The sequence below is a fragment of the Yinghuangia seranimata genome (genome assembly GCF_029953285.1).
GTDB lineage: Bacteria > Actinomycetota > Actinomycetes > Streptomycetales > Streptomycetaceae > Yinghuangia > Yinghuangia seranimata.
On record NZ_JASAOI010000034.1, the window covers coordinates 54,657 to 112,327 of the forward strand.

General features: G+C 71.5%; 47 protein-coding genes and 1 pseudogene (1 of these 48 only partly in view). 18 read left to right on the top strand and 30 right to left on the bottom strand.

The window, feature by feature from the left end:
• Positions 1–69: 69 nt before the first annotated feature.
• The 3 genes from QI554_RS22215 to QI554_RS22225 all read right to left on the bottom strand — a co-directional run bounded on the left by QI554_RS22215 (position 70) and on the right by QI554_RS22225 (position 3,061).
• Entirely contained in the window at positions 70–672 is a 603-nt protein-coding gene (locus QI554_RS22215) for a LutC/YkgG family protein (protein WP_281471989.1), read from the bottom strand.
• 83 nt (positions 673–755) lie between these two features.
• Positions 756–2,279, bottom strand: coding sequence for a LutB/LldF family L-lactate oxidation iron-sulfur protein (locus tag QI554_RS22220; RefSeq protein WP_425528025.1), 1,524 nt, complete (start codon positions 2,277–2,279; stop codon positions 756–758).
• Complete coding sequence (locus tag QI554_RS22225) at positions 2,276–3,061, bottom strand: (Fe-S)-binding protein (protein ID WP_281471937.1); 786 nt, start codon at positions 3,059–3,061, stop codon at positions 2,276–2,278. The genes QI554_RS22220 and QI554_RS22225 overlap by 4 nt, the downstream gene beginning before the upstream one ends.
• Positions 3,062–3,188: 127 nt before the next feature.
• Here QI554_RS22225 and QI554_RS22230 point away from each other — a divergent pair, with 127 nt between their 5' ends.
• Together QI554_RS22230 and QI554_RS22235 are read left to right on the top strand one after the other, a co-directional pair.
• Entirely contained in the window at positions 3,189–5,999 is a 2,811-nt protein-coding gene (locus QI554_RS22230) for an alpha/beta fold hydrolase (protein WP_281471938.1), read from the top strand.
• Positions 5,996–6,928, top strand: coding sequence for an ABC transporter permease (locus tag QI554_RS22235; protein ID WP_281471939.1), 933 nt, complete (start codon positions 5,996–5,998; stop codon positions 6,926–6,928). Before QI554_RS22230 ends, QI554_RS22235 begins: the two co-directional genes overlap by 4 nt.
• A 102-nt stretch (positions 6,929–7,030) precedes the next feature.
• Here the strand turns inward: QI554_RS22235 and QI554_RS22240 are convergent, their stop codons facing one another.
• Positions 7,031–8,683, bottom strand: coding sequence for an NPCBM/NEW2 domain-containing protein (locus QI554_RS22240; RefSeq protein ID WP_281471940.1), 1,653 nt, complete (start codon positions 8,681–8,683; stop codon positions 7,031–7,033).
• Between the two features lie 267 nt (positions 8,684–8,950).
• Between QI554_RS22240 and QI554_RS22245 the strand changes: the two genes are divergently transcribed.
• Positions 8,951–10,924 carry a ricin-type beta-trefoil lectin domain protein gene (locus tag QI554_RS22245; RefSeq protein WP_425528026.1) on the top strand — a complete coding sequence of 658 codons (1,974 nt, stop codon included), beginning with the start codon at positions 8,951–8,953 and terminating at the stop codon, positions 10,922–10,924.
• Between the two features lie 60 nt (positions 10,925–10,984).
• Here the strand turns inward: QI554_RS22245 and QI554_RS22250 are convergent, their stop codons facing one another.
• The 3 genes from QI554_RS22250 to QI554_RS22260 all read right to left on the bottom strand — a co-directional run bounded on the left by QI554_RS22250 (position 10,985) and on the right by QI554_RS22260 (position 15,548).
• Positions 10,985–12,643, bottom strand: a complete 1,659-nt coding sequence (locus tag QI554_RS22250) for a fumarate hydratase (RefSeq protein ID WP_281471941.1) — start codon at positions 12,641–12,643, stop codon at positions 10,985–10,987.
• Between the two features lie 77 nt (positions 12,644–12,720).
• A complete protein-coding gene (locus QI554_RS22255; RefSeq protein ID WP_281471942.1) occupies positions 12,721–14,526 on the bottom strand; it encodes a sigma-70 family RNA polymerase sigma factor in 1,806 nt (601 codons plus the stop codon).
• Between the two features lie 17 nt (positions 14,527–14,543).
• Positions 14,544–15,548 carry a DMT family transporter gene (locus QI554_RS22260; RefSeq protein WP_281471943.1) on the bottom strand — a complete coding sequence of 335 codons (1,005 nt, stop codon included), beginning with the start codon at positions 15,546–15,548 and terminating at the stop codon, positions 14,544–14,546.
• A gap of 70 nt (positions 15,549–15,618) precedes the next feature.
• On the opposite strand from QI554_RS22260, the gene pdxR reads away from it, so the two are divergent.
• The 3 genes from pdxR to QI554_RS22275 all read left to right on the top strand — a co-directional run bounded on the left by pdxR (position 15,619) and on the right by QI554_RS22275 (position 18,649).
• On the top strand, positions 15,619–17,010 hold the full coding sequence (gene pdxR, locus QI554_RS22265; protein WP_281471944.1) for a MocR-like pyridoxine biosynthesis transcription factor PdxR: 1,392 nt from the start codon (positions 15,619–15,621) through the stop codon (positions 17,008–17,010).
• Positions 17,011–17,039: 29 nt separating this feature from the next.
• Positions 17,040–18,059, top strand: a complete 1,020-nt coding sequence (locus QI554_RS22270; RefSeq protein WP_281471945.1) for a DUF1707 domain-containing protein — start codon at positions 17,040–17,042, stop codon at positions 18,057–18,059.
• 194 nt (positions 18,060–18,253) lie between these two features.
• Positions 18,254–18,649, top strand: coding sequence for a WhiB family transcriptional regulator (locus tag QI554_RS22275; RefSeq protein ID WP_281471946.1), 396 nt, complete (start codon positions 18,254–18,256; stop codon positions 18,647–18,649).
• Between the two features lie 46 nt (positions 18,650–18,695).
• Here QI554_RS22275 and QI554_RS22280 read toward each other — a convergent pair whose 3' ends face one another.
• The 5 genes and pseudogenes from QI554_RS22280 to QI554_RS22300 form a co-directional block, all read right to left on the bottom strand.
• On the bottom strand, positions 18,696–20,732 hold the full coding sequence (locus tag QI554_RS22280) for an MFS transporter (RefSeq protein WP_281471947.1): 2,037 nt from the start codon (positions 20,730–20,732) through the stop codon (positions 18,696–18,698).
• 212 nt (positions 20,733–20,944) lie between these two features.
• Positions 20,945–21,976, bottom strand: coding sequence for a class II fructose-bisphosphatase (glpX, locus tag QI554_RS22285; protein ID WP_281471948.1), 1,032 nt, complete (start codon positions 21,974–21,976; stop codon positions 20,945–20,947).
• 175 nt (positions 21,977–22,151) lie between these two features.
• Positions 22,152–23,932: pseudogene (locus QI554_RS22290) on the bottom strand (ABC transporter permease).
• A gap of 851 nt (positions 23,933–24,783) precedes the next feature.
• Positions 24,784–25,608, bottom strand: coding sequence for a molybdate ABC transporter substrate-binding protein (modA, locus tag QI554_RS22295; RefSeq protein WP_281471949.1), 825 nt, complete (start codon positions 25,606–25,608; stop codon positions 24,784–24,786).
• A complete protein-coding gene (locus tag QI554_RS22300) occupies positions 25,605–26,000 on the bottom strand; it encodes a TOBE domain-containing protein (protein WP_281471950.1) in 396 nt (131 codons plus the stop codon). The genes modA and QI554_RS22300 overlap by 4 nt, the downstream gene beginning before the upstream one ends.
• Before the next feature lie 120 nt (positions 26,001–26,120).
• On the opposite strand from QI554_RS22300, the gene QI554_RS22305 reads away from it, so the two are divergent.
• The 3 genes from QI554_RS22305 to QI554_RS22315 all read left to right on the top strand — a co-directional run bounded on the left by QI554_RS22305 (position 26,121) and on the right by QI554_RS22315 (position 27,484).
• Complete coding sequence (locus QI554_RS22305; protein WP_281471951.1) at positions 26,121–26,687, top strand: DUF4245 domain-containing protein; 567 nt, start codon at positions 26,121–26,123, stop codon at positions 26,685–26,687.
• A gap of 120 nt (positions 26,688–26,807) precedes the next feature.
• The gene (locus tag QI554_RS22310) at positions 26,808–27,335 is read left to right on the top strand and encodes a GNAT family N-acetyltransferase (RefSeq protein ID WP_281471952.1); all 528 of its coding nucleotides are present in this window, start codon (positions 26,808–26,810) and stop codon (positions 27,333–27,335) included.
• Positions 27,332–27,484, top strand: a complete 153-nt coding sequence (locus QI554_RS22315) for a hypothetical protein (protein ID WP_281471953.1) — start codon at positions 27,332–27,334, stop codon at positions 27,482–27,484. Before QI554_RS22310 ends, QI554_RS22315 begins: the two co-directional genes overlap by 4 nt.
• 38 nt (positions 27,485–27,522) lie before the next feature.
• Here the strand turns inward: QI554_RS22315 and QI554_RS22320 are convergent, their stop codons facing one another.
• Entirely contained in the window at positions 27,523–27,798 is a 276-nt protein-coding gene (locus QI554_RS22320; RefSeq protein ID WP_281471954.1) for an exodeoxyribonuclease VII small subunit, read from the bottom strand.
• A 20-nt stretch (positions 27,799–27,818) separates the two neighbouring features.
• Positions 27,819–30,605 (bottom strand): immune inhibitor A domain-containing protein, encoded by a 2,787-nt coding sequence (locus QI554_RS22325; protein WP_281471955.1) that lies wholly within the window; start codon positions 30,603–30,605, stop codon positions 27,819–27,821.
• A 303-nt stretch (positions 30,606–30,908) separates the two neighbouring features.
• On the opposite strand from QI554_RS22325, the gene QI554_RS22330 reads away from it, so the two are divergent.
• Positions 30,909–31,748 (top strand): dienelactone hydrolase family protein, encoded by an 840-nt coding sequence (locus tag QI554_RS22330; protein WP_281471956.1) that lies wholly within the window; start codon positions 30,909–30,911, stop codon positions 31,746–31,748.
• Here QI554_RS22330 and xseA read toward each other — a convergent pair.
• On the bottom strand, positions 31,735–32,949 hold the full coding sequence (gene xseA, locus QI554_RS22335) for an exodeoxyribonuclease VII large subunit (RefSeq protein ID WP_281471957.1): 1,215 nt from the start codon (positions 32,947–32,949) through the stop codon (positions 31,735–31,737). The two genes, QI554_RS22330 and xseA, sit on opposite strands and share 14 nt — an antisense overlap.
• Before the next feature lie 68 nt (positions 32,950–33,017).
• Here xseA and QI554_RS22340 point away from each other — a divergent pair, with 68 nt between their 5' ends.
• Positions 33,018–34,004: a 4-hydroxy-3-methylbut-2-enyl diphosphate reductase gene (locus QI554_RS22340; protein WP_425528027.1), complete on the top strand. Its 987-nt coding sequence runs from the start codon at positions 33,018–33,020 to the stop codon at positions 34,002–34,004.
• A 537-nt stretch (positions 34,005–34,541) separates the two neighbouring features.
• Here the strand turns inward: QI554_RS22340 and QI554_RS22345 are convergent.
• The 3 genes from QI554_RS22345 to QI554_RS22355 form a co-directional block, all read right to left on the bottom strand.
• Complete coding sequence (locus tag QI554_RS22345; protein ID WP_281471959.1) at positions 34,542–35,213, bottom strand: DUF6542 domain-containing protein; 672 nt, start codon at positions 35,211–35,213, stop codon at positions 34,542–34,544.
• Between the two features lie 141 nt (positions 35,214–35,354).
• Positions 35,355–36,713, bottom strand: a complete 1,359-nt coding sequence (locus tag QI554_RS22350; RefSeq protein ID WP_281471960.1) for a DNA recombination protein RmuC — start codon at positions 36,711–36,713, stop codon at positions 35,355–35,357.
• A gap of 78 nt (positions 36,714–36,791) precedes the next feature.
• Positions 36,792–37,385: a hypothetical protein gene (locus QI554_RS22355; protein WP_281471961.1), complete on the bottom strand. Its 594-nt coding sequence runs from the start codon at positions 37,383–37,385 to the stop codon at positions 36,792–36,794.
• 216 nt (positions 37,386–37,601) lie between these two features.
• Here QI554_RS22355 and ychF point away from each other — a divergent pair, with 216 nt between their 5' ends.
• A complete protein-coding gene (ychF, locus tag QI554_RS22360) occupies positions 37,602–38,675 on the top strand; it encodes a redox-regulated ATPase YchF (RefSeq protein ID WP_281471962.1) in 1,074 nt (357 codons plus the stop codon).
• Between the two features lie 258 nt (positions 38,676–38,933).
• Here the strand turns inward: ychF and QI554_RS22365 are convergent, their stop codons facing one another.
• From QI554_RS22365 to QI554_RS22385, 5 genes are all read right to left on the bottom strand, one after another.
• Positions 38,934–41,108 (bottom strand): caspase family protein, encoded by a 2,175-nt coding sequence (locus QI554_RS22365; RefSeq protein ID WP_281471963.1) that lies wholly within the window; start codon positions 41,106–41,108, stop codon positions 38,934–38,936.
• Positions 41,109–41,140: 32 nt separating this feature from the next.
• Complete coding sequence (locus QI554_RS22370; protein ID WP_281471964.1) at positions 41,141–41,551, bottom strand: effector-associated constant component EACC1; 411 nt, start codon at positions 41,549–41,551, stop codon at positions 41,141–41,143.
• Between the two features lie 173 nt (positions 41,552–41,724).
• Positions 41,725–42,294: a hypothetical protein gene (locus QI554_RS22375; RefSeq protein ID WP_281471965.1), complete on the bottom strand. Its 570-nt coding sequence runs from the start codon at positions 42,292–42,294 to the stop codon at positions 41,725–41,727.
• Positions 42,295–42,349: 55 nt separating this feature from the next.
• The gene (locus QI554_RS22380; protein ID WP_281471966.1) at positions 42,350–42,745 is read right to left on the bottom strand and encodes a DUF6000 family protein; all 396 of its coding nucleotides are present in this window, start codon (positions 42,743–42,745) and stop codon (positions 42,350–42,352) included.
• Positions 42,746–42,822: 77 nt separating this feature from the next.
• On the bottom strand, positions 42,823–43,212 hold the full coding sequence (locus QI554_RS22385; RefSeq protein ID WP_281471967.1) for a VOC family protein: 390 nt from the start codon (positions 43,210–43,212) through the stop codon (positions 42,823–42,825).
• A 96-nt stretch (positions 43,213–43,308) separates the two neighbouring features.
• Here QI554_RS22385 and QI554_RS22390 point away from each other — a divergent pair, with 96 nt between their 5' ends.
• Entirely contained in the window at positions 43,309–43,938 is a 630-nt protein-coding gene (locus QI554_RS22390) for a PadR family transcriptional regulator (protein WP_281471968.1), read from the top strand.
• 83 nt (positions 43,939–44,021) lie between these two features.
• Positions 44,022–45,116: a LamG-like jellyroll fold domain-containing protein gene (locus QI554_RS22395; RefSeq protein ID WP_281471969.1), complete on the top strand. Its 1,095-nt coding sequence runs from the start codon at positions 44,022–44,024 to the stop codon at positions 45,114–45,116.
• A gap of 30 nt (positions 45,117–45,146) precedes the next feature.
• On the opposite strand, the gene QI554_RS22400 is transcribed toward QI554_RS22395, so the two are convergent.
• Both QI554_RS22400 and QI554_RS22405 read right to left on the bottom strand, forming a co-directional pair.
• The gene (locus tag QI554_RS22400; RefSeq protein WP_281471970.1) at positions 45,147–45,683 is read right to left on the bottom strand and encodes a DUF461 domain-containing protein; all 537 of its coding nucleotides are present in this window, start codon (positions 45,681–45,683) and stop codon (positions 45,147–45,149) included.
• 334 nt (positions 45,684–46,017) lie between these two features.
• Complete coding sequence (locus QI554_RS22405; RefSeq protein ID WP_281471971.1) at positions 46,018–46,314, bottom strand: 4a-hydroxytetrahydrobiopterin dehydratase; 297 nt, start codon at positions 46,312–46,314, stop codon at positions 46,018–46,020.
• An 89-nt stretch (positions 46,315–46,403) separates the two neighbouring features.
• Between QI554_RS22405 and QI554_RS22410 the strand changes: the two genes are divergently transcribed.
• Together QI554_RS22410 and QI554_RS22415 are read left to right on the top strand one after the other, a co-directional pair.
• On the top strand, positions 46,404–46,856 hold the full coding sequence (locus QI554_RS22410; RefSeq protein WP_281471972.1) for a (deoxy)nucleoside triphosphate pyrophosphohydrolase: 453 nt from the start codon (positions 46,404–46,406) through the stop codon (positions 46,854–46,856).
• Positions 46,857–46,942: 86 nt separating this feature from the next.
• A complete protein-coding gene (locus QI554_RS22415; protein ID WP_281471973.1) occupies positions 46,943–49,402 on the top strand; it encodes a SpoIIE family protein phosphatase in 2,460 nt (819 codons plus the stop codon).
• A 27-nt stretch (positions 49,403–49,429) separates the two neighbouring features.
• On the opposite strand, the gene QI554_RS22420 is transcribed toward QI554_RS22415, so the two are convergent.
• The 5 genes from QI554_RS22420 to QI554_RS22440 all read right to left on the bottom strand — a co-directional run bounded on the left by QI554_RS22420 (position 49,430) and on the right by QI554_RS22440 (position 54,509).
• Positions 49,430–50,179, bottom strand: a complete 750-nt coding sequence (locus tag QI554_RS22420; RefSeq protein WP_425528028.1) for a succinate dehydrogenase/fumarate reductase iron-sulfur subunit — start codon at positions 50,177–50,179, stop codon at positions 49,430–49,432.
• On the bottom strand, positions 50,179–52,101 hold the full coding sequence (locus tag QI554_RS22425) for a fumarate reductase/succinate dehydrogenase flavoprotein subunit (protein ID WP_281471974.1): 1,923 nt from the start codon (positions 52,099–52,101) through the stop codon (positions 50,179–50,181). The genes QI554_RS22420 and QI554_RS22425 overlap by 1 nt, the downstream gene beginning before the upstream one ends.
• A 46-nt stretch (positions 52,102–52,147) precedes the next feature.
• Complete coding sequence (locus QI554_RS22430) at positions 52,148–52,942, bottom strand: hypothetical protein (protein ID WP_281471975.1); 795 nt, start codon at positions 52,940–52,942, stop codon at positions 52,148–52,150.
• A 64-nt stretch (positions 52,943–53,006) separates the two neighbouring features.
• Positions 53,007–53,309, bottom strand: coding sequence for a hypothetical protein (locus tag QI554_RS22435; protein ID WP_281471976.1), 303 nt, complete (start codon positions 53,307–53,309; stop codon positions 53,007–53,009).
• Between the two features lie 309 nt (positions 53,310–53,618).
• A complete protein-coding gene (locus QI554_RS22440) occupies positions 53,619–54,509 on the bottom strand; it encodes a YfgM family protein (RefSeq protein WP_281471977.1) in 891 nt (296 codons plus the stop codon).
• Positions 54,510–54,714: 205 nt separating this feature from the next.
• On the opposite strand from QI554_RS22440, the gene typA reads away from it, so the two are divergent.
• Positions 54,715–56,580, top strand: coding sequence for a translational GTPase TypA (gene typA / locus QI554_RS22445; protein ID WP_281471978.1), 1,866 nt, complete (start codon positions 54,715–54,717; stop codon positions 56,578–56,580).
• A 497-nt stretch (positions 56,581–57,077) separates the two neighbouring features.
• A protein-coding gene (locus QI554_RS22450; RefSeq protein ID WP_281471979.1) for a peptide ABC transporter substrate-binding protein crosses the window boundary here: on the top strand, positions 57,078–57,671 show its 5' end (the start). 1,071 nt of this gene lie beyond the right edge of the window; 594 of the gene's 1,665 nt are visible here — the first part of the coding sequence; it begins with the start codon at positions 57,078–57,080; its stop codon lies beyond the right edge, outside the window.

Genomic DNA, 57,671 nt, shown 5'->3' on the forward strand with positions numbered 1-57,671 from the left:
TGCCTCCGGGTCGCGGGTGCCTCTGCCTGCCAGAACCCGCCCTGCGCTACGGGTGTTCCGAGACGTGGGTCACGCCAGCAGCAGCACGTGCAGCCGCCGCGGCCCGTGCACGCCTTCGACGCGGTCCAGTTCGATGTCGCTGGTCGCGGACGGCCCGCTGATCCATGTCTGCGGCCGGTACGGGTCGAGCCGCGCCACCGCCTCCGGCACCGTGCCCACCAGCTGCTCCGCCCGCACCACGCACAGGTGGTAGTCGGGCAGCAGCGACAGCGCGCGCCGCCCCTGGTCGGGTCCGCCGTCCAGGACGATCGTGCCGGTCTCCGCGACGGCGACCGCGCACTCGGTGGCCACGCCCTCCGCGGCGTCGAGTTGAGTGACCGTCAGCGGCGGGTCGTCGTAGACGAGTTCGACACCGGTCGCGGCGAGCCACGCGAGCCGCTCGCCCGGCGGCACCACCAACCGCCGTACCCCCGCCTCGCGCAGCAGCGCGGCGGCCGTCTCCACCAGGTCGGACGAGTCGGCGCGCAGCACGCGCGCCCGGTAGTCGGCGACCCGCTCCGCGAACCGCCCGACCAGGTCGGTGCCCGCGTCCCGTTCCCGGCGGTACGAGCGGTCCACCTCGGCGCGCGGCGGCCGGTTGTCGGCGAGGGCGTCGCGCAGCCGGCCGAGCATCTCGGCCTTCGAGGCCCCGCGTTCGACGGGCTCCGGCTTCGCGACCGGGGCGGTGTGCCCGCCGCGCCGCCACGTCAGCTTGCTCACGGCTCCTCCAACCCGCCCGCGGTCCGCTTGTGCCAGGACCGGAACGACTCCGACGGCGGTGCGGGCGCGTCCCGGGCCGCCGTCCACCGCCCGAGCGGCCCGCCGAGCAGCCGCGGCACCTTGCCGATCCGGCCTTTGCGTCCGACCACGTGCCGGCTGAACGACGCCGCGTGCTGCGCCAGTCCGAGCCGCCACGGCTGCCCGAACGCCCAGTCGACGGCCCGCATCGCGGCCTTCTCGGCGTGGTGCGCCGGCCCGCGCCCCAGGTCGGTCAGCTGCGCGCGCTGCCGGGTCAGGATCTGCGGGATGTCGATCAGTACCGGGCACGCCTCGAAGCACGCGCCGCACAGCGTCGAGGCGTACGGCAGCGACGCCGTCTGCGCGTCGACGTCGTGCTGGTTGAGGCCGCGCAGCTGCGGCGTGAGGATCGCCCCGATCGGGCCCGGGTAGACCGAGCCGTACGCGTGACCGCCCACCCGCTCGTACACCGGGCACACGTTCAGGCACGCCGAACAGCGGATGCAGCGCAGCGCCTGCCGCCCGACGGGATCGGCCAGCACGTCGCTGCGCCCGTTGTCGAGCAGCACGAGGTGGAAGTGCCGCGGCCCGTCGCCGTCGGTGACCCCCGTCCACATCGACGTGTACGGGTTCATCCGCTCGCCCGTCGAGGACCGCGGCAGCAACTGCAGGAAGACCTCCAGGTCCTCCCACCGCGGCACCAGCTTCTCGATGCCGAGCACCGTGACGAGGACGTCCGGGAGCGTCAGGCACATGCGGCCGTTGCCCTCGGACTCCACCACGCACACCGTGCCGGTCTCCGCGACCGCGAAGTTGCCGCCGCTGATCGCGACCTTGGCCGACAGGAACTTCTCGCGCAGGTGCAGTCGCGCCGCCTCGGCGAGGTCGGCCGGCCGCTCGGTCAGCCCCGCGGGCGCCGGCCGACCCACGCGCCCCATCTCCGCGACGAACACGTCACGGATCTCGCGCCGGTTCTTGTGGATCGCCGGCACCAGCAGATGCGACGGCAGGTCGTGGCCCAGCTGCACGATCATCTCGGCGAGGTCGGTCTCCCACGCGGCGATCCCGGCGCGGCCGAGCGCGTTGTTGAGATCGATCTCCTGCGTCGCCATCGACTTGATCTTCACGACCTCGTCGACGCCGTGCGCGCGCACGATGTCCACCACGATCGCGTTGGCCTCGTCGGCGTCGCGCGCCCAGTGCACGGTCCCGCCCGCCGCGGTGACGGACGCCTCCAACTGCTCCAGGTAGCGCGGCAGATGCGCGAGCACGTCGTCCTTGATCGCGGCGCCAGCCGCGCGCAGCCGCTCCCAGTCCGGCAGTTCGTCGACGACCGCCTGCCGCCGGGCCCGGATCGTGTGCGTGGCCTTGCGCAGGTTCGCGCGCAGCTGCGCGTCCGAGAGCGCCGTGCGGGCCGCCTCCGGGAAGGGGGGCATGCCGAGGAACGTCGGCTCCGGCGGCCGCGGTTCGACCGCTCGCGGGTACGGCTGGACGCTGGTCATCGCGCCGCCAGGTCGCCGGACGGGAACGTGTCCAGCTCCGGATGCGGCCCGGTCGACGCCAGGATGTCCGCCAGGTGCATGACCCGAACGCCCGCGTGCTGCCGTGACATCACACCCCCGATGTGCATCAGGCACGAGTTGTCGCCCGCACACAGCACCTGCGCACCGCTCTCCAGCACCGCCGCGGCCTTGTCCCGCCCCATCGCCGCCGACGTCTCCGCGTTCTTGACCGCGAACGTGCCGCCGAACCCGCAGCACTCGTCCGCCCGCGGCAGCGCCACCAGACGCAGCCCGCGCACCGCCCGCAGCAGCCGCAGCGGCCGGTCGCCGACCCCCAGCGAACGCAGCGAGTGGCACGTCGGGTGGTATGCGACCGTATGCGGGAAGGACGCCCCCACGTCCCTGACGCGCAGCACGTCGACCAGGAACTCGCTCAGCTCGTACACCCGCGGCGCCACCGCCCCGACCGCCTCGGCGAACCCGGCCGCCGTGGCCGGCGCCGCGCCCCCGACCAGCACCGGGTACTGCTCCCGCACCATCGCCGCGCACGAGCCCGACGGGGTGACCACCGCGTCGTACGGCGCGAACGTTTCCACGAACGACCGCGCGATGCCGCGCGCCTCGTTGCGGTAGCCCGTGTTGAAGTGCATCTGCCCGCAGCACGTCTGGGCGTACGGGAAGTCGACCTCGTGGCCCAGTCGGCGCAGCAGCCGGACGACCGACTTCCCGGTCTCGGGGAACATCGTGTCGTTGAAGCACGTGATGAACAGGGCGATGCGCACGAGTCACCTCCGAGATCGACTTTAAGGGCGGACGCGCGACCCCGCCCGCCCGTCCGCCACCGTCCGCGTCCGGGCCCGACCCTCCCGCTGCCCCGGACAGCGCGGTCCACGCCGTAATGTGCGGGCCATGACGTGGAAGACGGCGGTCGCCCGCCGCTTGCCCGCGACCCGGCGCGCCCGGGTCCTGACCGCCGTCGGAGTCCTGCTCGCGGTGCTCGCCGCCGTCCTCGTCGCCACGACCGGCGGCGACGACAAGGCGTCACCCGTGCGCAGCAGCGACCAGCGCGTCGAGGTCGCCGCCGCACCCGGCTCGGCCGACCGCATCGTGCTCGACACCACCGCCTACTGGCCCGACACGGGACGCCCGGCCCCCGCCGTGCTGCTCGCCCACGGGTTCGGCGGCAACAAGGCCACCGTCCGCTCCGAGGCCGAGGAGCTCGCCCGCCGCGGCTACGTCGTGCTGACCTGGTCGGCACGCGGCTTCGGGGCGTCCGGCGGGCAGATCGCGCTCGACCAGCCCGACTTCGAGGTCGCCGACGCCCGCGCCCTCGTCGACTGGCTCGCCGCCCGCCCCGAGGTGCGGCTCGACCGTCCGGGTGACCCGCGGGTCGGCGCGGCCGGCGTGTCGTACGGCGGCGCGCTGTCCCTCCTGCTCGCCGCCTACGACCCGCGCGTCGACGCCGTCGCGCCGCAGTGGACGTGGAACGACCTGTCCGACGCGCTCCTCCCCAACGCCACCGGAGCGGGCGCCGCCCAGGGCGTCTTCAAGAAGATGTGGGCCGGGGTGTTCTTCTCCGCCGGCGCCGCGACGCCGCTCGGGGGAGCCCTCGGCGGGCCCCCGGCCGCCCCCGGGACACCCGCCCCGCCCGCCGCCGACCCGGTCTGCGGACGCTTCACCCCCGAGGTCTGCGCCGTCTACCAGGAGGTCGCCCGCACCGGGAAGGCCACCCCGCAGGCCGTCGACCTGCTGCGCCGCGCGAGCCCCGCGTCCGTCGCCGACCGCATCCGCGTCCCCACCCTGCTCGTCCAGGGCCAGAACGACTCCCTCTTCCCGCTCGCCCAGGCCGACGCGACCGCCGAGGCCGTCGCCCGCAACGGCTTCCCCGTCGAGGTCGCGTGGACCGCGGGCGGACACGACGGCGGCCCCGCGCAGACCGGCTGGGTGCTCGACAAGACCGCCGACTGGTTCGCGAAGTGGCTCGGCTCGGACGCCGGCGCCGCCCGCACGGAGGCCGCCAAGGCAACCCCGCCGGGCCCCGTCCAACCCGGCCCGTTCTCGGTGACCCGCTTCGGGGGCGTCGACACCAACACCCGCGAACAGGTCGTCCGCATCGCGTCCGGCCCGCGCTACCCCGGCATCGACGGCAGCACCCGGCGCAGCCTGCCGCTCCTCGGGGCCACGCAGACCGTCGTCAACCCGCCCGGCGGCGCCCCGCCGTCCATCTCGACGCTGCCCGGACTCGGCGCCCTGGGCACCCTCGGCCAACTCGGCAACGGCTCCGCCGTCGGCGGCTTCGCCCTCGACATGCCCGGCCAGAGCGCCTACTTCAGCACCGCCCCGCTCGACGCGGCACTGCGCATCACCGGCGGCTCGACCGTGCGCGTCCACGTCTCCGGCGCCGACGACATCGTCCTGTTCGCCAAGCTCTACGACGTCGAACCCGGCGGCAACGCCGTCCTGCCCTACCAACTCGCCGCCCCCGTCCGGATCACCGGCGCGCGCGACGGCCGCGACGTCGACATCCGGCTGCCCGAGATCGACCGCGAGATCGACGCCGGGCACCAACTGCGCGTCGTCCTGACCGCGACCGACCTCGGCTACGCCACCCCCGCCGAACCCGCGACCTACCAGGTCGCCGCCGCCGGGCCGGTCACCGTGCCGTCCGCCGCCGGCCTCAAGCCCCCGCCGCCCGGCTACGCGTGGTGGACGTGGGGCCTGCCCGCCATCGCCGCCGCCGTCGCGGCCGGACTGCTGCTGACCGTGCGCCGCCGCAGGGCGGACAAGATCGCCGCACCCGAACTCGCCGACGTGCCACTGCGCATCGACAACCTCACCAAGCGCTACAAGGGCGGCAAACTCGCCGTCGACGACCTGTCGTTCCAGATCGAACGCGGACAGGTACTCGGCCTGCTCGGCCCCAACGGCGCCGGCAAGACCACCACGCTGCGCATGGTCATGGGCCTCATCCACCCGGACGGCGGCCGCATCCGGATCTTCGGACACCCCGTCACCCCGGGCGCCCCCGTCCTGTCGCGGCTCGGCTCGTTCGTCGAAGGCCCCGGCTTCCTGCCGCACCTGTCCGGACGCGACAACCTCGACCTGTACTGGCAGGCCACCGGACGCCCGCGCGACGACGCGCACTTCGACGAGGCCGTCGAGATCGCCGGACTCGGCGAGGCCCTCGACCGCAAGGTCCGCACCTACTCGCAGGGCATGCGCCAGCGCCTCGCCATCGCCCAGGCCATGCTCGGCCTGCCCGACCTGCTCGTCCTCGACGAACCCACCAACGGCCTCGACCCGCCGCAGATCCGCGCCATGCGCGACGTGCTGATCCGGTACGCGACCGACGGCGCGGGCCGCACGGTGGTGGTTTCCAGCCACCTGCTCGCCGAGGTCGAACAGACCTGCACCCACGTCGTGGTCATGCACCGCGGACGCCTGGTCGCCGCCGGGCCGGTCGCCGAGATCACCGGCGACGGCAACACGCTCGCCATCGGAACACCGTTGCCCGGCAAGGCCGTCGAAGCCCTCGCCGGGCTGCCCGGCGTCGCCTCGGTGGAACCCGAGGGCGAGGGCGTGCTGGTGCACCTCGCGGGCGCCGAGCCGTCCGCCGTCGTCGCCGAACTCGTCGGCGCGGGCGTCGCGGTGGACCGGGTGACCGCGAAACGCCGCCTGGAGGACGCCTTCCTGACGCTGATCGGAGAGCAGGGGAAATGACCGCGGACGAGACACCTGGAGGCACCGGCGCCGAGCGCAACGGCTCGGCGCCCGGCGGCAGTGCCGCGGTCGCCGTAGACACGGAATCCCACGCCCGCGCGCACGGATACCGGCCGCGCCACACCCTGCCGTTCCGCGTCGAGGCGCTGCGCCAGCTGCGCCGCCGACGCACGCTGATCATGCTCGGCCTGCTCGCGCTGCTGCCGTGGATCCTGGTCATCGCGTTCAAGGTCGGCGGCGACCCACGGCGCGACAACGTGCCCACCCTCGTCGACGTCGCCACCGGCAGCGCGCTCAACCTCACCGCGTTCGCGCTGTTCGTCTCCACCGGCTTCCTGCTGGTCGTCGCCGTCGCACTGTTCTGCGGCGACACCATCGCCAGCGAGGCGAGCTGGTCGTCGCTGCGCTACCTGCTGGCCGCGCCCGTGCCGCGCGCGCGACTGCTGCGCGTCAAGCTCGCCGTCTCGCTCGCCTACAGCGCGCTGGCGCTGATCGTGCTTCCGGGGATGGCACTCCTCGCAGGCACCGTCGCGTTCGGCTGGGGACCGCTGGAGATCCCGATCGGGGGGACGCTCACCAGCGGCGAGGCACTGCGCCGCATGGCGGTCGTCGTCGCGTACGGCATGGTCTCGCAACTGGTCGTCGCCGCCGTCGCGTTCTGGCTGTCGACGGTGACCGACGCACCGCTCGGCGCGGTCGGCGGCGCGGTCGGCCTGGTCGTCGTCTCCAACATCATCGACGCCGTCACCGCACTCGGATCATGGCGCGATCTGCTCCCCACACACTGGCAGTTCGCATGGATCGACGCCCTCCAGCAGGACGTGGAGTGGGACGGCATGGTCAAGGGCTCGGCGGTCTCGGTCGCCTACGCCCTCGTGTTCATCGCCCTGGCGTTCCGGCACTTCGAGCGCAAGGACATCGTCTCGTAGCCGCGCCGAGCGCCGAGCGCCGAGCGCCGAGCGCCGGACGGCGCGACGCCGCCGTCGGTTCCGGCCGACGGCGGCGTCTTCGCAGGGCTCGTACGATGCGTGTCAGCTACAGCTGATCTGCGGGTTCGCCCAGTCGGCGTGGTCCCACCCGCTGCCGTCGCCGCCGTCGGTGACCACCAGGCGCAGCGTGGTTCCGTCGGTGAGGTCGGCGGTCAGATGCTTGACGGGGGACTTCCCGGTGACCACACCGCTGTCGGCGACCTTGGTCTTGTCGCGGTAGATCTTGAAGTCGACCGAGCCGCCGCCGCGGGTCTCGTCGTCCACACCGACGTCGACGGTGAGGGTCTTGCAGGTGCGGCCCAGGTTGTACTCGACGGTGCTGGCCGCGTGGGTGCCGATGCCCTGGGCGTATGCGGCGCCCCGGATCGACATCGGGTGGCCGTCACCGGCGCCCCGTTCGCCGTTGCTCGTGTTCCGCTCCACCGGGCCCCAGCCGCCCGTGGCGCGGTTCCACGACAGGCTGGTGAGCGGCACGGTGCGGTTCGTGGGCTTGCCGGGCGGGGGCGTGGGGACCGGCGTGGGGGTAGGTCCGGGCGTGGGCGCGGTGGAGGTGCCCGAGGGCGGGAGCGTCCACTTCTGTGCGGGCGTGCCCGCGCAGGTCTCGGTGGTCGGCCGTCCGTCGGCTCCGACCGTCAGGCACCGTCCGGACTGGCGGTTCTTGAGCGTCTGGGTGGCCGCGTCGTACGTCCAGAGCTTGGCCGGGGTGCCGACCCGCCCTTCGGGAGCGGCACCTTGGCAGGCCTGGCTGATGACGGCGTCGCCCTGGACGGCCAGACACGAGTCCCACCTCAGCCGCAGCGTCCCGTCCGCCGCGTACACCCAGGCCTGCGCACGGGCGTCGGAACAGTCGGCCGTTTCCACGGCCGGATCGGCGGGCGCACTCAGGCACTTCTGGCCGTTGTTGCGGACCGGGCCGCGTGTGGTGTTGCCTATGGCGCCGCGCTGAACGCTGTTGTCCGGCGTCACGTCGATCTTCGCCCGGCAGTCGCCGTCGCTGGCCTTCACGTCGTCGATCTTGGCCACGACCGAGCCGCCGTTTCCGCGCGGTACGCCGAAGGCGACCGCGGCGGCGGGCTGGTTGAAGCAGTTGGAGGCCGATGAGCTCCACTCGAAGTACTCGGTCCAGTCGATCAAGCCGCTCGGCGAAATGCCGGTGGCCCCACCCGACTTGATGCTGCCCACGGTGACGCTCGTGTGGGTCGTGTCGTCGGTCACCGTGGCGGCGAACCAACCGGGGTCGCCGGCGGGGGCGATGGTGAACTTGTAGGTGTGGCCCGCCTGCCAGTCCAGGAGCGCGAAGCAGTGCTGGCCGTCACCCTCGCCGCCGAACGGCTCGCAGACGCTGGTCGGCCCCGGCTTGGACTCCGTGGCGTCCCAGACCGAGTACAGGAACCGGCGCTTGTCGCCGCCGTTGCTCTGCATGCCGAAGTAGCCGCCGTGCTGGTTGTCGAAGCTGAACTGGTGGCTCCAGAAGATGTTGGCCGTGTACCCCGGGTCCAGCTGCGGGGTCGACGTCCAGGTGACGTCGTGCAGCGCGGGCGTGCCCGAGGGGAACGAATAGTACGTGTACGAGTTCGGGGTGGGGCCCGCCATGGCGGTGGAGCTGAGCATGTAGGTGACACCGGCCGCGATCAGGCCGAGGGATGCGGTGGCACCGACGATGCTGCGCCGTTTGGTCAGACGGTGGTTGCCCACTGAGCACGCTCTTTCGGGTTTACGGACAGCGGAGTTCGAGCCGCAGTCAACGCCGTTGTGGTGCTGCGAACGCTAGGGGTCCGAGGGCGCAAGATCACGGGCTGTCGGCACACTGGCCGGCCGGTTGACCATCCCTTAAGCGATCGCTCAGAGGGGGTTAACGCCGAACCCGTGTTCACTTTTTCACTACCCGCAGGTAAGTTGCGCTCGCACGTGTTCCTGTAACCCCCGGTAAGCCCCATCCAGGCGCGATGAAGGCGAGGGAACATGTCTCCACCGATCCGTCCTCTGCACCGCATGGTCGGCGCGTTCGCGGCGATGCTGCTCGCGGCCGGCGGGCTCGGCGCGCTGACGGCCGGCACGGCGCACGCGGCGGCCACGCCCGCACCGCTGCGCGCCGACCTCGAGGCCATCCGCGCGGCCGAGGCGCAGCAGCTGTACGGCGACCCGGCGATCAAGCCGGTCGACCAGCGCAAGACGTCGATCATCTCGCTCGGCGACAGCGAGATCTCCGGCGAGGGCGTCGGCACGTACGAGTCCCCCACCGACGGCCCCGACAACTGGTGCCACCGCTCACCGCAGTCGGCGATCCACCGCACCGGCATCCCCGTCGACCTGACCTACAACGTCGCCTGCTCCGGCGGCAGTTCGGTCAACATCGTGATCGGCGGCAGCAAGCAGTACCCGGACGAGCTGGTGCAGTCCGACAGCCTCGCGATCAAGGCCCGCAACACGAAGCTCAAGATGATCTGGCTGGGCGTCGGCGCCAACGACGACCTGCAGTTCGGCCCGACCATCACGGACTGCGTCAAGCGCCGCATCTTCTTCCAGGGCGAGTGCTACCAGACGTACGAGCCGCAGTGGCCCGGCCGCATCGCGAACCTGCAGCCCAAGGTCGAGCACGTCATCCGCGACCTCAAGACCGTCATGGCGGACGCGGGCTACGCGCCCGGCGACTACAAGCTCGTCGTGATGGGCTACCCGTCGCCGATGAGCCCCGACGTCGAGGACAACCCGGACTTCCCGGGCTGGTACGGCGGCGGCTGCCTCGGCTACCTGCGCGACCAGGCGTGGGGCCGCAACGAGGCCGTCCCGATGTTCGCCGAGGCCGAACGCCGCGCCGCCGCGAACACCGGCGCGATCTTCCTCGACAACAGCCGGCTGTTCCACGGCCACGAGGTGTGCACCGACAACACGTGGGCACGCGGCCTCTACTTCGCCAACGCCAACATCTTCGACGAGAACACCACCCGGCAGTCCTTCCACCCGAACGACCGCGGGCACGGCGCGTTCGCCTCGTGCCTGACGCAGCTGTACAACACGAACTACCAGGTGGCCAGTTGCGCCGACCCGGCGAGCACCGGCGCGGCCGTGCTCACCGAGGGCGTGAAGGACTTCCAGCAGCTGCGCAACGAGGGCACCGGGCTGTGCGCCGACTCGTTCGGCTACTCGTCGCGCAACAGCACCCCGCTCGACCTGTGGCTGTGCCAGGGCGGTCGGAACCAGGGCTTCTGGTACGACGCGGCCTACCAGTCCGTGCACATCGAGCTCAGCCACGACCGGTGCCTGGACGTCACCGGCGCGAACTACACGTCCGGGACGCAGCTGATCGTCTACAACTGCCAGGGCCAGGCGAACCAGCGCTTCGTCCTGACCGGCGGGACGATCCGCCCGGCGAGCGCGCAGTCCCTGTGCGTCGCCCCGGCCGGGAGCGACGCCGCCATCGGTGCCAGGCTCGTGCTCGCGGCCTGCGACGGCTCGGCGAACCAGCGGTTCACCTCCGAGCCGCACGCCGCCGCCGTGTTCACCGAGCTCAAGGCCGGCAACACCGGCAAGTGCCTGGACATCAACGGCGGTTCGATGAGTAACGGGACCAATGTGCTGGCCTGGGACTGCACCGGCAACACCAACCAGAAGTGGTACCGGGACGCGGCGACGGGGCAGATCCACAGCCTCAAGGACCCGACGTTCTGCCTCGACAACAGGGGCAGCACGACGGCCGGCGCCGGGCTCGGGATCTGGGCCTGCAAGGAGGGCACCGGCGCGGTCCGCGACAACCTGCGGTTCGACGTGGTCGGCGGGGCGATCGTCAGCCGTGTGTCGGGGCTGCGGGTCACCGCGCCGACGTCCGGGACCGGCAACGTGACCCAGACCGCCGCGAACGGCTCGGCGGCCCAGGTCTGGAACGCGGGGGCGAGTGCGCCGCTGACGTTCAGCCCGATCCCGTACGACGCGTACTGACAGACCGTGAACGACCGAGGCCCGGCTCCCTCGCGGGGGCCGGGCCTCGGTGCGAAGTCCCTACGGGCGCTTGCCGATCTGCAGAGTCGGAGCGGTCACGTCCGCGAAGAAGTCGTTGCCCTTGTCGTCCACCACGATGAACGCCGGGAAGTCCTCGACCTCGATCTTCCAGACCGCTTCCATGCCGAGCTCGGGGTACTCGATGACCTCGACCGACTTGATGCAGTCCTGCGCCAGCCGGGCCGCCGGGCCGCCGATCGAGCCGAGGTAGAAGCCGCCGTGCTTGGCGCACGCGTCGGTCACCTGCTGCGAGCGGTTGCCCTTCGCCAGCATCACGAACGAGCCGCCCGCCGCCTGGAACTGCTCGACGTACGAGTCCATGCGGCCGGCCGTCGTCGGGCCGAACGAGCCGGACGCGTAGCCCTCGGGGGTCTTGGCCGGGCCCGCGTAGTAGACGGCGTGGTCGCGCAGGTACTGCGGCATCTCCTCGCCGGCGTCCAGGCGCTCCTTGATCTTCGCGTGCGCGATGTCGCGCGCCACGACCACCGGGCCGGACAGCGAGAGCCTGGTCTTCACCGGGTACTTCGACAGCTCGGCGCGGATCTCGCTCATCGGCCGGTTGAGGTCGACGTGCACGACCTCGCCGTCGAGTTCGTCGTGCGTCGTGTCCGGCAGGTACTTCGCCGGGTCGGTCTCCAGCTGCTCCAGGAACACGCCCTCGGCGGTGATCTTCGCGAGCGCCTGGCGGTCCGCGCTGCACGAGACCGCGATCGCGACCGGCAGCGACGCGCCGTGCCGCGGCAGGCGGATCACGCGCACGTCGTGGCAGAAGTACTTGCCGCCGAACTGCGCGCCGATGCCCATGTCCTGAGTGAGCTTCAGGATCTCGGCCTCGAGCTCCAGGTCGCGGAACCCGTTGCCGAGCGGCGAGCCCTCGGTGGGCAGCGTGTCCAGGTAGCGCGCCGACGCGTACTTCGCGGTCTTGAGCGCGAACTCGGCGCTCGTGCCGCCGATGACGACCGCGAGGTGGTACGGCGGGCACGCCGCGGTGCCGAGCGAACGGATCTTGCCGTCCAGGAACTTCAGCATCGCTGCCGGGTTCAGGATGGCCTTCGTCTCCTGGTACAGGTACGACTTGTTGGCGCTGCCGCCGCCCTTGGCCATGAACAGGAACTTGTAGGCCTCGCCCGCGGTCGCGTACAGCTCGACCTGCGCGGGCAGGTTGTTGCCCGTGTTCTTCTCGTCCCACATGTTCAGCGGGGCCATCTGCGAGTAGCGCAGGTTCAGCTCGGTGTAGGCGTTGCGGATGCCCCGGCTGAGGTGCATCTCGTCGTTGCCGTCGGTCAGCACGTGCTGGCCGCGCTTGCCCATCACGATCGCCGTGCCGGTGTCCTGGCACATCGGCAGCACGCCGCCGGCCGCGATGTTCGCGTTCTTCAGCAGGTCGAGCGCGACGAAGCGGTCGTTGGGGGAGGCCTCCGGGTCGTCGAGGATCTTCGCGACCTGCGCGAGGTGCCCCGGGCGCAGCAGGTGCGCGATGTCGCGCATCGCCTCGCGGGCCAGCAGCGTCATCGCCTCGGGCTCGACCTGCAGGAAGCGGCGACCGCCCGCCTCGAACGTGGAGACCCCTTCGCTGGTCACCAGACGGTACGGCGTGGTGTCCGCGCCGAGCGGGAGCAGGTCGGTGTACGAACTGTCGAAACTGTCGGCGGGGGGCATGGCCATCCTCGGTCAGCGGTATGAGAGCGGCTTCCAGGTTAGAACGCCCGGGGCCCTGCTCCGGTGTGAGGTCGGGCTCAGTTACGGACGGTGACGCGGATGGTCGCGGTCGAGTACCGGCCGTCCCGGTCGCGCACGGTGTAGCTGAAGGTGTCCGTGCCGGTGCCCCACGGCGTCCAGGTGCGGTACGTGCACGCGCCGGAGGACTTGTCGCACCAGATGTTGCCGTACAGACCGAGGGCGAGCGGCGAGCCGACGACGTAGAGGCCGGAGCCGGTGTCGTTGGCGAGCAGGTTGAACGACACCTGGCCGCCCGCGGTGACCGTGACCCGGTCGTCGACGGCGGCCGCGGGGCGCGGCGGGGCGACGGCGCTCGACGGGGGAGCGGTGGTCGGCTTCGCCGGCGGCGGGGTCGTGCCGGGCGCGGTGGTGGTGGGCCTGGTGGTGGTCGGCGGGGCGGGCGGCTGCGGCGCGGTGGTGGCCGGGGCCCGCGGGGTGGTCGGGGCGCCGGTCACGGGGGCGCCGGTCGCGGGGGTGTCGGTGGGCGGCGCGGGCGGCTTGCGGTCGTTCGGGGGCGCGGCCGAGGTGCCCGGTGGGGTCGGGGCGGCGGTCGTCGGGTCCGGGGACGAGGGCGCGGCACCGGCGGGCGCCTCGGGTATCCGGGACGGCGCGGGCTCGGCGACCAGGTCGGCCCGGTCCTGCGCCAGCGGTGTCGTCGTAGTCGGCGTGCCGCCGGTCATGACGAGGGCGAGGGCGATCCCGGCGGCGACGGCGGAGGCGATCCCGCCCCCGACGAAGGCGTTGCGCGCGGTGGTCGAGCCGGTCTTGCCGGCGACGCGGGCGGCACCGGACACGGGGGCAGGGGTCGCGGACGCCGTACCGGAGCCGGACGCCGCCGCGGTGCCGGTGCCGCTCCCGCCCGAGCCTGCGGCTGTACCCGCCGCCGTGCCTGTCCCTACCGTGCCCGTCCCGGCAGCGCCCGCCCCGGCAGCGGTGGCCGTACCCGCGACGAGCTCCAGGAGCGGTACGGCCGCCGCCGAGGCGCCCAGCACCGCCGGGAGCAGCAGCACGCGCAAGTGGGCGTTGGTGGCGGTGAGTTCGGCGTAGACGCGGGTGCAGCCGCCGCAGTCCGCGAGGTGGTTGTCGACGGCGCGGCGGTCCCGGATCCGCAGGGTGCCGCGCACGTAGCCGCCGAGCCGGTCGCCGTAGTCGCGGCAGTGCTCGGGGAGCCGGCCGACGTGGGCGCGCAGGAACGCCTCGCTGAGGCCCTCGCGGGCCCGGACGGCGAGCTGCGAGACGGCGTTGGGCGTGATGCCGAGCAGCCGGGCGATGTGCCGCGGCTTCTCGCCCTCGACCTCGGTGTGCCACAGCACGGCCTGCCAGCGGTCGGGGAGCGACCCGAAGGCCTGCTGGACGAGCATCAGGTCGGGCAGGGCGTCGGCGGGGGAGTCCTGGGCGGGGCCGCCCGCTTTGTCGAGGTCGGCGGCGTCGCCGGTCAGGACGACGCCGCTGCGGGCCTTGGCGCGGTCGGCGTGGCCGTTGCGGATGGTGGTGCACAGGTAGGCGCGGAACGACTCGCGCGGGCCGCCGCCGCGCCGCAGCTGGGCGAGGACCTCGACGAACGCGTCGGAGACCAGGTCCTCGGCGGCGTCCGCATCCGACTCGACGCGGCGCGCGTGGCGCAGCGCGGCGGCGTGGTGGCGCTGGTGCAGGGCGGCGAACGCGGCCTCGGCGTCGGGGCCGCCGGCCCGGACCCGTTCGGTCAGCTCGGGGTCGGAGGCGGAGTCGAACTCGGAGACGAAGGCGGTGTCGAAGTCGATTCCGCGCGGCTCGTCGGCGGTTGTGCGCCCCGTGTCCCCGTCCATGGCGGGACAGCTTGCCATGGCCGGGAACATCCGTTCTACGGGGCGACGGCATCGGTTTCCGGCCGTGCCCGCCGCGCCGCGGGCACGGCGGGTCGGGCTGTGTCCCGTGCGGGCGTGGGCACGGGGTGCGGAACGGCCTCGACGGGTGCCGGTTCGGCGGGTCGGCCGCCGGTCGTACGCATGCCGACCACCACGCCGAGCCCCACGACCGCGCTGCCCGCCAGCTGTCCGGCCCGCAGGTCGCCGGCCCCGAACAGCGGTGCGGTGACGGCCGCCGCGATCGGCACCAGCCCGGCGAACAGGCCCGCGCGCTCGGGGCCGAGCCGCTCCAGCGCGGTGTACCAGAGGATGAACGCGAGGACCGTCATGACGGCCGCCATGTAGCCGAGTGCCGCGGCCTCCTCGGCGGTCGGCGTCCGCAGGATGCCGGAGCCGTCCATCAGCCAGCCGGTGAGCAGCGACTGCGGTACGGCGAGCGCCGTCGCGTACGTGGCGACCCGCATCGGCCCGAGCCCGGGCAGCAGCGGCACCGCGAGCAGCGAGAACGCCAGCTCGCAGACCAGGACGCCGAGCGCGAGCACCAGCCCCAGCGGGGTCGCGCTGCCGAAGCCCTCGACGAGCACGGCCCCCGCGACGACCAGCACCGATCCGACGACGATGCGCGCGCCGGGGCGCCGTTTGGCGAGCAGCGGCCCGAGCGTGGCGAGGATCACGGGAGCGCAGCCGAGGATGCTCCCGATGGTCGCGGGGTCCGCGTGGTCGAGCGAGTGGACCAGAAGCTGGTTGAAAAGCGTCTGACCCATGAGGGCGAGGAGGAAGAGGAGCGCGAACGCGCGGACGCCGACCCGGACATGCCGGATGCCGCGCAGCCGCATGAGGAGGAGCAGGGCGGCCCCGCCCGCCGCGTACCGCACCGCCTGGCCGCCGCCGACGGGGTAGTCGACGAGGACCGCGGACACGCCGGCGGACGCGCCGATCAGGATCTGGGAGAGCGCTGCAAACGTCGCGCCGACGGACGGCGCCTGACCCGATGGCCTCATAACGCGTTACGTTAAGGAGCAGGTGGATCGGAACACAGAACCACCTATGCCGATTGGGAGGGGACCACTTATGGGCGACCTGTTGGTCGGAATCGACCGTTCGGGCGGGGCCGTCGGAGCACAGATCACGGCGGGCCTGCGCGACGCCGTGCGCACCGGGCGCCTCGCGCCCGGCGACCGGCTGCCGTCCAGCCGCACGCTGGCGGCCGACCTGGGCGTCTCGCGCGGCATGGTCGTCGAGGCGTACGAGCAGCTGGTCGCGGAGGGCTACCTGACCAGCAAGCACGGCTCGGGGACGCGGGTCGCCGACATCCCGGAGCGGCGCGCGCCCGGCGGGCCCGAGGAGCCGCGCGACGCCAACGACATCTCGGCGCTGCCGTACGACCTCAAGCCCGGCACCTCCGACATGTCGGCCTTCCCGCGCGCGGCGTGGCTCGCCGCGACCCGGCACGCGCTGGCCACCGTGCCGCACAGCCGCCTGTCGTACGGCGACCCCGGCGGCGTGCCCGAGCTGCGCACCGCGCTGGCCGCGTACCTGGGGCGGGTACGCGCGGCGATCGCGTCGCCGGACCGCATCGTGGTGATGGGCGGGGTCGCGCAGGGCATCGCGCTGCTGGTGCAGGCGCTCCAGGCGCGCGGGCACACGTCGATAGCGGTCGAGGACCCGTCCAGCGCGATGCAGCGCGACCTGCTGCGCAGCAACGGGCTTCCGGTCGTCGGCGCGCCGGTGGACTGCGACGGCATCGACGTGGCGGCCCTCGCGCGCACCGGCGCGCGGGCGGTGCTGGTCACGCCCGCGCACCAGTACCCGACCGGGGTCGTGCTGTCGCCGGAGCGGCGCGCGCAGCTGACCGCGTGGGCGCGCGACGTCGACGGGCTGATCATCGAGGACGACTACGACGCCGAGTTCCGGTACGACCGCGACCCGGTGGGCTGTCTGCAGGGCCTCGACCCGGACCGCGTCGCGCACCTGGGGTCGACCAGCAAGGCGCTGGCGCCCGGCATGCGGCTCGGCTGGGCGGTCGTTCCGTGCGCGTGGCTCGACCAGGTCCGGGACCTCAAGCGGTTCGCGGACCTCGGTTCGGCGGTCATCAACCAGTTCGCGTTCGTGTCGATGCTCGAAAGCGGCGGCTACGACCGGCACTTGCGGGCGATGCGGCTGCGCTACCGGTCGCGGCGCGACGTGGTGACCGACGCGTTCGCCGAGTACCTGCCCGAGGTGGAGGTCAACGGCATCCGCGCGGGGCTGCACCTGTACGTCGAGCTCCCGTACGGCTGCCGCGAGGAGGAGGTCGTCAAGGCCGCCGCCGAGCGGGGTGTCCGGGTCGAGCCCGTCGCCCCCATGCGCGAACCCGGCTTCGAGGCGCCGCCCGCGCTCGTGCTCGGGTACGCGTCGCTGAGCGAGGACCGGATCCGGGTGGCCGTCCGACTCCTCGCCGAGGCGTGCAGATCGGTGATGTGACGCGCGGGGACTGCGGCTAAGGTCGACGCGTGGAGCATCCTCCGGAGCAGGTCCCGCAGACCCCGCCCGCCGAGCCGACCGAGTCCGCGCCGACCGCGTCCGCGCCGGAAGAGCCGGTCCTGGAAAAGCCCGCCCCGGAACGGCCGGTAGCGGAACGGCCGGTAGCGGAACGCCCGGTGCCGGCAAGGCCGGTGCCGGAACGTCCTGTGGCGCGGCCGACCGGGCCGGTCGCGGCCGCCGACGTGCGGGCGTCCGACGCCGACCGGGAGCGCGTCGCGGAGATCCTGCGCACCGCGTTCGAGGAGGGCCGGCTCACCCTCGACGAGCACTCCGAACGCATCGAGGAGCTCTACGAGGCCAAGACCGTCGGCGAGTTGGAGCCGCTGACCTTCGACCTGCCGGTCGCGGGGCGGCCCAACCTGACCAAGGCGCCCGCGCCCGCACCCGCGTCGGCGCCCGAGTACCACCCGTACCGCGTCGAGCCGTCGGCCGACGGGCCGGTCGAAACGCCCACGCTGATCGGGATCTTCGGCAGCGCGGAACGCCGCGGGCCGGGGCGGATCGGCGCCAAGCTGCGCGCGGTCACGGTGTTCGGGGGCGTCGAGATCGACCTGTCCGAGGCGACGTTCGAGTCCCCCGTGCTGGTCGTCGAGGCGATCGGCGTGTTCGGCGGGATCACCGTCCGGGTCCCCGAAGGCGTCACGGTGCGCGGCCACGGGGCCGGGATCTTCGGCGGGTTCGCGGTGCGCGCGCACGAAGCCGAGGACCCGCAGGCGCCCGTCGTGATCGTCAAGGGCGCGGCGATCTTCAGCGGTATCGAGGTGCGGGCCAAGCGGACCAAGGCGGCCAAGCCCAAGCAGCCGAAGGCCGGGGAGAGCATCGAGTCCGACCGCGAGCAGGCCCGCGAACTCGGCTGGGACCGCGACCGGGACCGCGACGACGACTGGTACCGCGGACGCGGTCCGGGCCGGCACCATCACCACCGGCACGGCCGGGGCCGCCGCTACCCGTACGACTGGGACCGCGGGCGGGACCGCGACGACGACTGAGCGGACCTCGGCGGAGGGGCCGTCCGGAACCCGCCGCGGCCTGGCGAACGGCGCGTGGAATCAGGCCGTTTCGCGGAGATTTCCTGGGTGTTGCTTTTCGGTCGGTTGACGGGTTACGCGGCATGTACCGGGATTTGGCCGGGTAGTCGACTGGTGGGACCAACCCACCTGCCGACCCTCCGAGGAGATCCCACGTGCCCGAGCGCAGTGATCTTCCCGTCTCCAACCAGGACATCGTCGAACCGGTGACGCGCGCCTCCACCTGGATCCCCCCGGCGGCCGGAGCCTGCCGCGCCGAGGACATCCGGTTGTTCCTCGGCGTGCCGGGCGAACCCGCGGTCGCCCGCTTAGCCAGGGAAGAGGAGGCCAAGCGCGTGTGTGCGCGCTGCGCCGTGCTGCTGGAGTGCCGGGCCGAGGCGCTGGCCCTCCCGTCGCCCCCCGCCGCCCATATCCGAGAGCGTTCCGCGCTCGCCCCTTTTGTTGACGACGCCGAACCCGTCGGCGTCCGGGGCGGGCTGACCCCCGAGGAACGCCGCGCGATAGCGCGCCGCCGCAGGCGCCGCGGCAGTCAACGCTCGTCGGGCCGCTGAAGGCCCCGCGTCCGGGCCCGCACGGGCCGTTCGCTCCTCTGTACGCTCACGCCCCGCGCTTGGCACCCTCGCCGACGAGGTGGTCGTGCGGCGTGTCCGTCGTCAGCCGGGCCAGCTTGGTGAGCAGCGCCGACAGTTCGGCGTGCTGTTCCGGTGACATGTCGGCGATGACGTCGCCGAGCAACTCGCGCCGTGCGGCCACCAGTTCGGCGACCACCTCGGTTCCGGCGTCCGTCAACGCGAGGCGGCCCTGGGCGTCGGTGCGCACCTGCCCGGCGTCGATCAGCTGCTTCGCGTACTTCTGCACCGAGTCCAGCGGTTCGTGCAGCTTCTTCGCCAGGGGGACCGCCGCGATCGGGCCGAACTGGTCCAGTTGCATCAGGCCGAAGGCACACGGCACGGAGATGTCCACGCCCGCGCGTTCGATCATGCGCTCGTAGCGCGTCCAGCCGTTCTCGCGGTGCACCAGCTGTGTCATGGCGCGCTCGACCTCCTGCACCGAGCTGCGCGAGGCCGGCCGGTAGGCGTCCAGGGCGTCGGTGGAGGTCGCCTTGCGCAGCGGGATCTCCTTGAGCCTGAGGCTCAGCAGGAACGCGATGACGATGATGAACGACGCGATCAGGAACACCGTCTGCAGCGACTGTGCGTACGCGTGCACGAAGCCGTCGTGGGTGGCCGGCGGCAGCTTTTTCAGCGCGGCCGGGCTGGACGCCAGCGACTTCGGGTCGACGCCGGGCGGCATCTGCAACCCTTTGGCCTGGGCGTCGTTGAGCTGCTCGCTCAGCTGCGCGTTGAAGATCGAGCCGAAGATCGCCGCCCCGAACGAGCCGCCGATCGACCGGAAGAACGTCGCGCCGGACGTCGCGACGCCGAGGTCCTTGTAGTCGACCGAGTTCTGCACCGCGAGCACGATCACCTGCATGACCATGCCCAGGCCGAGCCCGAACACGAGCATGTAGAAGGACGAGGCCGCGACGGTGGTGTCCTCGTCCATGCGCGAGAGCAGGAACATGCCGACCGCCATCACGGCGGTGCCGACGATCGGGAAGATCTTGTAGTGGCCCCACCGGGTGATCAGCTGCCCGCTGCCGATCGACGTGACGAGCAGGCCGAGCATCATCGGCAGCAGCCGCAGGCCCGACTGGGTGGCCGACGCGCCGTTCACCACCTGCATGAACAGCGGCAGGAAGCTGAGCGCGCCCATCATCGCGAAACCGACCACGAAGCCGATGCCGGACGTGACGCGGAAGATCGGCTGCGCGAACAGGTGCAGCGGCAGGACGGGCTCGGCCGCCGTGCGCTCGACCATCACGAACAGTGTCAGCAGCACGACGGCCGCCGCGCCGAGGCCGATGATCTCGGCGGACAGCCACGGGTAGGTCGTCCCGCCGAACGTGCTCAGCAGCACCAGGCACGTCGTCCCGGCGGCCAGCAGCGCGATGCCGCGGTAGTCGACCGTGGGCTTCGCGCGGATGTTGTCGGTGTGCAGGGCGAACGCGATCACCACGAGCGCGACCGCGCCGATCGGCAGGTTGATGTAGAACACCCAGCGCCACGACAGGTTGTCGACGAAGAACCCGCCGAGCAGCGGGCCCGCGACGCTGGTGACACCGAAGACGGCGCCGAACAGCCCCGTGTAGCGGCCGCGTTCGCGCGGCGGCACGACGTCCGCCATGATCGCCTGCGACAGCACCATGAGCCCGCCGCCGCCGAGGCCCTGGATGCCGCGGAAGGCGATCAGCTGGGGCATGTTCTGCGCGATGCCGCACAGCGCGGAGCCGATCAGGAAGATGACGATCGAGATCTGGAACAGCGTCTTGCGGCCGACGAGGTCGCCGAGCTTGCCCCACAGCGGCGTGCTGACCGTCGACGCGAGCAGGTAGGCGGTGACCACCCACGAGAGGTGGTTCAGCCCGCCGAGGTCGCCGACGATCGTCGGCAGCGCCGTCGACACGATGGTCTGGTCGAGCGCCGCCACCAGCATGCCGAGCATCAGACCGGCGAAGATCAGCCACAGCTGCCGGCCCCGCACCGGCGCGGGCGGGGCGGCGGGCGTCGGCTCGGCGAGCGTCCGCTCGGCCATCGGCACTCCTCGGGTCGACGACGAGGGGGACCTGAGGCGTGTACCCAGAAATACGACAAATCAGCGAAAAAATACGGGGCCGGGTGTGCCGGCCGCCCCGCACGGCGCAGCCGTCCCTCGCGGTCGCGCCGCGCGGGTACGCGGCCGGGAACGCGGAAGGGCCCGGCCCGGATCACACAGGATCCGGGCCGGGCCCGTCGGGAGGGTTCGCGTCAGCGGGCGCGGTCGAAGTCGATCGCGCTGTAGGCGCGGAGCTTCGCCAGGCGGTGCTGGCTGTCGATGTTGCGGATCGTGCCGCTCTTCGAGCGCATGACCAGCGACGACGTGTGCGCCGTGCTCGACCGGTAGCGGACGCCGCGCAGCAGCTCGCCGTCGGTGATGCCGGTGGCGACGAAGAAGACGTTGTCGCCCGACACCAGGTCGTCGGTCAGCAGCACGCGGTCGAGGTCGTGGCCCGCGTCCAGCGCCTTCTGGCGCTCGGCCTCGTCCTTCGGCCACAGCCGGCCCTGGATCACGCCGCCCATGCACTTGATGGCCGCGGCGGCGATGATGCCCTCCGGCGTACCGCCGATGCCGAGCAGCAGGTCGACACCGGTGCCGTCCTTGGCCGCCATGATGGCGCCCGCGACGTCGCCGTCGGTGATGAACTTGATGCGGGCGCCGGCCTCGCGGATCTCCTTGACGATCGACTCGTGGCGCGGCCGGTCCAGGATGCAGACCGTCACGTCCTCCGGCGCCGAGTGCTTCGCCTCGGCCACCCGGCGGATGTTCTCGCCGACCGGCGCGGTCAGGTCCACCACGTCGGCCGCCTCGGGCCCGGTGACCAGCTTCTCCATGTAGAACACGGCGGACGGGTCGTACATCGACCCGCGCTCGGCGACCGCCATCACGGCGATGGCGTTGTTCATGCCCTTCGCGGTCAGCGTCGTGCCGTCGACCGGGTCGACCGCGACGTCGCACTCGGGGCCCGAGCCGTCGCCGACCCTTTCCCCGTTGAACAGCATCGGGGCGTCGTCCTTCTCGCCTTCGCCGATCACCACGACGCCGTTCATCGACACCGTGCCGATGAGCGTGCGCATCGCCTTGACCGCGGCACCGTCGGCGCCGTTCTTGTCACCTCGTCCCACCCAGCGGCCCGCGGCCATCGCGGCGGCCTCGGTGACGCGGACGAGTTCGAGGGCGAGGTTCCGGTCGGGAGCCTCGGGGGAGACCACGAGCTGGGGCGGTACGGACTGGTCCGTCATTCTGGCGGGCCCTTCCTGTCGGGGAATCTCGGCCGAGACCACGAGGGGTGCCCTGATCCCCGGTGGCCGTGGTCCTCCGATGCACAGTGCACCGAAACAGCTGGGACGACGCGGCCCCGGGCCCGGACGGATTCCAACGGGATTGCCCCGATGTTATCGGCCCGACCCGGGCCTTTCACAGGGCGGTCAGCCCGACCCCGGTCGCCTTGACGCCGATCCACACGCCGAGACCCTCGCCGAGGCCGAGCTCGGCCGCCGCGGCCGCGGTCACTTCGGCGACGACGTCCGGGCCGTCCGAACCGTGCACCGCTACCCGCAGCCGAGTGCCCGTGCCGGTCACCTCGGTGATCGTTCCGTGCCACGCGTTGCGTGCGGTGCCCCCGGGCGGGTCGCGGTACAGCGTCACGTGGTCCGGGTGCACGGTCACCAGCACCCGGCCGCGCGGGGCCGGGTCGGCGCCGACCAGCACGTGGCCGTCGGCGAGCCGGACACCGTCGTCTGTGCCGTCGCCCTCGTACGCGTTGAGGCCGAGCATGCGCGCGACCCAGGCCGAACGCGGCGCGCGCGTCACCTCGGCGGCGGACGCGTCCTGGACGATCACGCCCGACTCGACGACGAGCATGCGCCCGGCCAGGCTGAGCGCGTCGACCGGGTCGTGCGTGACGATCAGGCAGACGCCGTCATACGGGCCGAGGTGGCTGCGCAGCGTGTGCCGCACCGCGGCGCGGGTCTCGACGTCGAGCGCGGCCAGCGGCTCGTCGAGCAGCAGCAGCCGCGGTTCCGGCGCGAGCGCGCGGGCGAGCGCGACGCGTTGCTGCTGACCGCCGGACAACTGGCCGGGGCGGCGCGCGGCCAGCTCGCCGAGGCCGAGGCGGGTCAGCCAGTCGTGCGCCGCGGCCCGCTGCTCACGACGGCTCAGGCCGCGGCCGCGCAGGCCGTAGGCGACGTTGCGGGCGGCGCTCAGATGCGGGAACAGCGCGCCGTCCTGAGGTACGTATCCGACGCGGCGCAGATGCGGCGGGCGGGTGCCGACCGGTTCGCCGTCGATGGCCACCGCGGCGCGGGCCGGGCCCGGCAGGCCTGCGAGGGCGCGCAGCAGCGTCGACTTGCCGGCGCCGTTGGGGCCGACGACGGCCACCACCTCGCCCGCGGCGACGGTCAGTTCGGCGGTGACCAGGCCCTCGGTGCGGGCCTGCAGCGCGGGCGGGGTCACAGGCGTCCGCCCTTCGGGGCCTTGCCGCGGGCGGGCGACAGCCAGCGGCCGCGCAGCGCGACGAGCACGACGACCGACACGACGAGCAGCAGCAGGCTGACCGCGACGGCGGTGTCCGGGTCGTCCTGGAGCATCAGATAGACGGCCAGGGGCAGGGTCTGCGTCTCGCCCGGCAGGTTGCCGGCGAACGTGATGGTGGCGCCGAACTCGCCGAGCGCCCGCGCCCACGCGAGCGCGGCACCCGCCGCGAGACCCGGTGCGATCAGCGGCAGCGTGACGGTGGTGAACACGCGCAACGGGCCCGCGCCGAGCGTGGCGGCGGTCTCCTCGTACTTGCGGTCCAACCCGGCGATGGCGCCCTCGACGGAGAGCACGAGGAACGGCAGCGCGACGAACGCGCCGGCGAGCATGGCACCGGTCATCGAGAACGTCAGCTGTATGCCCATGCTTTCCAACCAGGGCCCGAGCAGCCCGCGGCGGCCGAACGCGAGCAACAGCGCGACACCACCGACGACGGGCGGGAGCACGAGCGGCAGCAGCACGAGCGCGCGCAGCAGCGACTTACCCGGAAACTCCACCCGGGCGAACAACCACGCGAGCGGCACCCCGAGCACCATGCTGATCCCGAGGGCCCCGAACGAGCACTGCAACGAGAGCCGGAGCGCGGTCCGCACAGCAGGATCCCCGAGCCGCTCCGGCACCGACTCCCACGGCGCCCTGACCAGCAACCCGACCAGCGGCATGACCACAAACGCCAGCCCGGCCAACGCAGGCACCCACAGCAAAACCGGCACCCGAACCCGAGGCACCCGCGGCGGACCCCCGACGACCAACGGCGGCTTGCGACCGACGACCGCAGTCTCACCGGACGGGATGGACGCCGCCGCAGAAGGCCCGCCCCTGTCGACGCTGTGCCGGTCTCCCACGGGCACGCCCGACGAACCGTCGCCACGCGCGGCGGACGCGTGCGACCCCCCGGCCTCGGCGCCGGCATCGCGGGGGTGGGCCCTGAGCTCGGCGGGCTCTCCCGTCACGTTGGCCGTGCCGCGCGGCGCTTCGCGCGCGGAGGTTGGGCGCGGCTGGGATGCCGCGGACGGGGATTCGTCGGCGGATTGCACGACGACCGCAGGGGCGACGGTGCTGCGGTCGTCGTGAGGTTGCGGTGCAGCTGAGTCGCCGGGTTCGGCGGTGAGCTCTCCCGCAGCGTCGGCCTCGCCCTGCGGCGCTTCGTGCGTGGGGGCCGGGTGTGGGTGTGGTGCTGCGGGGTCGCCAGCGAGCGTGGGTGGCTCGGTCGGCGTCGGCGGCACACTGCTCTGGTTGCGCGACGCTTCGCGCGCGTGGGTGGGCGGCTGCGGTGGCGCCTCGGCGGCGGTGTCGCGGGGATGGGCGCTGAGCTCGGTGGGCTCTCCCGCAGCGTCGGCCTCGCCGCGCGACGCTCCGTGCGCGCGGCGGGGTTGGGTCGGCTGCGGGTCGTGGGTGGGTCGTGCGTCCCGGGACGCGAGCGGTGCCGCGCTCGCGTCCCGGGGTGGTGAGGGCGGTGTGCCGCCTGGGCCCCGGGGTGGGGGGCCGGGCTCACCGGGGGGTGCGGGTGGGGTCACTTGGAGGCGAACCCGTACTTCTTGAGGATGTCCTGCGCCTCGGGGGTGAGCAGCCAGGCGGCGAAGGCGTTGGCGGCGTCGGTCTGCTTGCTGTCCTTGATCACCGCGACGGGGTAGGTCGCGACGACGTTGACGTTGTCCGGGATGTCGACGGAGGCGACCGCGTCGCCGGCGGACTTGATGTCGGTCGTGTAGACGATGCCGGCGTCGGCCTCGCCCATGCGGACGCGGGTGAGGACGGCCTTGACGTCCGTCTCCTCCGACTTCGGCTTGACCTCGACGCCGGCCTTGGTGAGGGCGTCGCGGGCGTAGCGGCCGACCGGGACCGTCGGGCCGGCCAGGACCGTCGTGACGTCGCTCTTCGCGAGGTCGGCCAGGCCGTTGATCTTCTTCGGGTTGCCCGGCGCGACGACGATCGCCAGCCGGTTCTTCGCGAAGACCTGCGGGTTGACGACCTGGGCGGCGAGGCCGTCCATGGTTTTGGTGTCCGCGGTCGCGATGAGGTCGGCGGGCGCGCCCTGCTTGACCTGCGCGGCCAGCTCCTGCGAACCCGCGAACGAGAACTTGACGTTCTGGTCCTTGTGGTTCTTGGTGTACGCGGCGCCCGCGTCGTTGAACGCGGCGGTCAGCGAGGCCGCGGCCAGCACCGTGATCGTCGACGCCGGCTTGTCGGCGGGCGCCTGCGAGCCCGTACCCGGCGCGGCCGAGGTGGCGGCGTCCTTCTTGGCGTCGTTCTTGTCGTCGCTGCCGCATGCGGCGAGCAGCAGCGTCGCGGCCGCGGCGGCGGCTATCGGGGCGGCGGCGGTACGCAGGGATCTCACGTCAGCTCCACGGTCACGTTGGTCGACTTGACCGAGGCGACCGCTTCGACGCCGGGCGCGAGCCCCAGCTCCTCGACGGCCTCCCTGGTCAGCAGGGAGACCACCCGGTGCGGTCCCGCCTGGATCTCCACCTGTGCCGCGACGTCGCCGAGGATGACCTTGGTGACGATGCCGGGGAACGCGTTGCGGGCCGAGGTGGCCCGCTGGTTCTCGGGCGAGCCGTGTTCCTCGGCGAGAGTGACCGCGAACGCGGCGAGTGCCGCGCCGTCGACCACCCGGTGGCCGTGCTCGTCCCGGGCCGTGGCAAGGCGTCCCGAGTCGGCCCATCGGCGGGCGGTGTCCGGGCTCACGCCGAGCAGTTGCGCGACGCGGCCCATGCGGTAGGTGGGCATATGCGGAGACTACTCCATCTGTTCCTGGCATTTGCAAGGGTCAGGAGCTGATGCCCTTGCATGTGCGATGGTCGGGGAGCCCGGTGCGGAGCACCGGAGTGGATACGGGACGATGGTGCCGTGGCGAAGAAGCGCGGGTACGAGACGGTTCGGGACATGGTCTTCACGCTGGCCGCGGTCGGCGTCGTTGTGGTCCTCCTGCTGATTTTCGGGCGGCACAGCGCGCAGGACCCCGTCAAGCGCATCGACTACACGCTGAAGTTCCAGCAGGCCAGCCAGGTCGCACCGTACCCGCTGCTGGCGCCGCAGGGTCTGCCGCAGCGCTGGCGCGCGACGTCGGCGGATTTCGACGGCGTCGACGTGAAGGCCACCACGTGGCGGGTCGGCTTCATCAACCCGAACGAGCAGTACGCCGCGGTCGAGCAGACCAACGGCACGCCGGAGCCGTTCATCGCGGACCGGAGCAAGCACGGCGAGCCGGTCGGCACCGTCGACGTGGCCGGCGAGCAGTGGCAGTCCTACAACGGTGAGAAGTACCGCTCGCTCGTCCGCACCAAGGACGGCGTCACCACCGTGGTGACCGGGACCGCGTCGTACGAGGACCTCGCGACGCTCGCCGCCGCGCTCCGCACCGCCCCGCCGCTGCCCGGGATGGAGCCGATTCCGACCGCTCGCCCGACTGTTTAGTCCGGTTCTGTCATCGCTTCCTGACCGACTGTGTCCCTTTCCTGGTCCTTTGGTCGGTCGGCATCCAGAGTTCACTCGACGGTCGCCCGCGCGTCGCGCCCCCGGTGACAGCCTTCGCCGGTGGACGTCTCGTACTTCTGCGCAACACTCGCCGAGCTGAGCGCCGAGCGGCTGTACCGCCTCATCGCGCTGCGCAGCCAGGTCTTCGTGGTGGCCCGCCAGCGGGCCCGCCACGAGCCGGACGGGCTGGACATCGAGCCCGCCACCCTCCACGTGTGGGGCGAACGCGACGGAGTGCCGGTCGCGACGCTCCGCCTCACCGAAGAAGCCGGCGGCCTGCGCCTCAGCCGCCTGTGCACGGCGCCCACGGAGCGCCGCAAGGGCTACGCGACAACACTCCTCGAGCACGCCGCCATGCTGGCGGAAGGCCGCCCGATCGTCGCGGAGGTGTTCGTCCGCAGCGCGCCGTGGTTCGAGGACCGCGGCTTCGTCAAATACGGCGGCCGCTCGGTCGTCGACGGCGAGCCGCACCTGCACCTGCGGTTCGACGCGGACGAGCTGGCCGCCCAGCACGCGGCCGCGGTCGAGGCCGCCGTCGAGGAGAGCAACGGTCAGACGCCGTACGTCCCCGCGTGGGTCGCCCTGTGATCGGCGACCGCGCGTGGCGCCCGGTCGAGCGCCGGCCGGGGGAGGGCTGGGAGGTCCTGCCGCGGCTCAAATGGGTGCTCGTCGGCGGGCTCGCGGCCCTCCTGCTGCTCGGCCTGTGCGTCGCGACGGCGCTCTCGGACAGCTGCTGAGCCGGGAGTCCCGACGCCTCCGCGCGGGCCGGTGACGGCTACTCGCCGCCGCCCTCCTGCTGCTGCACCACCGCGTCGAGGCGCGCGCGGGCACCGTCGAGCCACCGCTGGCACACGCCCGCCAGCTTCTCGCCGCGCTCCCACAGCGCGAGCGACTCCTCCAGCGTGATGCCGCCCGTCTCGAGCCGCCGCACCACCTCGACGAGTTCGTCGCGGGCCTGCTCGTAGCCGAGCGACTCCAGCGCCTCGAGCGACGGGTCCGCCGCCGCGCCGCCGCCCTGCCCGTCCACGGCCTCCGCACTCTTCTTCGCCATGCGCCCCAGCCTATGCGGCGTCACCGACGGGCCGGCGTCACCTCGACCAGCGCGCCGTCGCGGCCGTCCTTGCCGTACGGGCGCACGACGCGGACCACCACGCCGTACTCCCGCCCCGGCGCCGGATCGCCGGAGCCGAGCACCGAGCCGCCCCACGGCACGCCGTAGTGCGCGGTGTCCGGCGCGCCGTCGGCCGTCACCACCCGGGTCGGGTACGGCTCGCGGGCCGGAACCACGGTGCCGCCGTCCTTGAACCGGTCCACCGGCCGCCCGTCCAGGTACTGCGCCCCGGCCGCCCAGCCGCGCGCGTCCGTGAACTCCGGCACGCCGGGCAGCGCGGGGAACTCCTGGCACCACGCGCCCTGGCTGTGGCAGGCCCGGAACGGCAGCGTCGGCGCCGCCCCGAACGCCGCGTTGGACGACTGTGCGCGGTTCTCCAGGTTCCGGAACGGGTTGCGGCCGCTCGGCGGGTAGTGCGCACCCGCCTCGCCGCTCCAGCGCAGCGGGTCGACGTGCGCGTCGACCAGCAGCACCTGGCCCTTGGGGCCGTGGCTCGGCGGCGCGTCCAGATTGAACCGCACGCCGTTGTTCTGGTACTCGGCGTCGCGCAGCCACACCAGCAGGCCCGGCACGTTGTACGGGACGCGCGCGACCTGCGTGCCGTCGCCGTCGGTCGAGCCGCGCACCGTGGTGTAGGCGTACTTCAGCCCCTCGTCGAAGCCGGTCGGCGTGCGCCACTCCAGCAGGTAGTACTGCTCGCGTTCGAACGAGCCCGTCGTGCGGGACCAGCCCGCGCCGCGCGTGATGGTCGACGTGCCGGTGACCGCGCGCCACCCGTTGTCACCGTGCTCGACGTCGTCGGACCAGACCGTCGCGCCGTCCGCGACCAGTGCGAAGTCGTCGGCGAACCAACCGCGTTCCATGAACGCGGCGTCGGTCATCATGCCCAGCCGCACCTGCACGGTCCGGCCCGCGTACGGGGTGAGGTCGACGCGGTCGTGCCGCCAACCGCCGCTGGAACCGGTCAGGCCGTTCGTCTTGCGGAACTCGGCGAGGTTGCGGTTCGGGTCGGGGTAGTTCGACGGGGTGCTGACCAGGTCGCCCGCCTCGTCGCGCACCGGGAGCTGGGACCAGGTGCGGCCGCCGTCCCCGGAGACCTCGACGAAGCCGTAGTCCCAGTCCTGTTCGATGACGTAGTCGTTCCACATCCACAGGTCGGCGTGCGCGGCGCCGACGGGCACCGTGACGTCGCGGACGACGGACGTGTCGGCCCACTCCTGGTCGCTACCCGAATACCACATGCCGGTGCCCGAATGCGGAGTGCCGATCCGCACGGTCTCGGGCGGCAGTTCGACCCGCACCGAGTCGCGCATGCCCGGCATGGGGCGGGCGGCCGAGCCCACCGAGACCATCGCGCGCTCGTCGCCGACCCTGAACAGCTTGGGGTCGGTCCAGCCCAGCATGTACTTCGACCACGCGCCCATGTGCGCGGGCATCGACTGGAACAGCGGCCCCGAGTGCGACCCCGACGACATCAGGTCCCAGAAGTCGACGTCGGTCTCACCGCCGCTGAAGTTGTCGTACAGGTCGGGCAGCCCCAGGTCGTGGCCGAACTCGTGGGCGAAGACGCCGACTCCGGAGTCCTCGGGCTGCACGATGTAGTTCGCCACCTTGAGCGGACTGCCCGGGACCTGGTGCCCGCCCAGCACGTTCGACGCGTGCGCCCAGATCGCGTACGGGCCCTCGGCGCCGCCGCCCGCCGACTTGTCCCGACCGGCGTGCACCAGCACCAAGTGGTCGACCACGCCGTCGGGTTCGTGCAGGTTGCCGTCGTGGTCGGCGTCGCCCAGGTCCTCCTGGTCGTAGTCGGCCCACGGGAAGTCCGGGTGGGTGCGGGCCAGCTCGTCGACCGCGTCGATGACGAACTGGCGTACGCCGCGCGGGTTGTCGGCGCTGCCGCTGTTGTCCTGGCGGGCCGCGCCGCACTTGCCCGCCGCGTACCACGCCTCGGAGTGCGGGACGGTCACCCAGCCGACCGCCTCGCCGCCGACGCTGTACGCGCCGTGCGACATCTCGCTGTACATCGCGCGCATGGTCAGGCCCGACATGTCGACGCCGGGCCGCCCGTCGGGGCCGGTCAGGTCGGGACGCACGCGCTCGGCCAGGCCGCGCTCGGAGTAGAGCATCGCGTTGTAGTGGGCGGGCGAGAAGTCCGGTACCCAAAGGGTGTTGTTGTCACCGGCCTTGGCCTTCGCCGGGTCCGGAAGGCGGTTGTGGCGGGGGCCGTTCATGCGGGTGCCCGGCGGTTCGGTGACACACGTGGGGTCGAGCACGCTGGTGGGGCGGCGGAAGCCGGAGAAGTCGTCGTCGGCGTGGTCGTTGAACTCGACGAGGATGGTGAGCAGCCGGGCCTCGTGCGGCTGGTCGACGGGACGCCCGGCCCGGCGGTCCCGCTCCTCGGCCAGCGCCTTGGGGCTGAGGCCGCGTGCCGCGGCGGTCCGCTCGGCGGCGGCCAGCCCGCGCGCGGCGACCGGGTTGCCCGCCGCGAACTTGCGGTCGAGGTCCTGCGCCCGACGGGCGGAGCTGCGGGCCAGCGGGTTGTCCACAGCCTGTGGATCGGGCGGTAGGTCGTCGCGTGGGGCCACGTAGTTGACGTAGTCGTCGGCGGGGGACGGGGTCCAGACGGCGTGTGTGGTGTCGGCGCCCGCGGTGTTCTGCTGCGGTGCGGCCGCGAGGAGGAGGCCCACCGCGGCGACCAGTGGCACGGCGGCCAGGCGGCGCAGGACGCGAAGAGCAGTACGGCGCACGGGCACCCCTTCGAGGCGGCGGCACGCGGCCGGGGCCTGACCGCGGTGGGCAGGGCCCGAACGTAAGCGGGGGCGCCGCGCACGGGGAACTCCCGCGCCGCGAACGAGTGCACACACCACCCGGACGGCTCAGTCGTTCCTCCGATGAACACATTGGGAGTGTTTGGAGGTGTTTGTAGGTGTCTGGAGGTGTCTGGAGGGGTTCTGTTCGGGGCGGCCGAATCCGCGTCCGGGTCAGGTGAACAGGACAGGTTGCGGGTGAGGACTGCCGAAGCCGTGGGGGTTTGCCCTACCGTCGCACGCATGGTCGAGGACGTGGATCTGGCCGCACCCGCGTACGCCGGCACCCCCGGGCTGCGCGGCCTGCTCGCCCGCCCCGCAGGGCCCGGGCCGTGGCCCGGCGTCGTCGTGCTGTTCGAGGGAACCGGCGCCGACGACGTCAACCGCGGGCACGTCGAACGCATGGCTGCGGCCGGGTACTTGGCGCTGATGCCCGACATCTACCACGGGCGCTCGGCGGCCCGGTGCATGGTGTCGACGCTGCGGGGCATCCCCGCCGGCAAGGGCCCCGCGTACCAGGACATCGAGGCGGCGCGGCAGTGGCTGCTGGCCAGCCCCGACTGCACGGGCAGGATCGGCGTGCTCGGGTTCTGCATGGGCGGCAGCTTCGCACTCGTGCTCGCGACGCAGGGCGGTTACCAGGTCGCGTCGGCCAACTACGGCGAACTTCCCGACGACGTCGACGAGGCGATGAAGGACGCGTGCCCGGTCGTCGCGAGTTACGGCGGCAAGGACCGGGTGTTCCGGTCCCGGGCGGGGCGGTTGGAGGCCGCGCTCGCCAAGGCCGGTGTGGAGCACGATGTGCGGCTGTACCCGGGTGCGGGGCACTCGTTCCTGAACGACGTCGCGAACAGCCCGCTCGTGCTGCGGCCGCTGCTGAAGGCGATCATGGGCATCGGGCCCGATCCGGCGGCGGCGGCGGACGCTTGGGGGCGCATCGACGCGTTTTTCGCGCGGCACCTGGTGGGGGACGGGGTTGATGCGGCTGATGTCGGCGACGTGGCGGACGTGGCGAACGTGGCTGACATTGCGGATGTTGCGGACGTTGCGGACGGGCCCGGCTCGGGGACTACTCCTCTTTGAGGACCTCTACTGCCAGCCGCCCTGACGCCACGCGTGCAGTCAGCCGTTCGCCTGCCGTCACCTCGTCGGGGCCGCGCACGGCGCGGCCGTCGGCTTTCTGGAGAACGGCGTAGCCGCGCTCCAACGTCGCGGCGGGCGACAGCGCCACTACCCGCGCCCGTGTGTGCTCCAGGTCGGTCGCCGCGTGGTCGAGCCGGTGTCGCAGCGTCCGACGGGAGCGCTCAAGTAGTGCGGCCACCTCGTCCTCGCGCATCCCGACCATGCCGTAGGGCTCCGCGAGGACGGGGCGACTGCGGTACTGCGCGAGCCCGTGCTCCTCGCGGTCGAGCCGCATCGTGACCGTGTGGCGCGCGCGGTCGCGCAGCTGGCGGATCCGGGTCAACTCCTCGCCGACGTCCGGGACGACCTTCTTGGCGGCGTCGGTCGGCGTCGACGCGCGCAGGTCCGCCACCAGGTCGAGCAGCGGCGAGTCCGGTTCGTGGCCGATCGCGCTGACGACCGGGGTCGAGCAGCGGAACACCGTGCGGACGAGCTCCTCGTCGGAGAAGGGGAGCAGGTCCTCGACGCTGCCGCCGCCGCGCGCCACGACGATGACGTCCACCTCGGGATGTTCGTCCAGCTCCTGGACGGCCGCGACCACCTGAGGCACCGCGTGCACGCCCTGCACCGCGACGTTCCGCACCTCGAACCGCACCGCGGGCCACCGCCTGCGGGCGTTCTCCAGGACGTCCCGCTCGGCGGCGCTCGCCCGGCCGCAGACGAGGCCGATGCACGACGGCAGGAACGGAAGGGGCTTCTTGTGGCGGGGGTCGAACAGGCCCTCGGTCGCCAGCGTGCGCTTGAGCATCTCCAGGCGGGCGAGCAGCTCGCCGATGCCGACCGGGCGGATCTCCGTCGCGCGCAGCGACAGCGTTCCGCGCGGGGTGTACCACTCGGGCTTCGCCTGGACGACCACCCGGGAGCCCTCGGCGACGACGTCGGCCACGGCGTCGAAGACGCGGCGGTAGCAGGTGACGGAGATCGAGACGTCCGCGGACGGGTCGCGCAGGGTCAGGAAGACCACGCCCGCGCCGGGGCGGCGGCTCAACTGGGTGATCTGGCCCTCGACCCACACCGTGCCCAGCCGGTCGATCCACCCCCCGATCAGGCGGGAGATCTCCGACACCGGGATGGGGGACTCGGCAGAGGTCGTCAGCGCCATGCGGCCACACTACGGGGCTGCGGTGACGGGACGGGCTTGCCCGGCCGGGGCCGGGCGGCCCCCGTACCATGGGACGCATGACTGAGGTCGACCCGCAGAACCGCCGTGTCGTGCTCGCCGCCCCCCGTGGGTACTGCGCGGGCGTGGACCGGGCCATCGTCACCGTCGAGAAGGCCCTGGAGCTGTACGGGCCTCCGGTGTACGTACGCCACGAGATCGTGCACAACAAGTACGTCGTCGAGACGCTGCGCAAGCGCGGAGCGGTGTTCGTCGACGAGGCGTACGAGGTTCCCGAGGGCGCCACGGTCATCTTCTCGGCGCACGGTGTCGCGCCCGTCGTGCACGAGCAGGCGGCGTCGCGCAACCTCAAGACCATCGACGCGACGTGCCCGCTGGTCACCAAGGTGCACAAGGAGGCCGTGCGGTACGCCGAGGCCGACTACGACATCCTCCTGATCGGCCACGAGGGCCACGAAGAGGTCATCGGCACGACGGGTGAGGCGCCCGACCACATCACGCTTGTCGATGGGCCGAAGGACGTCGCGAACGTCGAGGTGCGGGACCCGTCGAAGGTGGTGTGGCTCTCGCAGACGACCCTCTCGGTCGACGAGGCCATGGCGACCGTGGGCGCGCTGAAGGAGAAGTTCCCGCTCCTGGAGAGCCCGCCGAGCGACGACATCTGTTACGCGACGCAGAACCGCCAGATCGCCGTGAAGCAGATCGCCGACGAGGCCGACCTGATCATCGTGGTGGGCTCGAAGAACTCCTCCAACTCGATCCGGCTCGTGGAGGTCGCTCTCGAGGCCGGCGCCGGTGCGTCCCACCTGGTGGACGGGGCGGACGAGATCGACGAGGCGTGGCTTGAGGGCGTGACCACGGTGGGGCTGACCAGTGGTGCGTCTGTGCCGGAGGTTCTGGTCGACGGTGTGTTGGAGTGGCTCGCGCAGCGGGGATTCGACGATGTTCGGATTCACCGGGCGATGGAGGAGCGGTTGACGTTCTCTCTGCCGCAGGAGCTTCGGAAGGACATGAAGGCCGCGGGGCGGGAAGCCTGAGGGTTGGCCTTGGCCTTGGCCTTGGCTTTGGCCGGGGCGGGCTGTTTTTGCGGCTTTTCGCTGCACCGTTTTTTGCGGCTTTTCGCTGCGCCGTTCCTGACCTGGTTTTGCTGGAGGCCTGACGCCCCTCCCGCTCTTGGATTTTCCGCGCGGACGGCCCGCGCCTCAAGCCGATCCTGCCAACGCTTGGTCAGGTGGCCTGGTTCGTTGCGGCTTGACCCGCGGGCCGGACGCCCTGAACCACCTCGCACCTGGCGGGAGGGGCGCGGGGTGTGGACGCGCTTGTTTCGGTTTCCCTGCCGGGCTGCGGTTTGCGTGGGGTGCGGGCGGGTTTTGTTGCTTGGTTTTGTTGCGCTGCCGGGCTGCGGTTCCAGCGTGGGGCCGCGCCTGTTTGAGTCGGTCGGGGGCACGGCCTCGACCCCCCCATCACTTTGCCGTCACGTATGCGAATCACCAGAACTCCCTCATTAGGGGGTGTTCGCGTCACACTTGCGTCACTCGTCGGGAGGCGGCGCGTTGCTCGCTGCTCCCGGCCCCTCAGCGTGCTCGCTGGTCTGGTGGACGAGGGGCTCGCGGGGGGCGCGGGTCCCTGGTCGGGCGAGGCGGGCGGCGGGTCCGCTGTTGGTCGGCGCGGTAGCGGACGAAGGCGATCGCGGCCGCCAGCGCCGAGCCGCCCCACAGCACTCCGGCCTTGAAGGTCAGTGCGGTGAAGACGTCGAGGCCCATGCGGACGAGGAACGGCTCGCCGTTGTCGCTCGGGAACACCAGGCTCAGGGCCACTATCGTCAGCGCGAACGCCAGCGGCGGGGCGATGGCGGCGGCGACCAGGTCGCGAGTTCGGGTCTTCACGGCGACCAGCACGCACGAGGCGAAGAAGGCCGTCCCGAAGATCACCCCGATGGTGTCCGTCGCGATCTCGTTGACCAGTCCGCCGAGGAGCGTGCCGCCGGTCGCGACGACGAACGCGCCGGGGGCGGTCAGGCCCGTGTTGCCGGCGGGGCCGCGTCGGGGCGGGTGCGGGCGGCGGCCCTGAGGGGTGCCCGGGCCGCCCGGGGGTGCGGGGCGGGGACGCGGGGTGCCGGGGCCGGCTTCCGAGCCGGTCCCCGTCGGGGTCACCGGGGGTGCGGCGGGGGGCGGCGGTCCGCCCGACGGCGGCGTGCCCGGGTCGTCCGGCTGATCGGGTGAGGCGGCTGAGCGGCGGCGGCGCATGGGCTCACTCCGCCCAGGCGCCGGCACCGGACGCCGCCCTTGCGGGGATCCGGCCGCGGGTGGGCGGGCACGGCTGCGCTGTTCCACATATCAACGGTATGCGTACAACCTGCAACAAAGGGGTGAAGAACACGCGCTTCCTCAGCTGATCCGGATAGAGCCACCCGGGTGGCCGGTCTGCCCCGGCTGTCCGTCGTGGCCCGGTGCGGCGGCCGGTCCGCCGCGTGCGGGGTCCCGCGGGTCGGGGCCCTGCTCTGGTGAGGACGCGTTCCCCTCCTCGATCGGTGGCAGCGAACGCAGCCGGTTTCCCTCCTCCGCCGCCGCGACCAGTTCGGGCGCGGACAGCGCGCGGGCGGTCTGCTCGACCTGGGTGGGCACCGCCAGGTCGCTCTCGACGAGCTTGAGGTCCCGCATGCGGCGCGCGCTCACGAGCACGCGTGCCTCGAGGGAGCCTACGGTGCGGTTGTACGCGCCGACCGCGCCGGTCAGCGAGCGGCCCAGGCGGTCGAGGTGCTCGCCGAGGCCTCCGAGGCGGTCGTAGAGCTCGCGGCCGAGTTCGAAGACCTCGCGGGCGCCGTCGGCCAGGGCGTCCTGGCTCCACGCGTAGGCGACGGTGCGCAGCAGCGCGATGAGGGTGGTCGGCGTGGCCAGCACGACCTTGCGTGCCGCGGCGTACTCCAGCAGCCCCGGCTCCTGGTCGAGGGCCTGCGCGAGGAACGCCTCGCCCGGTACGAACAGGACGACGAACTCGGGGGTGGGCTGGATCTTCTGCCAGTACGCCTTGCCGCCGAGCTGGTCGACGTGGGTGCGCAGGTGCCGCGCGTGGGCGAGGAGCCGCTCGGCGCGTACCGCTTCGTCGTCGGTTTCGGAGGCGTCCAGGAAGGCGGTGAGCGGCACCTTCGCGTCGACGACCACGTGCTTGCCTCCGGCGAGGTGCACGACCATGTCGGGGCGGAAGAGTCCGTCGTCGGTGGTGACCGAGGTCTGTGTGTCGAAGTCGCAGCGGTCGACCAGGCCGGCCAGTTCGACGGCGCGGCGCAGGTGCATCTCGCCCCAGCGGCCCCGGACGTCCGGCTTGCGCAGTGCGGTGACGAGTGACGCGGTCTCTCGGCGCAGTTGTTCGCCGGCCGTCCGTACGTCGTCGATCTGGCGGGTCAGCGCCGCCTGCGCGGCGACTCGGGAGCGTTCGAGGTCGCCGAGCCGGCCGTCGAGCCGGTCGAGGGTCTCGCGGATGGGGTCGCCCGCGATCCGGAATCGGTGGTCGGCGAGTTCGAGGAACTGCGCGTTGCTGCGGGCCAGGGCGTCCGCGGACAGCGCGCGGAACCGCTCCGAGAGTTGCTCCTGCGCGCGCTCGGCGAGGTCGGCGGCGCCGAGCGCGGCGGCGCGCTCGGCCTCCAGCCGGGCGATGCGCGCGGTGGCCTGACCACGCGCCCACAGCACGCCGACGAGCGCGCCGAGACCGAGGCCGATGAGCAGCAGCAACACGGCGGTGACGTCCATGTGTTCATACTTGCGGCTTATTGCGCGGTGGCGTGAGTCGGCGCGCCGGTCGGGAGTTGTGCCGTACGCCGCCTCCGCTCAGGTGCCGGGCGGTGGGCCGAACGGCCGAGGGGGCGCGACCGGCGGCGGTGGCGGAAGGAACGGCGACGGTGCGGCCGTGCCGCGCAACTCGTCGCTGATGGCTTGTGACCCACCGAGCTCCAACGGGATGCCCCGTGCGGACAGCGGGGCGTGGAGGTCGAGGGCGAGCACGCGCAGCATGCCTTCCTCGACGCGCACCAGGGTGACTTTCGCCTGGGTTCCGCTGCGCGACGTGACGCGCAGCCGCGCCACGCTGTTCCAGCTCGGATGCCCAGGGGTCAGCCGGAGCTGCACGGCGGCGACGTCGGCCCACGCGACCTCGACCGCGGATCTGTTCGCCAAGGAGATCCCGTGCGGAGAGATCGCCAGCCGGCGACGGCCCTGCCGGACCGCCGTCATGAAGACCACGGCGCAAGCGACGGCGCCAAACGCGGAGACCGGCAGCAGCTCCGGTGCGCCGCCGGCGAGCGCGACTGCGACGGGCGCGACCGTAATCGCGATCAGGAGCAACGCCTCGAACAGCTGTTGCACGGGCTCGCGACTGCTGCCGCAGCGCCACACAACCCGGTCCGCATACGCCTCGCGGTTCATCCGCGTCCCCCCTTGGGCCACCCCCGTGTGCCCGTTCGGCGAGCGTAGCCGTGCGCGGCTCCGCCAGGTGAGAGGACCTTCCCTCGTCAGGCGTCGGTGCCCGGGGCACGCTGTCGGGGGCAGGGGGGTTCGGGGGCCTCGATAGACTGTGGGGCGGCGGTGCCGTGTCCTCGGGCCGTCGCCCCCCTTCACCCCACCGAACCCAGGGAAGCCACGTTGTCGCTCACCATCGGAATCGTCGGTCTGCCCAACGTCGGCAAGTCCACCCTGTTCAACGCGCTGACGAAGAACAACGTGCTGGCCGCGAACTACCCGTTCGCGACGATCGAGCCGAACGTCGGTGTCGTCGGTGTGCCTGACGCGCGGCTCGGCAAGCTCGCCGAGATCTTCGGGTCGCAGAAGGTGCTGCCGGCGACCGTCGACTTCGTCGACATCGCGGGCATCGTGAAGGGCGCCTCCGAGGGGGAGGGCCTGGGCAACAAGTTCCTCGCGAACATCCGCGAGTCGGACGCGATCTGCCAGGTCATCCGGGTCTTCACCGACCCCGACGTGGTCCACGTCGACGGCAAGGTCTCGCCGAAGGACGACATGGAGACCATCAACACCGAGCTGATCCTCGCCGACCTGCAGACCATCGAGAAGGTGCTGCCGCGGCTCCAGAAGGAGTCGCGTCTGAAGAAGGAGTCGGCGGAGGCCGCGAAGGCCGTCGAGGAGGCGCAGAAGGTCCTGGAGACCGGCAAGACGATCTTCGCCGCCGGCCTGGACTCCGCCCCGCTGCGTGAGCTGCACCTGCTGACCGCGAAGCCCTTCCTCTACGTCTTCAACGTCGACGAGGAGGAGCTGACCAACGAGGACCTCAAGGCCGAGATGCGCGCCCTCGTCGCGCCGGCCGAGGCGATCTTCCTCGACGCCAAGATCGAGTCCGAGCTGATCGAGCTGCCGGACGACGAGGCGCTCGAGCTGCTGCAGGGCCTCGGCCAGGAGGAGTCCGGCCTGTCGCTGCTGGCCCGCGTCGGCTTCGCCACGCTCGGCCTGCAGACCTACCTGACCGCCGGGCCCAAGGAGGCCCGCGCCTGGACGATCAAGAAGGGCGCCACCGCCCCCGAGGCGGCCGGCGTCATCCACACCGACTTCCAGCGCGGCTTCATCAAGGCCGAGGTCATCGCCTTCGACGACCTCGTCGAGACCGGCGGCCGCACCGAGGCCCGCGCCAAGGGCAAGGCCCGCATGGAGGGCAAGGACTACGTCATGCAGGACGGCGATGTCGTGGAGTTCCGCTTCAACGTCTGAGCGAGACTTCAGAGGCTCCCTGACCTGCGGCGACGCAAGTCAGGGAGCATCGCTGTCCGCAGCAGTCCGCGCGATGCTGCGACCGGTGCGGGTTGGCGCCGACCGTCGGATGCGCTTCTGCTGTTCCGAGGGTGTGACGTCGATGCCCGTCATCTTTGTCCAAGAATGCGGATCGGTGGCTGCTGCCAGGATGGCGGAGATGGCGAGTACGCGCGAGGTCGGCTACTGCGGTTTCGTCCGAGCGTGCGAGAACACCGGCTAGCGAGGGCAGCGGGCGATCCTCGGAAGCTGTGACGAGCCGAGGAGTCGATCAAGTGCCGGCACGCCCTCGTGATGGAGCGATGGGCCAGGACAGCCCGGCAAAAGTCGGCGCAGGGCACGGGTTGCGACATCAGTCAGTGTTGCTCCGATCTCCGGCCCCAGCGAAAGGTTGAGACTTCCGGCCAGATGTACTTGCCGATCGTCCCACCCGTCGATGTCCTCGGTGAGGAAGTCCATAACCACGGATTGCCGCCGACCCAGAAGGAGCAACTCGCAGGCCTGCACGACGTCCCGAAGATCGAAGATGAGCCGGGCCGATGTCCATGAAGGTCCGAGGGCGGGCTCCTCACAGCTGATGATGAGCTCGTTGGAGTCGGGACTCTCGGCGGCGACACCCAATTGGAGGCCGCCGTGTTTCAGGAAGTCCTCAACGGCTTGCTGTTCTTGTTTACCGTGAACGACTAGGGACCACCAGGGAATCGCAGCCCATGTGCCATGGTTCATCATATATTCTTCGAAGGGCGTGAAGACTTGAGGGCGCTTCAGAAGGTGCTTGCTGAAGGTGGCAAGGCAGCCGTCCTGGAAGTGTTCGTCCGGTGTGCGCTCGCGTAGCAAGTCGTACTCGATGGCGCTAATGCTTTCGACGGCTAGTGCGATGTCCTGCAACTGCTCTTCGATGATCTCCGCCGCCCGTGCAAGGACTGCACGGAATTCATGGCCCGCTGGTGCCAGATCGACGTACTGAGCGAGGGTTCGCCGAGCTGCCTTGCACCGGACGAGATCGCCACCCAGCTGAACTAAGTGGCGGGCGTTGAGTGTGCTCCACGGGCGAGTGGACATCCAGTCTTCCCATGCACGGTCGCCCCCACCGCGCTTGCCGAGCATCATTGTCGTGACGGTGCCGACTCGAAGATCCGGCTCGGTGTTCAACCTCTCCCAGGGGTTGGGATAAGTGACCAGTGGGAGGGGCGGCAGTGAGGAGTACGCGCTCAGGACACGGATGTCCGCAGTGTCCCAAAGCTTGCTGAGTTCCCGCTCCACGCGAGGACGTGGCATCGTACGGCTTCGCTGGGCAGCCCAATATTCGCTCAGCAGCATGTACGTACTCTCTGGCGTCCAAGGAAAGAGTCCCAGGCCCCCGAGGAACCCAACGCTGTTGGCCAGCCCGTTTGTTTCGAATCCGAACTGGACCTCGGCGATGAGTTCTGAGAGTTCGTCAATGCTGGGGCACGGAGTGGCGAAGATGCCGCTGGAGAAGAGCATGCTGCTGATGGTCGTCGTGCTTTTCCCCTGGGCGAGTTGGACGGCGATTCGTGCTACCAGTAGGGAGCGGATGAGCGTCGGATCGCCGAGCTCGGGGCGGAGCTGGTCTTGGGCAAGTGCCGGGACATCCCCCAAGCGCCCGCGCAGTTCGTGATGAATCTCGCGAAACCATTGCTCCCGCTGTACTGAGAGCGTCGGTTTCTCTGTGGGAGGGCGCCACTTGTTGTGGAACAGTGCGATGGCGTGCCCCAGGCCGCTGGCCCGCTGCTGGGGTAGTGGCATTCCCTGCGATTTGAGTCGGCCACGGACGTACTTGTACAGGGAGTTCATGTCCAGCGGATCCGGCATTTCGGCTATGCCATCGGCAATTGCTGTGACGAGTTCGCCGGTGAACGCTGTAAGTGGAGAATCCGGAGGAGCCATAGCCGCTTGCGTCGCTGCTGACGCGGTCATGACATAGGTGCCTTCGATGATGGCCTCGTCCGCGACCTCATCGGCGCTGCCCATGAACCCCTCCAGCGCGGCACCGCTGTAGCAACAGTCCAGGATCACGACCTTGTTGGCAGCTGCGCTGTCCAACACTTCGGCACGTAGGTCGTCGAAGGCCACCGACGCGTACTGTTTCCTGCCCCGTTCCGAGTTGCGCACGGCGAGACGGAGGGAGCCGTCGGGTAGCCGCATACCGTGGCCGGCGAAGTACACCACCAGGGTGTCCGACGCTTCACTCGCCGCCCGGTGTACGGGGTCGAGCGCGCTGTTGATTTCAGTGGGGTTGAGCACCGTCGTGCAATGTCTTTCCGGAAGGTCCCCACCGAGTGGGGACCTGAAGAGCTTGGCCAGCTCGGTGAGGTTGTTGCGCACCGCTGGCAAGGGCGGGAAATGCTGGTACTCGTCCACCCCGATCAGCACTACACGGGTTCCGTCAGGATCAGGCAGGCGCATCACCGATCTTCGGAGACGCAGGGCGCCGACGCCTGGCTCGTGCCGACCGTTCCTGGCTCTACCAGGGGAGGTGCAGATGCCAGCAGGGCTGCGACTCGACGCAGAGTATCCTCTGATGTGTCGTGGACTGTCACGGTTACTCCGTCGCGGCCGATGACGACCGGCCCGGATGATGGGCGAGCTGCTCGCCAAGCAACCACGATATTCACCAGCAGGCCTGCGGCGGCAAGACCGTTGCTGACGAACATGTTGATGGTCTCTCCCGCGTTCATGCGGCCAGACGCGCTGGCAGACAGTGCTAGCTCGACCTGTGCGTGGCGCCGGAGTTCATGATCCTGCCGGAGCCAGTAGTACAGATCGTGGGCCGCTGTGTCGTCGCCTTGTGTATCGACGGTGATCTGCAGCTCCATGTCGTTTCCCCCTGCCGCCTACGGTGCAATGCTCATGGCAGGGAACGGGTGCACCTCCGTAACTCCTGCCCCCAACGTTCAATCTGGGTGGAAGGATACGCCCCCCAATGGGGGTGGCTCCTCTCGTAGTTCGTGGACCGTGGCCATTGGTGACCGCTCTCGGCTGTGGCTGATCAGCTGTCGAGAGCGGCGATCCGCTGGCCGGCGATGGCCTCCCTCAGGAGGCTCTGTGTGCTGGGGTGCCGTCGGTATACCGCGTCGATCTCACGCGATGCAGCCTCATGGTCGTAGGGCATCGCGAGCTGACGGGCGACGCCGTACCGGAGTGCGTCCGCGACGTCCTTTCCTATCTCGGCCGTCCGCAGAGCCTCGACGATGCCGGTCGAGGCATCGACGAGCACCATGCAAGCGGTGAAGGGCTCACCTTGCTCCCCAGGCACGCCGACAGTGCGGTCGCGTTGGCGGTATGCCTCCCATGGCGAGTCGCCCCAACCGAGAGCCCCTTTCGGGGCGCCGGGGCGGGCCGGTGCGTTGAAGCGGTAGCACCACATCAGATGTCTGTCCCCGACGGTGACCGCGACCATCGCTGAGCCGGTCGTGAAGGCGGCCAGCTCGTCCGACGTGAGGCCGTCGAACGAATGGATGATCTCGACATAGTTCGCGCTGAGGACCAGGTTGGCCGCGGACTTCGGCCACTTGACCTGCCTCGGGTACGGCTCACCGACAACCAATGTGTATGTCATGGTGCTTTCCCCTCTTGCCGGTCTCGGACCAGGGCCGTTGCATCCGCCGCAAATTTCAGAGTAGTTGGGCTGCGTAGACGCAGCCGCGACAACATTGCCCGCCATGCCGTGGCCGGGTATCGGCTTCGGGGGGATCAGGACCGGGGCAGTCGTTGGCGAAGTCGCATGGGAGGCCCGTCCAGCGGCGAATCTCGGCGGGCGTGCAAGCGGGTTGGCCGTGGAGGTGGGTCAGGGCAAAACAGCAGCCGCCGCCGAAGAAGCGGGACTCGCTGACCAGGAGCAGGTAGCCGATGCGTATGCGGAACGTGGCGCGTTGGCCTACGCCGATCAACCAAGTGGCGGTGAGGCGTAAGCGCCACTCGTAGCCGTGGAGTGCCTCCGGCTCGGCAGCGGTGATCGTTGCCCTGCGTCGTCGATGCGGCGACGGGTGAAGCGTTCGGCGTGTGGCCACCTAGGCCGCAGATAGGGCCGGACCCGTGCGGCTCCGGCCCTATCTGCGGGTTCGGGGCAGGCCGGGCGGTGTTGGGGTCAGGCCATGCAGAAGAGTTCGAGCTGGATGTCGTCGGGGTCGCGGAAGCAGAGGACGGCGCCGAACGGGGTTTCGGCGATGGGGGAGTGCTTTACGCCGTGGGCGGCCAGGCGGGCGGTCCAGGAGTCCAGTTCGGCGCGGTCGGCGACGGCGAAGGACAGGTGGTCGAGGCCGGTGCGGGCCGGGTCGAAGGTCGCGCCGTCGTTGGCCTCGTGCTGCTGGAGGCCGAGGGCGAAGCCGCTGGGGTGGACGCAGATGCGCTCCTCGTAGCCGTGCCCCTCCATGGCGGTGAGCTCGGCGAAGTCGAGGACCTCGGTGTACCAGCGGACGCTTTCCGCGAGGTCGGTGACGGAGAGCGAGACGTGCGAGAAGCCGGTGTGGCCGGGCATGGGACCCCCTGTGTGTAACGGCAGGCCGGAGGGTGTCGATACTCCGGCCTGGAGTATCGGCAGGCAACATACTCCGGGGCGGAGTATGTTGCCAGCGTGCCGAACGATTCCGCCGCGGACCGCCGTCCGCTGACCACCACGTCGTACGCGATCCTCACGCTGCTCGCCGTGCAGCCGTGGACCACGTACGAGCTCGCCCAGCAGATGGACCGCAGCCTGCGCTGGCTCTCCCCGCGCTCCGCGAGCTCCGTGTACGAGGAGCCGAAACGCCTCGTCGCCGCCGGACTCGCCGACGCCCGCAAGGAGTTCACCGGCCGGCGCGCACGCACGGTGTACGGCATCACGGAGGCCGGCCGCGCCGAACTGCGGTCGTGGCTGGCCCGCGACGTCGAGGCGGTCGACCCGAAGGAGAGCGACCTGCTGCGCGTCGCCTTCGCCGACCACGGCGAACTCGACGATCTGAAACGGACGTTGGCCGCCATGCGCGCCGACGCGGCGACCCGCCTCGCGCTGGCCCGTGAGCGCGCGGCCGAATACCGCGAGACGGGCGGCCCGTACCCCGACCGTCTGCCCGTGATCGCCCTGGTCACGCGGATGTTCCTCGACCAGGCCGAGGCGTTCGACCGCTGGGCGGCGTGGGCGGAACAGGCGGTCGGGGAGTGGGGCGGGGTGACTCCCGCGACCGGCGCGCGGGTGCCCGACGGGGCGTTCGGGGCGCCGGAGTAGGTCGGCGCCCAACTCCGGCACTTCACCTGCGCGTTCCGTGGACATCAGGTAACCCGGGGCCCGCTGCGCTACCGTCTTGCCGCATGACGACGGGGGACAAGCCATCAGGTTGGTACGCCGACCCGGACGGCCGTGCGGAAACGTTGCGCTGGTGGGACGGATCGGCCTGGACGGACGCCGTCCGCCAGGTGCCCGGCCCCGGTCCGGAGACTGCCGGCGGGCCCGCGCCGCGTGGCTACCACGCTTCGATATCCGCCGCCGTGTGGCCGGTCGGCGGCGAACCCCCGCCGCCCCCGCCGGTCCGGTTCGAGGCCGTGGAGCCCAACCGCACGCGTAAGCGCCTGCTCCTCGGGCTCGCGGCGGTGCTGATCGCCGCGGTGGCGACGACCGGCGGCTACTTCTGGGGGGCGGCCGGCGCCGGTGACGACCCACACGTCGTCGCCTGGGACGAACGCGGTCAGCCGCCTCCGCCTCCGCCTCCGCCCCCGACCACGCCCGGCCCGGCGGCGCCTACCGGGCAGGTGCCCGTGGCGCGGCCCGAGGCCCTGCCGCCCGACCTGGTCGCCTGGTACCGGATGGACGCGCCGGGCGGCGGCGTCGTCCCGGACGCGTCGAAGGCCGCCCAGAACGCGACGACCTCTGGCACCGTCACCTGGTCGGCCGAGCACGGCGGCAGCATGCTGTTCGACGGCCGCGGCACCCTCCAGACGGCCAAGCCGGTGCTGGACACCACCAAGAGCTTCACCGTCGCGGCGTGGGCGTCGGTGAGCAGCACGGGCGCCTTCCAGACGGTCGTCGCGCAGGACGGCGCGCAGGTCAGCGGCTTCTACCTGCACTACAACAAGGACGCCGGCACCTGGGCCTTCGTGCGGACGTCGAACGACACGGCCAACCCGCCGCAGTGGTTCACCGCCGCCGGCCGCGCGCCGGCCAAGCCGGACACGTGGACGCACCTGGCCGGTGTGTTCGACGCGGCCACCGGCACGATGACGCTGTACGTCGACGGCGTCGCACAGGGCTCGGTCGTCGACCCCGTGCCGTGGCGCGCGAACGGGCCGCTCACGATCGGCCGCGCGGCCGGCAACGTGGACATGCTGCACGGGACGGTCGGCGACGTGCAGGCGTACGCCCGCGCGCTGTCTGCGGCCGAGGTGGCGGGCCTGGCGGCGGCGCGCTGAGGCCCGGATCCGGGGCCGCGGGCGAGCGGGCTACGGCCCGGCGACCGCCGCGATGGGCCCGTACCCGGCGTACACGCCCTCGGCCCTGAGCACCGTCACCCACAGCGAGACCTCGCCCGCGCGGGCGAACGAGAACGTGACGCGGCGGCTCATGCCGGCCCGCACGAGGTCGGCGGCGTTCGGCACCACCGCGCCGACGTTGCCCGGCCCGCCGAGCTGCAGCGACTTCGCCGACGGAATGCGCAGGTCGGGCGATGTGGGGGTGAAGGTGAACGCGGCGGGCAGCGGGAGCTCGTTGACGCTGACGCCCTGCAGGACGTCAGGCAGGGCGCCGCCGTTGTAGATGCTCCCCGTGACGGCGAGCGGTCCGCCGTCGGCGAGCGGCCCGGTCAGCAGGACGACGTTCTGCACCTTGAGGTTGCCGAGCGTGGTCGCGGGCGTGTCCGGGTTGACCTCAAGGGTCTCGGCCTTCGTCCCGGCCCCGCAGCCCGCGAGCGCGCCGCTGAGCGGCACGACGACGAGGAGCGCGGCGGCGAGGGCGCGGCGGAATCGACGGTGATGCGGCACGGCGGCGTCACTCCTCGGGAGGTGCGGCAGCAAGGCTGTGCCGCGAATATCCGATTTACACCGGAATTATGTGTCCACGGTCACCCGATCCCGAGCACCGACGCGCCGCCCGCACCGCACCCGCGACCACCCCCACCCCCGCACACGCGCCCGCGCCGGCGGCGGGCCCGACGGCGGCCGGTCGAGGCTCGTCCGGCCGCCGGGCCCGTCGGGGGTCAGGGGTGTCTGGGGGAGCTCTCCGGATCAGCCCGCGTCGCATGGTGCGTGCGCCGGGCCTGGCGGCCCTTCCAGGTCTGCCGCCCGGCACGGGTCCGGAGAGATCCCCGGGCATGCTCTAGGCGCCGTGCTCCTTGGCGATCGCGTCGATGCGGCGGGCCAGGGTCACGTCGAGGTCCGTGACACCGCCCGCGTCGTGCGTGGTCAGGCCGATCAGCAGGTTGCGCCAGCGGATGTCGATGTCCGGGTGGTGGTTCATCTCCTCGGCCACGACGGCGATCGCGTCGACGATGCGGATCGCGGTCGGGAAGTCCGGCGCGGAGACGGTGCGCTGGATCAGGTCGGTGTCGCCCTTCCAGCCGTCGAGGTCGGCGAGGGCGGTGGTCAGGGCGTGGGCGTCGAAGAGTTCCGGCATGCCCCTGACGGTGGTCGGCCGCGGCCCCTCAGTCAAGGCCACACGCGGATGCGCGCGTCGCCGTGCGCAGGGCCGTAAAGTGGACGGCCATGACCGATCGGCCGGGCGCACCTGGTGCCGCCCCCGCGGAGCGGTCCGGGCCGCCGCGGGTGGTGGTCGGGGCCGCGATCCTGCGTGCGGGGCGGGTGCTGGCCGCGTGCCGCAGCGCGCCCGCGCATCTCGCGGGCGGCTGGGAGTTCCCCGGAGGCAAACAGGAGCCGGGCGAGTCGGAGGCCGAGGCGCTGGTGCGCGAGTGCCGGGAGGAGCTCGGTGTGGCGGTACGTGCCGTCGGCCGGCTGCCGGGCGCGTGGCCGCTGGCGCCGGGGTACGTCCTCCATCTGTGGCACGCGGAGCTGTTGTCGGGCGAGCCGCTGCCGCTGGAGGACCATTCCGAACTGCGCTGGCTCGGTCCGCACGAACTCGACGAGGTGGACTGGCTGCCGCAGGACCGCGACGCCGTCGCGGTGGTGGCCGGGCTGATGGCTACCACCCGGGCGGGCTAACCGGTTAGTAAGGTGCAAAGGCTTGAAAAAGCCGTGAATCGGGGAAACGGCTCCTCATAGCCGGCAACGCGAAGGATCCGCGGTCGATGGAGCAGGATCAGGGCACCGAGCGGCCCCCGGGCGGCGACACTCCCAACTCCGTGGCGCCCGGAACCCTGTACGACCTGGTTCCGAGCGCGACCTGGGTGCTGGACTCGGACGGCCTGATCACCATGTGGAGCCGGTCCGCCGAGAAGCTGTTCGGCTACACACGGGAGGCCGCGCTCGGCCGCTGGGCCGGCGACCTGCTCGACCCGCCGCTGACCCAGGCCGACCGGGGCCGCATCGAGCAGGAGATCGCCGACCGCGAGCTGGTCGGCGGCACGTACCGGATACGGTGCGGGGACGGCTCGGTGCGCGACTTCGAGTCCCGGTCGGCGTTCGTGACGGACGCCGAGGGCAACCGCTCGGTGCTCATCACCTCGGTGGAGGCCGAGGCGCTGCACCGGGTCGAGGCGGACCTCGCCATGCGCGAGGCGTTGTTCGACCAGTCCCCGATCGGCGTGGGCATCTTCGACGCCGAGCTGCGCTACGTGGCGGTCAACGACGCGCTCGCGGCGATGGACGGGGTGAGCGTCGCCGCCCATCTGGGCCGCACCATCGACGAGGTCATGCCCGGCATCGACACGGCCCGGGTGCGCACCATCCAGCAGCGCGTGCTGGACACCGGGGAGCCGGTCGTCGACTCGCGGATCTTCGGCCCGGTCCCGCTGGACGGCGCCCCGCGCACGGTCTGGTCGATGTCGTACAACCGCCTGCAGGCGCAGGGCGGCAAGACGCTGGGCATCAGCTGCTCGCTGATCGACGTCACCGAGCGGCACTACGCCATGGTCAAGGTGGACGCGGCCCGCAAGCGCCTCGCGCTGCTCAACGAGGCCGGCACCCGCATCGGCGCGACGCTCGACATCCCGCGCATCGCCGAGGAGTTGGCGGCCTCCGTGGTCCCCGGCTTCGCGGACCTGGCGGCCGTCGACCTGCTCGAGGCGGTGATGGTCGGCGACGAGATCCCGCCCGGCGCGCACGCCGACACCACGGTCATGTACCGGGTGGCGTCGCGCGGCGCCCGGCCCGGCCGGTACGCGGACGAACTGCTGGAGCAGGGTTCGCGGTTGGTGTACTCGGCGGACTCGACGTTCGGCCGGTGCCTGCGCAGCGGCGGCTCGTACCTCGTGCAGAACATCCAGGACGAGATGTACGAGGAACTGATCCGCGACACCGGCCGCGCCGAGTCGGCCCGCGTCCTCGGCCTGCACACACTGATGGTGGTGCCGCTGAGCGCGCGCGGCATCGTCCTCGGCACGCTGCTGCTCGGCCGCGGGGAGGGCCGCCCGGCGTTCGACCCGGACGACCTGACGCTGGCCACCGAGCTGGGCGCGCGCGCCGCCGTGTCCGTGGACAACGCGCGGCTGTACCACCGGCAGCGCGAGACCGCCGTGATGCTGCAGCGCAGCCTGCTGCCGCAGGACCTGCCGGCCATCCCGGGCATCGAGGTCGCGCACCGCTACCTGCCGGGCAGCCTCGTGACCGAGGTCGGCGGCGACTGGTTCGACGTGCTGCCACTGTCCGGCGGGCGGATCGGGCTGGTGGTCGGGGACGTCATGGGCCACGGCGTGCACGCGGCCGCCGTGATGGGGCAGTTGCGCACCGCCGTCCGCACGCTCGCGGGCCTCGACCTGCCGCCGTCCGAAGTGATGGGCCACCTCGACGACATCGTCGCGAGCCTGGGCGAACTGCACTACGCCACCTGCGTGTACGTGGTGTACGACCCGGTCGCGCGGACCTGCGAGTTCGCGAGTGCCGGGCACCTGCCGCCGGTGCTGGTCTCGCCGGGCGGCCTGCCGACCCCGGTCGACCCGCCGTCGGGCGCGGTCCTCGGCGTCGGCGGTGTGCCGTTCGAGCAGAAGGAGCTGACGGTCGAGCCCGGCAGTGTGCTGGTGCTGTACACCGACGGCCTGGTGGAGACCCGCGAGCGGGACATCGACACCGGCATCGGGCTGCTGTGCGAGGCGATCGCGGAGCACCGCGGCCCGCTGGAGGAGGCGTCCGACGCCGTCATCGCGTCGCTGCACAAGGAACTCGGCTTCGACGACGTCGCGCTGCTCATGGCCCGCTTGGACGCGCTGCCGGAGAACGCCGTCGCGTCGTGGTGGCTGCCCGCCGAACCGCCGGTGGTGGCGCGCGCCCGCGAGCTGACCCGCAAGACGCTGCACGACTGGGACCTGGAGTCCCTCGTCGACATCGCCGAGCTGCTGGTGAGCGAACTGGTCACCAACGCGCTGCGGTACGGCGCGGGCCCGATCCGGCTGCGCCTGCTGCGCGGCCGCAACCTGCTGTGCGAGGTGGCCGACGCGGTGCCGAGCCTGCCGCGGCTGCGCGAGGCGCGCGACACGGACGAGGGCGGGCGCGGCATGCAGCTGGTCACCACGCTCGCCGAGCGGTGGGGGAGCCGGAGGGCGGGCCACGGGAAGATCGTGTGGTTCGAACTCCAGCTCCCCACCGACGAGTAGCCCCGGCGGGGCCACTCGGGGGCGGTGCTACTTACGCCGCCGGATCTTGTCGCCGAGCCACACGATCGGGTCGTACTTGCGGTCGGCGACCCGCTCCTTCATCGGGATCAGCGCGTTGTCGGTGATCTTGATGTGCTCGGGGCACACCTCGGTGCAGCACTTGGTGATGTTGCAGTAGCCGAGGCCGTGTTCGTCCTGGGCCGCCTTCTGCCGGTCGGCGACGTCCAGCGGGTGCATGTCCAGTTCGGCGATCCGCATGAGGTAGCGCGGGCCCGAGAACGCCTCCTTGTTGTCCTCGAAGTCGCGGATCACATGGCAGGTGTTCTGGCACAGGTAGCACTCGATGCACTTGCGGAACTCCTGCGAGCGCTCCACGTCGACCTGCTGCATGCGGTACTCGCCGGCCTTGAGCCCCTCCGGAGGCGTGAAGGACGGCACCTTGCGGGCCTTGGCGTAGTTGAACGACACGTCGGTCACCAGGTCGCGGATCACCGGGAAGGTGCGCATCGGCGTGACCGTGATGGTCTCCTCCTGCGAGAAGGTGCTCATCCGCGTCATGCACAGCAGCCGCGGCCGGCCGTTGATCTCCGCGCTGCACGAACCGCACTTGCCCGCCTTGCAGTTCCACCGCACCGCGAGGTCCGGCGCCTGCGTGGCCTGCAGCCGGTGGATGATGTCGAGGACCACCTCGCCCTCGTTGACCTCCACCGTGTAGTCGCGCAGCTCGCCGCTGTCCACGTCCCCGCGCCACACGCGGAAGTTCGCCTTGTACGACATCAGTCCGATCCTTCTTCCTCGGCCGGCAGCTCCGCGTCGGTCAGGTACTTCTTGAGCTCGTCGCGGTCGAACAGCGCGAGCAGGTCGGCGCGCATCGGCTCGGGGCTGCGCCGTACCAGGTCGATGTGCCCGTCGTCGGCCGCGAGCGCGCAGGCCAGCACGACCTTGCGCCAGTCCGCGGACATGCCCGGGTGGTCCTCGCGGGTGTGCCCGCCGCGGCTCTCCTCGCGCTCCAGCGCGGCCTTGGCGATGCACTCCGACACGAGCAGCATGTTCCGCAGGTCCAACGCCAGGTGCCAGCCCGGGTTGTACTGCCGGTGCCCCTCCACGCCGGCCTTCGCGGCCCGCGCCTTCAGCTCCTCCAGGCGGGTCAGCGCCTCGGCCATCTCGCCCTCGCGGCGGATGATGCCGACCAGGTCGTTCATGGTCTGCTGGAGCTCCTGGTGCACCGAGTACGGGTTCTCCGCGCCCTCGTTCGCGAACGGCGCCACGGCCTCGGCGGCCGCCTCGTCGATCTGGCCCTGGTCCACGTCGCGCCGCGCGTCGCCGAGTTCGGTGACGTACTCGGCCGCGTACAGGCCCGCGCGGCGGCCGAACACGAGAAGGTCCGAGAGCGAGTTGCCGCCGAGCCGGTTGCTGCCGTGCATGCCGCCCGCGACCTCGCCCGCCGCGTACAGGCCGAGCACGCCGGGCGTCGCGGCGGTGTCCGGGTCGACCTCGATGCCGCCCATCACGTAGTGGCAGGTCGGGCCGACCTCCATGGGCTCGGCGGTGATGTCGACGTCCGCCAGCTCCTTGAACTGGTGGTGCATGGACGGCAGTTTGCGGCGGATCACGTCCGCCGGGAGACGGGAGGAAACGTCGAGGTACACGCCGCCGTGCGGCGTGCCGCGGCCCTCCTTCACCTCCGCGTTGATCGCGCGCGCGACCTCGTCACGCGGCAGCAGCTCGGGCGGGCGCCGGTTGTTGTCCGGGTCGGTGTACCAGCGGTCGCCCTCCTCCTCGGACTTGGCGTACTTCTCCTTGAAGACGTCCGGGATGTAGTCGAACATGAACCGCTTGCCCTCGGAGTTGCGCAGCACCCCGCCGTCGCCGCGCACCGACTCGGTGACGAGGATGCCCTTCACACTCGGCGGCCAGACCATGCCCGTCGGGTGGAACTGCACGAACTCCATGTTGATCAGAGACGCGCCGGCCAGCAGCGCCAGCGCCTGCCCGTCGCCCGTGTACTCCCACGAGTTCGACGTCACCTTGAACGACTTGCCGATGCCGCCGGTCGCCAGCACCACCGCCGGCGCCTCGAACACCACGAAGCGGCCCGACTCGCGCCAGTAGCCGAACGCGCCGGTGATGCGCGCCCCGTCCTCGCTGCCCGAGTCCGGCACGGTCAGCAGGCGCGTCACCGTCGCCTCCTGGAACACCTTCAGCCGCGCCTCGGGGTCCCCGAACTCCTGCTCGTCCTCCTGCTGCAGCGCCACGATCTTCTGCTGCAGGGTGCGGATCAGCTCGAGCCCCGTGCGGTCGCCGACGTGCGCCAGCCGCGGGTACTCGTGCCCGCCGAAGTTGCGCTGGCTGATCCGCCCGTCACCGGTGCGGTCGAACAGCGCGCCCCACGTCTCCAGCTCCCACACCCGGTCGGGGGCCTCCTGCGCGTGCAGCTCGGCCATCCGCCAGTAGTTGAGGAACTTGCCGCCGCGCATGGTGTCGCGGAAGTGCACCTGCCAGTTGTCGTTGCTGTTCACGTTGCCCATGGAGGCGGCGATGCCGCCCTCCGCCATCACCGTGTGCGCCTTGCCGAACAGCGACTTGCACACCACCGCCGTGCGCATCCCCTGCGAGCGCGCCTCGATCGCCGCGCGAAGCCCGGCGCCGCCCGCCCCGATGACGACGACGTCGTAACTGTGCCGTTCTACTTCGGACATGAAGCTGCGTGCCTTTCGTGGGACTCGACCCGAGTGGGTGACGGGCCTAGAAGAAGCGAGGGTCGTCGAACACGCCGGACGCGACGAAGTACACGTACAGGTCGGCCAGCGCGACGCTGAACAGCGACGCCCACGCGAGCTGCATGTGGCGGGTGTTCAGGCGGCTGACCAACTGCCAGTACCGGTACCGCATCGGGTGCTTCGAGAAGTGCTTGAGGCGCCCCCCGACGATGTGCCGGCACGAGTGGCAGGACAGCGTGTACGCCCAGATCAGCAGCACGTTGGCGAGCAGCACCACGGTGCCGAGGCCCATGTGGCCCCAGGCGCCGTGCTCGTCGCGGAACGCGATGATCACGTCCCACGTGAGGATTCCGGCGACGACCACCGCGAAGTAGAGGAAGTAGCGGTGGAAGTTCTGCATGATCAGCGGGAACTTCGTCTCGCCGCTGTATTTGCCGCGCGGTTCGGGGACGGCGCACGCCGACGGCGACGCCCAGAAGCCCCGGTAGTAGGCCTTGCGGTAGTAGTAGCAGGTGAGCCGGAATCCGAGCGGGAAGATCAGGATGATCAGCGCCGGGGAGAGCCGCCACCAGTCCCCGAAGAGCGGCGCGTTCGCGCTCATCGGCATGCTGTCGCAGTTCTCCGCGAGGCACGGCGAATAGAACGGCGAGACATACGGCTCGGCGAAGTAGTCCGCGTTCGCGAACGCCCGCCACGTCGAGTAGATGATGAACCCGGTCAGGATGGTCACGGTGACGGCCGGGGCCAACCACCAGCGGTCCGTGCGGAGATGCCGTTCCCTGATCTGCGCCCTGCCGGGCGCGGCGGTGCCGGTGGCCATTCGTTGGTGCCCTTCTCGGCGAGGTTGTCCCGGTGTTCGCGGCGTGCGCGGCCCCGCAGCCGTGTCAGGGGCGCTGCGGACGCATGCCGCCCACGCCCTCGTCGTCGGCGTCGGCGAACAAGGCCGGGTCATAAGGGAGTTCGGAGATCGTTTCGAGCCCTGCGGGACCGTGCGCGGAGGGTCCGCCGCCGCGGGGCGCGTGTTCGCACAGCAACGCGAGCGAGTCGCGGAGCCGTTCGACGTCGCCGCAGACCCTGCGGACGTCCAGCGTGTTCCCCACGCTGCTGCGCACCGACCGCAGCACGCGGTCGAGTTCGTCGAGCTTGCGCTGCGCGAGCGTCAGGTCGTAGTCGACGGTCGTCGTCATGTCGCGCGATCACCCCCTGGTCGCCGGTCCCGCACCGTTGGGGGACCGGTTGGTCGGTGTTGCGGACGTGCCATTCGTGCGCGTCGTACGCGGGCATGCCGACGAGGGATCGCGGCCGCTCGCGGTGCGAACCTCGGAAGTGTGGCGCGATCCGTGAATGATTGGAAAGTGGTATGCCGATCTTTTTCGCGGGTGCGAGGTGTTTTCCCCCGGAGGGGGGACAGGGCCCCGAAAGCGATCGAACGTGACCGAAACTGTGCGGCTAATTGCCGATCATGAATTTACGATCAAGGAATTCATGATCGGCTTTCACTCGGTGTGCAGCGTGGCCGCCGGGCTGGATTCGATGCGGGCGTGGGTGGCGGCGATGCGGGGACGGCCGGGGAGGATCTTCGAGGCGTCGACGATCGCGTTGCGGGCGGACATGATGTCGCCGGCCGCGCACAGGGCCAGGGAGAGGGTGCACAGGGCGTCGGCGCGGGAGGCCGGCGGCCCCTTCTTCTCCTCGCGGACGGCCCGCTGGGCGGCGCGGACGGCGCGGGTGGTGTCGCCCTGGAGGACGAGCAGCAGCGGGTGGCTCTCCTGCTCCTCGTCGAACTTGAGCATCATGCCGGACGGGTGCAGGTAATACTGCGTCGGCGCGGCCAGCGCCCGCTGGGCCGCCTCGAGGTTGCCGGCGAGCGGGACGGAGCCCATCACGAGGGCCTGGGCCATGACCTCGCCGAAGAGGCCGCGCGCGACGGCCTCCTCCGGGTGGCCGGCCGGGAGCCGGTCCATGATGTCGCGGGCCAGCTCGACGGCACGGGCGTCGTCGGCCTGGGACTCGGCGGCCAGCACGCGCGCGTAGGTGCGGTAGGGGTCCCCGTCGGGGCCGTCGGGCATCAGCTCGGCCAGCTGCGCGACGCCGGCCACGTCGCCCGCGCGGTACGCCTCCTGGACCCGCTCGTAGAGCATGCGCGCCCGCGCGGTCTGCTCGCTCTCCTGCGGGGGCGGGGGAGCGGTCTCGGGCGAGCTCCAGTCGGGCTGCTGCCAGCCGCGCGGGTCGCGGGCGCCCCACGGGTCGGCTCCCGGGCCGCCCTGCGGGCCCGTCCCGCGCTGGTCCGCGCCGAAGGCGCCGCCCGGGCCGTGGGGGTCCTGGCCGCCGTCGCCGCGCCGGGACTGCCAGCGCCGCCGCATCCGCTCGCTGAAGGAATCGCTCACTGTTCGATTCTGCCTTCTCCGGGCGGTCCGCCGTGCCGTGGGCGGCCGCCGAGGGGCTCCGATCCGGCCTGATTGTGCAGCGCCCCGTACCATGGAGGTGCCGCGGCGGACTGGCCCGGCTTGCATCCCGGCATATCCGGCGGAACCGGACTTTGACGTGCCGGCCGGATGCGACGTCCCGAGCCCAACGGAAGCGCATACCCGCATGCCCACGCGCAGTGACATCCGCAACGTCGCCATCGTCGCCCACGTCGACCACGGCAAGACCACCCTCGTCGACGCCATGCTCAAGCAGGCCGGCGCCTTCAGCGCGCACCAGCACGTCGACGACCGGGTGATGGACTCCAACGACCTGGAGCGCGAGAAGGGCATCACCATCCTCGCGAAGAACACCGCCGTCAAGTACCACCCCAAGGACGGCGGGGACCCCATCACCATCAACATCATCGACACCCCGGGCCACGCCGACTTCGGCGGCGAGGTCGAGCGCGGCCTGTCGATGGTGGACGGCGTGGTGCTGCTGGTCGACGCGTCCGAGGGCCCGCTGCCGCAGACCCGGTTCGTGCTCCGCAAGGCGCTGGCCGCGAAGATGCCGGTCATCCTCTGTATCAACAAGGTGGACCGCCCGGACTCGCGGATCGCCGAGGTCGTCGACGAGACGTACGAGCTCTTCATGGACCTCGACGCGACCGAGGAGCAGATCGAGTTCCCGATCGTCTACGCGTGCGCGCGTGACGGCATGGCGTCGCTCAACCGCCCGGACAACGGCGCGGTGCCGGACAACGACAACCTGCAGCCGTTCTTCCAGACCATCCTGGACACCATCCCGGCCCCGACGTACGAGGAGGGCCACCCGCTCCAGGCGCACGTGACCAACCTGGACGCGTCGAACTTCCTCGGCCGTATCGCGCTGTGCCGCGTGCACAACGGCACCATCCGCAAGGGCCAGACCACCGCGTGGTGCCGCCACGACGGCACCATCGAGCGGGTCCGCATCACCGAGCTGCTGATGACGGACGCCCTCGAGCGCAAGCCCGCCGAGGAGGCCGGCCCCGGCGACATCATCGCGATCGCCGGTATCCCGGACATCATGATCGGCGACACCATCGCGGACGCCGAGGACCCGCGCCCGCTGCCGCTGATCACCGTCGACGAGCCGGCCATCTCGATGACGATCGGCACCAACACCTCGCCGCTGGTCGGCAAGGGCGGCAAGGGCCACAAGGTCACCGCGCGCCTGGTGAAGGACCGCCTCGACAAGGAGCTGGTCGGCAACGTGTCGATGCGCGTGCTGCCGACCGAGCGCCCGGACGCGTGGGAGGTCCAGGGCCGCGGCGAGCTGGCGCTGGCGATCCTCGTCGAGCAGATGCGCCGTGAGGGCTTCGAGCTGACCGTCGGCAAGCCGCAGGTGGTCACCAAGGACATCAACGGCAAGGTGCACGAGCCGTTCGAGCGTCTGACGATCGACTCGCCGGAGGAGTACCTCGGGCCGATCACGCAGCTGCTGGCGAGCCGCAAGGGCCGCATGGAGACCATGACGAACCACGGAACCGGTTGGATCCGCATGGAGTTCGTCGTCCCGGCCCGTGGACTCATCGGATTCCGTACGGAGTTCCTGACCGAGACCCGCGGCACCGGTATCGCGCACAGCATTCACGAGGGCTACGAGCCGTGGGTGGGCGAGCTGCGTACCCGCAACAACGGGTCGCTGGTGGCGGACCGTTCGGGTGTCGTGACGGCGTTCGCGATGACCAACCTGCAGGAGCGCGGCACGCTGTTCGTCGAGCCGACGATCGAGGTGTACGAGGGCATGATCGTCGGTGAGAACTCGCGGTCCGACGACATGGACGTGAACATCACCAAGGAGAAGAAGCTCACGAACATGCGTTCGTCCACCGCGGACGAAACGGAGAAGCTCATTCCGCCGCGCAAGCTGTCGCTCGAGCAGGCCCTGGAGTTCTGCCGCGAGGACGAGTGCGTCGAGGTGACTCCGGAGACCGTGCGTATTCGCAAGGTGGTGCTCAACCAGCAGGAGCGCGCGCGTGCCACGTCGCGCGCCAAGCGTTCCTGACGCCACGGCGTCCAACCGGTAGATCCACGGATCTACCGTCTCAATCGATGGCCCACGGTCCCGGACCGTGGGCCATCGGTGCTTTCCGGGGCAATTCCCGGATTTCCGGCACAGCCCGATGAAAAGCGCAGGCGCGCGCAGAGAAGCCTTCCCTAAGTTGATCAAGAAAGGGCGCGCTGATCGAACAGGTTGAACCGTTGAGCGGGTAATACCGCCCCGCTGGTTGGGTGGTGATTCGTCCCGATGAATCGACATTTCAACGCAATATCAGGGTCAGCCTTAACTGAAATGCAACAGTCCAACCCTGGATGTAGATCAATGGGCGTCGGATAGTTGCGCTTGCGTCCGAGACCGAATTCGTTCGACCGTCCCACGTACCACCCTCGGCCGCCGGCATGATCGTTTTCCGTCCCCTTCGGACGGATGCTCGGTCGTGCTGTCCCAATGTGGAATCTCCCTCCCCCCTTCCTGTCCGAAGTACTTCGAGGAGGCAGACCGTGCGTGGTTCTACGCGCGTGAAAATTGGTACGGCGGTCGTCGCGATCGCTCTCGCCGCGACGGCGTGCAGCAGCAGCGACGACGACACGAAGTCGAGCGGGTCGACGCCTGGCGCGTCGGCCGGCGGCGACGGCGGGACCGCAACAGGCGTCTACAGCTATCAGAGCGGTGAGCCCCAGAATCCGTTGCAGCCGGCGAACGCCAATGAGAACCAGGGCGGCCGCATCCTGCAGAACCTCTTCCGCGGGCTCTACACGTTCGACGCGAAGGACGGCCACCCCGTCCCGGCCATGGCCCAGTCCGTGGACACCAAGGACGCCCAGAACTACACGATCAAGATCAAGTCCGGCTGGACCTTCCACGACGGCACCCCGGTCACCGCGAAGTCCTTCGTCGACGCCTGGAACTGGGGCGCCAACGCGAAGAACAAGCAGCTCAGCGCCGACCCGTGGTTCGCCGACATCGAGGGCTTCAAGGACGTCCACCCGGAGTCGGGCGACCCCACCGCCCAGACGATGTCGGGCCTCAAGGTCGTCGACGACACCACCTTCACCGTCAAGCTGTACGGACCCGTGTCGAGCTTCACCTACAAG

Excerpts from the sequence above, each read along its gene's own strand:
- QI554_RS22415 (WP_281471973.1), top strand. The coding sequence starts at position 46,943 with ATGGAGCAGGATCAGGGCACCGAGCGGCCCCCGGGCGGCGACACTCCC.
- QI554_RS22405 (WP_281471971.1), bottom strand. The coding sequence starts at position 46,314 with ATGCCGGAACTCTTCGACGCCCACGCCCTGACCACCGCCCTCGCCGAC.
- QI554_RS22420 (WP_425528028.1), bottom strand. The coding sequence starts at position 50,179 with ATGTCGTACAAGGCGAACTTCCGCGTGTGGCGCGGGGACGTGGACAGC.
- QI554_RS22395 (WP_281471969.1), top strand. The coding sequence starts at position 44,022 with ATGACGACGGGGGACAAGCCATCAGGTTGGTACGCCGACCCGGACGGC.
- QI554_RS22355 (WP_281471961.1), bottom strand. The coding sequence starts at position 37,385 with ATGAACCGCGAGGCGTATGCGGACCGGGTTGTGTGGCGCTGCGGCAGC.
- QI554_RS22250 (WP_281471941.1), bottom strand. The coding sequence starts at position 12,643 with ATGCCCCCCGCCGACAGTTTCGACAGTTCGTACACCGACCTGCTCCCG.
- QI554_RS22370 (WP_281471964.1), bottom strand. The coding sequence starts at position 41,551 with ATGGAGCTGCAGATCACCGTCGATACACAAGGCGACGACACAGCGGCC.
- xseA (WP_281471957.1), bottom strand. The coding sequence starts at position 32,949 with ATGGCGCTGACGACCTCTGCCGAGTCCCCCATCCCGGTGTCGGAGATC.
- QI554_RS22430 (WP_281471975.1), bottom strand. The coding sequence starts at position 52,942 with ATGGCCACCGGCACCGCCGCGCCCGGCAGGGCGCAGATCAGGGAACGG.
- QI554_RS22320 (WP_281471954.1), bottom strand. The coding sequence starts at position 27,798 with ATGGCGAAGAAGAGTGCGGAGGCCGTGGACGGGCAGGGCGGCGGCGCG.
- QI554_RS22350 (WP_281471960.1), bottom strand. The coding sequence starts at position 36,713 with ATGGACGTCACCGCCGTGTTGCTGCTGCTCATCGGCCTCGGTCTCGGC.
- QI554_RS22245 (WP_425528026.1), top strand. The coding sequence starts at position 8,951 with ATGTCTCCACCGATCCGTCCTCTGCACCGCATGGTCGGCGCGTTCGCG.
- QI554_RS22280 (WP_281471947.1), bottom strand. The coding sequence starts at position 20,732 with ATGGCCGAGCGGACGCTCGCCGAGCCGACGCCCGCCGCCCCGCCCGCG.
- QI554_RS22255 (WP_281471942.1), bottom strand. The coding sequence starts at position 14,526 with ATGGCAAGCTGTCCCGCCATGGACGGGGACACGGGGCGCACAACCGCC.
- QI554_RS22220 (WP_425528025.1), bottom strand. The coding sequence starts at position 2,279 with ATGACCAGCGTCCAGCCGTACCCGCGAGCGGTCGAACCGCGGCCGCCG.
- QI554_RS22435 (WP_281471976.1), bottom strand. The coding sequence starts at position 53,309 with ATGACGACGACCGTCGACTACGACCTGACGCTCGCGCAGCGCAAGCTC.
- glpX (WP_281471948.1), bottom strand. The coding sequence starts at position 21,976 with ATGACGGACCAGTCCGTACCGCCCCAGCTCGTGGTCTCCCCCGAGGCT.
- QI554_RS22235 (WP_281471939.1), top strand. The coding sequence starts at position 5,996 with ATGACCGCGGACGAGACACCTGGAGGCACCGGCGCCGAGCGCAACGGC.
- QI554_RS22300 (WP_281471950.1), bottom strand. The coding sequence starts at position 26,000 with ATGCCCACCTACCGCATGGGCCGCGTCGCGCAACTGCTCGGCGTGAGC.
- QI554_RS22215 (WP_281471989.1), bottom strand. The coding sequence starts at position 672 with ATGCTCGGCCGGCTGCGCGACGCCCTCGCCGACAACCGGCCGCCGCGC.
- QI554_RS22425 (WP_281471974.1), bottom strand. The coding sequence starts at position 52,101 with ATGTCCGAAGTAGAACGGCACAGTTACGACGTCGTCGTCATCGGGGCG.
- QI554_RS22260 (WP_281471943.1), bottom strand. The coding sequence starts at position 15,548 with ATGAGGCCATCGGGTCAGGCGCCGTCCGTCGGCGCGACGTTTGCAGCG.
- QI554_RS22230 (WP_281471938.1), top strand. The coding sequence starts at position 3,189 with ATGACGTGGAAGACGGCGGTCGCCCGCCGCTTGCCCGCGACCCGGCGC.
- pdxR (WP_281471944.1), top strand. The coding sequence starts at position 15,619 with ATGGGCGACCTGTTGGTCGGAATCGACCGTTCGGGCGGGGCCGTCGGA.
- typA (WP_281471978.1), top strand. The coding sequence starts at position 54,715 with ATGCCCACGCGCAGTGACATCCGCAACGTCGCCATCGTCGCCCACGTC.
- QI554_RS22385 (WP_281471967.1), bottom strand. The coding sequence starts at position 43,212 with ATGCCCGGCCACACCGGCTTCTCGCACGTCTCGCTCTCCGTCACCGAC.
- QI554_RS22340 (WP_425528027.1), top strand. The coding sequence starts at position 33,018 with ATGGGACGCATGACTGAGGTCGACCCGCAGAACCGCCGTGTCGTGCTC.
- QI554_RS22330 (WP_281471956.1), top strand. The coding sequence starts at position 30,909 with ATGGTCGAGGACGTGGATCTGGCCGCACCCGCGTACGCCGGCACCCCC.
- QI554_RS22410 (WP_281471972.1), top strand. The coding sequence starts at position 46,404 with ATGACCGATCGGCCGGGCGCACCTGGTGCCGCCCCCGCGGAGCGGTCC.
- QI554_RS22345 (WP_281471959.1), bottom strand. The coding sequence starts at position 35,213 with ATGCGCCGCCGCCGCTCAGCCGCCTCACCCGATCAGCCGGACGACCCG.
- QI554_RS22375 (WP_281471965.1), bottom strand. The coding sequence starts at position 42,294 with ATGACATACACATTGGTTGTCGGTGAGCCGTACCCGAGGCAGGTCAAG.